Here is a 57,048-nt window from a genome sequence, read left to right as displayed (position 1 = left end):
AGTTTCATCCAGTACCATTAACTTGATACCTGCGGGTAAAGAGGTGTTACTCGTTAAAGAACGAACTTTAACCCGGATGCGAACATTTTGTTCATTGTCTTGATTCAGGTCAAGTATCAGTGCTAGACTTTGGTCTTTCAGTTGGATTATCTTCCCCCGCTTCACCGTCGCCGGATTGACACTTCTGAAGGCTAGACTAACGTCTGGTGTACCCAATAATGCTTCAACAGTTTGCCAACCCTCTGCCACAATACTATCAAACCATTGATTTAACTGAACCAGAGGTTTAGGTTCACGTTTGAGTTGAAGACACTTGAGCAAATTATCCAAAGATTGGAACTGGTTAAGAGATAACTCCTCCGTAGTCACAGTTTGAGTAAAACCCAGTAATGTTGCTTCGGTGAGGGATTCATTCATCCCGACGGCAACATAACCAATCCTATCTTCCCAAACTTCCGCTGGAATGTAAACAAAGTTTGTATCCGAGAACACAGGACGACACTCAAGTTTTACCCATTGCTCGTGCCGTTTAACCTTTAAGTCGGCAATATTGGCTAAAGACTGGATTAATGGGTCCCAGCTATCACTTCCAGTTAAATCTGTCTCTATTCCTTGGCGCTTGAGGTAGTCGTTAACTGCATACACGGCTAGGGTATTCAGATAAACCTGCTGCGCGTTGACAAAATTGAAGGGAGTAGATTGATGTTGACGAAACTGTTTGGCGTTTTGATGGGCTTGCCAACCTAGCTTAACTTTAGACATCGAGGCTTTATTGATATGAATCATCACGTTTTCTCCTGTTTATCGGTGTCGCTGTAATCTAATAAGTGGGTTGTTGAAAATAAACTGAACACTCCACCCGTTCTGTAAATCGTACTCAAATCATTACAAATGACAAATGACTAATGACCAATGACGAACTTAGGCACAGTCTTGGACATACTGTTTAATCCTTGGGGCAAACCGTTGAATACAACGCCAATAGAAACTACTCAAGGTTGTCACGGGAATTCCCAACTCTTCAGAAATCTCTTTCCAGCTTTTCCCCTGAATGCGTTTCGCTAAAAATATGGCTTGGAAGCTGGCGTTAGGATTTTTCTTGATCACCTCCTGTTGAAAAATTTTATCGGGATCACGTTCTATATAGTGCATGATTATTTCAAATGTCGTGGGAACATCTTTAGTTTCGCCTATAGTCTCTATTTCCTCGATAGCAATTGGTTTATCTTGGGTAATCTGGTAAGAGGCTCGGATGTCTCTTAATGTTCTATCCAGTCTAAAGTTAACCCAATTCATAAATACTCCATTTCCTCGTTCTGGGTCATATAAGTCAATTTTTTGGAAAACATAAAGCAATGTTCGATTTACGGCATCATCATAAATTAAGTTATAAAAATCACGAGAAAGTTCACCTCGGCGGGGATGGATCAGTCTCCGGGAGAGTTGAATTGCATTAATGAGTTCAGTTAAGAGATATTGGCGTTGCTGCGTCTGGGCTGGATGCTGTTTCGCTTCTAGGGCTAGCAGTTTCAGACGGTTGTCAGTGAGTATGTCTTGAAAGGCTTCCCGCATCCGTAGATTTGCCCATTCTCTTAAAGATTCATTTTCAGGATTGTAGCGGTCAATATCCGAGGACAGAGTAACCAAAAGTTGCTGGCGTGCGGCTTGGTAAATGTCTTGACAAGCACTGGATAGGGGTTGGTCTTTAAGTGGACGGCATATTGGGCGCGATCGCAGGATTCGATCAACCAGTTTGGTTACCTTTTGCCTTCGCTCTATACTTCCTGGGACAGTTTTATTGACCTCAATAATTAAATTAATTAACTCAGTTTTTTGAGATATATTAGACATCTATTAATCTCCAGATTTAAATACGTCCTATTAATTTCTTCATTCATTGGTTTCATTTTTGCAGAATCCTTTATCTTAACTATTCATACTTTTCAAAGCAAGCCTCAGTTTTGACTCTTCATGAATCATAGAATTAATCTATGTTTGTATTGGAGATCACTATTTCTCTGTAGTTATAGATACCTCTAAATTCGGGCGTTCACCTGATCACTCTGGCTGAGAGAGAAATTTTTACGCAATAGGTCAGTTTTTGTTACAAAGCTTTACATAGATTTGGCTAATGATGATAAGTAGATGGACACACTTAAAGTTAACGGTTGAGATATTAGGAAACTCTTAACGGGAAACATGGAACAGTAAGGGTTTGAGGGCGATTTACTTATTTGTTGCCTCAGCAGGAAATGATAGTAGTGACAATACGTAGCAGGTGTTGCCAGTGTGATTTGGTCTCAAGACCCAACATTAACCGCTCAGTAGGTCAAGAATCGTATCCTGACAACCGTTGACCCAATTCCAGCATTACAAGGAATAACCGTTTCAGGTGGGCTGCTCAATGCTTACAGCGTTTTCAGACTCGATGTGATACACCCTGTCCAAGAGTAGAAAAGCACTATCTCATCTTCCTGTACTACACCGTGTTAGAAAGTGCTGTACACTGCACGGTGAGGCAGTTTTGATTTTTTGGCTGGGGGAACTTCAGTTGAAACCGCAGCTACACAAACGAAACCCGCCTGCGCGGGTTTCCACAGGTTGAGATAAAATCCGTTAAATTGAATTAAGCGATCGCACTCTTGAACCGTCCCACTCAGGCGCGATCGCTTTTGCGTGATTTCCTTTCCGATGAACCTACTGTAGGATTAAGTTGAGAGAGACTACATCCTTGAACCCAATTCACCCAATCGGATGATTGACAAGACCTTTCTTTGGGCTGATTAGGTTAGTCAGGGTAAGTTCTCCGCCATCAACAATCTCTTAAATTTAATGTCACGCTCTGTATTATGCAAGCGCTTTTTAATCCAGAAACAACATCCAAGGTTAGACTCACAGCTAAATCGTCGGTTCGTAAACCTATACTGCAACTGGGTTCGGTGGGAGCCGAGGTTTTAGAACTGCAAAAGCTTTTGGCTCAGTGCGGTACCTACACGGGTCCAATGGGGGGGTATTTTGATTGCTCTGTCCATGATGCTGTGATGGAATTTCAGCAAAGTATGTTCCTCAAAGCAGATGGTATTGTTGATTCCCTGACGTGGCAAGCCCTTTATCAGGGTACTCCCGTTAATATGCCTGTACTAAACCGAGGTAGCCGACATGATATGGTGATTCCTTTACAGTGGGTGCTGCATCTGACTCAGGATTATGCTGCGCCAATTGATGGTCACTTTGGCGAACAAACAGAACGCGCTGTGCGATCATTCCAAAACCATCATGGCTTAGTGGAAGATGGCGTGGTCAGTGAGCAAACCTGGTATGCTCTTAGTCAAGTTCATGTCAGTCTACTCCATAACCGTTATCAAGACGCTTTGGTGGCAGTGTAGTTCATGGTTCCTTTTTCTGAAATGCGCGATCGCTAGCAACAGAAATCCAGTAATCACACCTAATGCGGATGATTAGCCAATTGTCTGTAACTTATGCTACAAAATTATTCCTTTTGTAGAGACACGCCATGGCGCGTCTCTACAGGAATGCTCAGGCTAATTGTTTGGTAACCTCATCAGCGAGTTGCTCTATATTGACAGCAATTTGCTCCCCGGTTCTCAGGTTTTTCAAACCGCATTTTTGAGCAGCAGCTTCTTCCGAGCCAATAATGACACAAAAGGGAATTCCCCGTTTATCAGCTTGCTGTAACTGTTTGCCTACAGAACGCTCGTCAAAACTGGTTATTGTACTAATTCCCGCCTGACGCAGTTTCTGAGATACCTCTAAATATAAAGGCATCAGGTCACTTTGCATATTCACCACCATCACTTGGGCGGGTGTAGACGAGAACGACTCCAGAATCCCGGCTTGAATCAACCGACTCATCAATCGAGTTAAGCCGATGGAAATGCCTACTCCTGGCATTTTATCCCCAACAAACATGCCCACGAGTTCTTCATACCGTCCCCCGGAACAAATACTGCCCAAGGCTTCGTGACCAACCAGTGTTGTTTCATACACTGTTCCCGTGTAATAATCTAATCCACGGGCAATGGAGAGGTCAATGCAAAATACGCGATCGCTCACCCCCAAATTCCGCACTCCGGTAATCACCGTTTCTAGTTCAGCAATGCCCGTTTTCAATACCTGAGCGTCTGGTTTATCCTCAAGCATGGCGTTTAATTGTGCCAACACCTCATCTACCGAACCCTGAATCTTGGTGAAGGTCAGAATTTGCTCGACTTGTTCATCGGATAACCCTTCAGACAAGAGCGCTTTTTTCACCTTTGATTCGCCAATTTTCTCGGCTGCATCTACAATCCGGATAGAGGGCATAATTTTGCTCTCGTCTAAACCAATCGACTCAAAAAATCCACTGAGAACTTTGCGATTGTTGATGCGGATCAAAAAGTCTCCTATATTAATCGCCGTAAAAATTTCGGCAATAATCGCTGGAATTTGAGCATCATAGAGTAAACTCAGCTTATTCCGACCCACTACATCAATATCACATTGGCGAAATTGGCGATAGCGTCCGGCTTTTGCCCGTTCTCCCCGAAATACCACATCTATCTGATAACGAGCAAAGGGGAACTGAAGTTCATTCAGGTGGCGGGCAATATAAGCTGCTAAGGGAACCGTCTGATCAAACTTTAATGCTCTCTCTTCTGAACCACTTTCTCCCGCCTGTTCTTTTTCAGCTTGGCGATTGGGCGGCAAAATTGGTTGCAACCCGTAAATAATATTATCCCCTTGATTTCCTTTGGCTTGCAGGACTTCTAATCGCTCAACGGCTGGAGTTTCGATGGGTGTGAATCCATACCGCTCAAAAACTTGGCGGATGGTATCGATTAAATACATCTCCAGACGCTTTTCGCCGGGGAGAAATTCGGGAAAACCACTCGGACAAGAAAAGTTTATTTTGTCAGCTTTTGCCATTTTTCAGGGAACAGGGAATAGGGAACAGGGATGTAGGGGCGGGTTTTACCGCTCACATTTTGCCATAAACCGATAATTTGACTAAACCCGCCCTTCTAGGGAACCGGGAATTAAAATTTCTAATGGCTAATCGTTAGGTAGTGGAGACTGAAGAGATGATCAGCATCTGTCCATACCTGTTGAGCATCGAATCCAGCATAATTTGCCATATCCTGGAACTCTTCAATGCTGTATTTATATGAATTTTCGGTGTGAATCGTTTCATCTTGACGAAAGTGGAACGGTGTGTTATCGATAACGACGCTTTGTTCCTTGAGACTGACTAAGTGCATCTCAATGCGGCTTTTATCTGGATTATAAAAAGCCCAGTGGCGAAAGTGGGATAAATCAAAATTAGCGTTTAACTCCTGATTAATCCGCTCTAGCAGGTTGAGATTAAATTCCGCAGTGACTCCCTGGGCATCATTATAGGCAGCATTTAAAATAGCTGGGTCTTTTTTCAAATCGACACCAATTAACATGGCATCACCTTTATCCAAAAGACGACACGACTGTTTCAGAAGATGGATGGCTTCTTGGGGATCGAGATTGCCAATCGTGGAACCCGGAAAGAAAATTAGCTTGTGATTAACAGGTTTTTTGCTGTAGGGTGGCAGTTGAAAATCTTGGGTATAATCTGCACAAACGGCGATCACATCCAAGTCAGGATAACATTGTGCTAGTTCTGCTGACGCTTGCAGCATGTGTTCTTGAGAGATATCAATGGGCATATACCCAGCTAGGTGCGGCAAGGCATCTAACAGTAAGCGGACTTTGGTACTATTACCACTACCATACTCGATCAGTAAGCAATCTTGACCTACGAGTTGGGCAATGTCAGCGCAATAGGTTTTTAACAGATAAATTTCTGTACGGGTGGGATAGTATTCCTCCACCTCACAGATCTGATCAAACAGTTCCGAACCCCGTTTATCATAAAAGAACTTGGGCGCGATCGCTTTTTGGGGTTGAGTCAAACCCTTGAATATCTCCTCACGTAAGCTGCTTAGGTGCGGCTTATAATCGTAAAACTCTAGATTATTCATTCATTCATTCTGCTAACCACCTACAGGGTGGATTCCTCTCCTATCATCTACCGCCAACGATCCTTTTTGCAAGTTATCTCATGTCCGGTTGAATACTTAGGGGCTGCTGAATAAGTGTTGTGGTGAGGGGGAGCGGGGGAAGCTGGGGGAACTGGGGAAGCAAGGGTACATTTTCCCTGAGCAAGGTGATGCTATACATTAGTTACAAGCTGCGCCCACAAGGGGACGCAGCAGTTGACCCTTTGTCCCTGATTCCCTTACTTTTTCTTGCCGCCAAACAATCCTCCAAATAAACCTCCGCCACCCGATTGCTCTTTCGACTTTTTGCCTGAACCCGATTTCTGGGTTAATTTGTCGATATATTGTTTCCCTTTCAAGGCGTTCTCTTCCTGCGGATTTAATTGCAAGGCTTTATTAATGTGTACCTTAGCCATGGACACTTGATTTTGCTTTAAATAAGCTAACCCTAATAAGCCATGACATTTGCTATTGGTTTGCTCTAATTTGAGGGCTTCTCGTAATTCTAAAACAGCACCCGCAAAATTGTTTTTCTGCATGTAGCTGTCGGCACGGCTGATATAAGCAGCAACTTTTGAGCCTTCTTGAGTTCCACCTCCCTTGGTTGAGGCATCATTGGTAGCGGCACCAGCTTGGGTTTTCTTAACCGCCTTACCCGGTCCTGCTGTTTTGGAAACTGCTGTTCCTGGAGAGGTTTTGCCGATGCCGGATTTGGAGGTTTTTCCTTTCAGCATCAAGTAAACTAAGTTGAGTTCACTGATTTCGCCAGTAACGTCCGTAACTCGATCAAGAGATTCGTATTGCTTAGAGGCTAGCGATTTCAAGGAGTTTCGATAAACAGAATCGGCATTTGCACCAGCTTTTGCCAATTGTTTAGCCACATCACTATAAATAGAAATTTTTCCTCCTTCTGCGGCTAAACGCTTGCCCATGTGTCCTAAACTAATCTTATAGTCGCGACTGCCGCGAAACAGTTGTTCCTTGGCAGGATTGACGAGTTTGGTTAACAGTTCATTGGCTTGCTGTTTTTCCTCATCTGTTTTGAATTTGCTGCTGTCAGGGTGGAGACGGCGAGTTACTTTGAGATACTGCTTCCGGACTGTCTTCTCATCCGCATCGACGGGAACGCCTAGAATGGCATGATAATCCGTGAAATCATACTTAAAAAGTCCGCGTTCAATTTCAAAAGCCATAGGGTGCTGTCCAATTGCTGTGACGAAAGAATAGTTTTATAGTCTGTCTTAGAGATGAGAGACCCCCTTGACATCCTCATAGCTATTGTAGAAAATACAGTTCCTAAGATCGGGTGCATCTCAAGACTGTTCGGTTAAGGGCAGCTGAGGGAGCAGGGGAAGCAGGGGAAGCAGGGGAAGCAGGGGGAGATAGGGAAGATGGGAAAGTAAATGACGTAGCTTACTTCTCGCTCCCTTGAGTATGACAAATGACATAAGACGAATGACATAAGACGAATGACAAATGACGATCTCAATTCCAACTGGACAGGGGTGGTGTCTGTAAAAGTTCCTGGCTGAGTTGGTCATGAATTTGACCATTGGTGGCGAGAATTCGTCCCGATTTTAGGACGAGAGGGCTACCATCATAAGCGGTGACTGTGCCACCTGCCTCTTGCACTAATACTACACCAGCCGTAATATCCCAGGGCGAAATTCCCCGTTCCCAATAACCATCTAAGCGTCCACAAGCCACATCTGCCAAATCCAGTGAGGCTGAACCACTGCGGCGAACGCCTTGGGTGAGGTGAGTTAGGTGACAAAACTCGGCATAGTTATTATCTGGGGTTTCGCGACGGTCATAGGCAAAGCCAGTTACCAGTAAGCTTTGATGGAAAGTCGATGTGTTAGAGACGTGAATGGGACGGCGGTTGCAAGTCGCCCCTAATCCCTTAGCGGCGCGAAAGAGTTCATGGCGAAAGGGATTATAGATGACTCCCACTTGCGGGATTTCGTCAATGAGTAATCCCACTGATGTAGAGGCAATGGGGTATTGATGAGCATAATTGGTGGTGCCGTCGAGGGGATCAATTGCCCACCGGTATTTACTCTGTTGATCTCCCCCTTGACCCGATTCTTCTGCCAAAATAGCATGATGGGGGACATGACGCCTTAAGACTTTTAAAATGACGGCTTCTGCTTCTTTATCTGCAACGGTGACTAAATCACCTGGACGCCCTTTCTCTTCTACGACATCTAGTTTACCCCAGTAGGTTTGCAAGATTGCCCCGGCTGCCATGGCGGCTTCTGTGGCGATATCAAGGAAGATTTGCAGTTGATCGGGTGTGGGTTGGCTCATGGTTGGTGATTAGAGTTTTCAGTTTTTCGGATAGTCGGGATGGGTTTGACTATAATAAAGCACTTAATAACTTGCGGCTTAATCATTTACTAATTTGGCTTGGTTGAATTCATACATACAGCTTTCCTTCAATGAATTAGCCCTGCTACCCTAAGCAGGATCTGCGCCTAAGTCCTAAAACGTTGACACCAAAATCCGCTACCATGGCAAACGAGTGACTCAAACCTATTGATGGCTAAGACTGTGAAACGAGTAGGGGTAATCGGTGGTGGACAACTGGCTTGGATGATGGGAGGTGGGGCTAAATCATTGGGTTTGGATTTGGTGATTCAAACACCCCAGCCTACTGATCCAGCCGTTAGTGTTGCCTCCGATACCATCTTTGCCCCGATTGATGATGCCGCCGCAACTGCAAAGTTAGCTGCCCATTGTGATGTGATCACATTTGAGAATGAATTTATTAATTTGGATGCGTTGTTTCCCTTGGCAAACCAAGGTGTCTGTTTTCGCCCCCGCCTAGACGCCTTAGCCCCCCTACTCGATAAATATCACCAACGTTGCTATTTATGTGACATTGGCTTACCCCAACCTGCTTTTAACTTACTAGAGACACCCCTCAACCCTGATACACTGACATTTCCCCTGGTTCTCAAAGCGCGACGCCACGGCTATGATGGTCAAGGCACGTTTATTTTTAAGGATAGAGAGAGTTTCCAGGAACTCTGGCAAAAAGTTGCCGATACACCTCTACTCGTCGAGGAATTTATACCCTTTGAACGAGAATTAGCTGTCATCGCGGCTCGTTCTGTAAGCGGTGAGGTAGTAGTTTACCCGGTTGTCGAAACCCAGCAGGAAAATCAAGTGTGCCGTCGGGTGATTATTCCCGCCCCGATTAGTCCAGAGACAGAACAAGAGATTAACGCGATCGCACGTACCTTACTCAATAGTCTACAAGCTGTGGGCGTGTTTGGGATTGAACTCTTTCTCACCGCCAATAATCGGCTATATGTCAACGAAGTCTCCCCTCGTACCCACAATTCTGGACATTTTAGTCTCGATGCTTGTGAAACTTCGCAGTTTGAAATGCATTTACGGGCAGTTGCCGGATTATCCTTGACAAAACCAACACTTAAGTGTAAAGGAGCCGTCATGGTTAATCTATTGGGTTACGAATATTCCCAAAATGATTACCTTGAAAAACGGCAAAAACTCGCCAGTCAGCCACAAACTTATGTGCATTGGTATAGGAAAAAACAATCGCGCCCAGGGCGCAAACTCGGTCATGTCACCGTTCTCCTGGATTCTAGTTCAGGGAAGAACCCCCAGGCGATCGCACAAAAAATAGAAACCCTGTGGTACGGTTAAAGTCTTGACCATTCACGAGCTTCGAGGGCATGGGGCGTGAGTGTTTAGGGGCGGGCTTTACCGAAAATAAATCATTCTAATTGGGAAATCCCCTTTAAAACAAAGTCACTTTGAGCTTGAGCCATAATCTGAATCATCGCCTTAAAATCAGCATTTCGTTGGCGATATTTGGTGATTAAATCCTCTGACTGAACTCTAACACCTAACGCTTCTAGATAATCTGCCTCAATGCGTTGAAGTTCCTGTTTATAGCGCTGCTTAAACGATTGCTCAATTTTTGCCTTATCCTGCTCTGGAAGAACGTTGAGGTGGATAACGACAGTACCTCGATGCTTCGTTTCAATCGCTTGAATAGAAACCGGAAAATTATCGTTTTCCTTCTCCAACTCTTGAAAAGCAACCAAAAAAGCCTGCCAATCAATCCCCTTGCGGAAAATCAACTCAACGGTTTCCAGCGTTTTTTGGAAAAGCTTTGTAAACTCACCCGGCTCAAATGTACCACTATGAGGACGGCGTTCTTGCAGTACATATCGTTTACTTTTAGGAGAATATCTGGATTTAAGATAAACATAGTCGCAGATCACTCCAGTTAAGTTGGTTGTACTATCAATATTCCAATCTTCTAAGCAAACGCCTGTAAATATGGCTCTCTCAAAGTTTGTACCTAACGCTTGAGTTCTAATCAATCGGGCTTCAGATAAATCAGCGCCGCTTAAAAGCGCATTTCTAAAATCTGCGCCTGTAAAATCAGCTTTTCTCAAATTGGCATCGGTCAAGTCGGCTTCAAGCAAATCCGTGCCAAAGAGGTTCGCCCCTTGAATGTTCGCCCCTCTCAGGTTAAACCCACTCAAATCCAATAAATTTAGGTTAGCACCCTCCAGCATGGGAGTAACATCAGGATGCTTCTCGCGCCAACTGTTCCAGTGGAATAACCCCAGTTTTACAAGATAGGAATGGGGTTCGCTGTACACCATCTGACCATAACCCCGAACATCATACATAATTTGCGATCGATGACACTCATCAGTTTAGCTTAGAGCGACAGCCCATGATTAGACATGAACAGCAGACTGTTTCATGGCGCACGCCATGCGCCCTGTAGAAGGCGGCGATACGGGACAGTAGACATCTGGAAATAAATCGTTAAAATAGGGGTACAGGTTCCACTGGAACGTTGGTGACTGCCAATAGTGTTTTTTGATCTTTGTTTGTATGTAAAAGGGAATCGAGAGACCTTGTGGCAGTAGACCGGGCATGAACCCGGAAACTTAAAACGAGTGTCCACGATGCCCACCTGGTTTTCCAGGTCATAAGCTGAGGCAAGACGGCGTTCCGGTGAACCTGCAATAATTCGCAAAAATTTCCCCCTGTCTTAGGTGACTGGGGGATTTTGCGCTTTGGCTTTCTCTGAGGTCTGTTCAAGCCTAAGCAACGCCATACCCAGTATAAGGGCGTTTGTAGGGCGGATGTAACCCTAATATAATGTCTTCTTTAGGGATGTCCATTTCCTGCAATTCTTGACCCACATCGATGTCAGTTGTGTTTTGCTGTAGCCAAATCTTGCCGTCTTTAATATCAAAATGTATGACAGTGTGATAGACTCGCTTTAAGCCGTTCCAACCCACTCGCATGAGTTGATAATGATCTCGCACCGAATCAAAAAATAGCTGGCTTTCTACATCTTGGTCACGGGATTTATACTGGCTGTGTTTTTCTAAAATAGTTTGAATACAGGAGCGATAATGTTCTAGCTTCTCCATTGCACAATCTCCTCAGTTACAGGTTCGTAAATAATGAGTTTGAGTTGATAGCGATCTACGGCTACTTGAGCAAATTGACTTTGAAAAAAGGTTTCATAAGTTTCTAGGGGAACTGCCAGGTAGAGCAAGCGGTCAGGTTCCTTAACATCCAGCATAATTTTATAGTTGAGGAATTGACCCAAAGCGGTATGGAAATCACTGATTAATGAAGTTCCGATAAAGCTTTTAATTTCAACAGCAATCTTTTCTCCACCTCGCTGTGCTGCAATCAACCGCTCGGCTGCCAAATCAATTTTAACCTTGACCTCTTCCCATTCCAGTTCCAGTGGATCGTCGGTAATCATCCACTCGTCTTTCTCTAACCCGCGTCTGACTGCTTGGTGAAAAAGGTCTTTTGCCGCCATATTCTCGATTGATTTGTTAATTAGCCTGGTGTTCCCTGTGAGTCATTCATGCATTATGTCCTATTTCTAGTTGAATAATTGACAACTGGAAGCGTAGCCAAGAGAACGATAGGTATAATCGGCTTCACCTGACGCTTGTTGAATAATTTGCAGAAATCCTTGTTGTGTAGGAGAAACGCGATCGCATAACAGTAGATCATCTACGCTAGACACAATCACTCCGAAGGGAGCGATCACATAATAGCACCATGCACAGCGCGATCGCACGCTCATCTTGGCAGACTTGGTGGTTCTCTGGGAGGATAACGTTTCGATTCCAAGCCTGTTCTATTTAAAGGAGACAAAGAGAATTTAGATGGCTGATCTTAAGGGAAAGAAAGCATTGGTAACAGGGGGTAGCCGAGGTATAGGTGCTGCGATCGCGAAACAATTGGCATCGGAGGGGGCTGATGTGGCAATTACTTACCGTGCATCCGTCGAGATGGCAAAGCAGGTGGTGACGGAAATTAAGCAGTATGGCGTTAATAGTATAGCGTTGCAAGCTGATGCGATACAGGCGGAAAATGTCGCCGCCGCCGTCAAGGAAATGATTCGTCAATTGGGTGGGTTAGATATTCTGGTTAATAATGCTGGGATTGTTGATTCAAAATTGGTAACTGAAACCACACTTGAAGATTTTGACCGGATTATACAAATCAATGTCCGTTCCGTATTCGCGGCTGTGTGTGAAGCGGTAAAGGTTATGGGTGAGGGCGGTCGAATTATTAATATTGGCAGTATGTATGGGGATATGATACCCTTTCCCAGAAGGTCGCTTTATACCATGAGTAAGGGCGCTGTAGCGGCGATGAGTCGGGGCTGGGCAAGGGATTTAGGGGCTAAAGGGATTACCGTGAATACGGTTCAACCGGGTCCAATTGATACGGATATGAAACCCACCGATCCTTCCGTGGTGAACACCATTAGTGCCATGACAGCGATCAGGCGCTATGGTACACCCCAGGAGGTGGCAGAATTGGTTACATTTCTGGCTAGTTCCAAGGCGGGAAACATTACTGGGGCAACGCTGAATGTAGATGGTGGTATGACGGCTTGAATCCTAAGTAATGCCCTTAGTTTTTACGATATATGGCGTAACGAAGGAAGCTAAATTTTTAGGGGGAGATTGGAAAATGGTAATTGTGTAGGGGCGGGTTTTACTACTATCTTTTCGGTTGTACCCAGATGGGACTAAACCCGCCCCGATTAAGGTTTATAGCCTACTCTTTCATTTCTGCGAGGCTGGTTTGAATTTGCTGGAGGAGTTGGGGAATGTTGATTTGAATGACTTCCCACAGAATTTTAATATCAACTTCTTTGTACTCATGCACAACTCGGTTACGCATTCCTCGAATTGCGTTAATAGGAATTTTTGGATGAGCCTGGGTGAATGCTGGCGATAGGCGGTTCACAGCCTCGCCAATTATGACGATTTGATAGAGGACAGAGGATTGAGTTTTTAAGTCTTCGGCAAAGGTTTGATAGTCCAAGGTTTCGCAGAATTCCACAATTAAGCGACTGGCTCTAATCAAATCCAGTAAAACCTCTTTATCTCTGTTCATAAATCACTTTAGAGTTGTCTAAAATATTCTGGCGACGTATAGGGTTATGGCTTTGTTGAATTGCTGATTTGGTGACGACATCAACGGGGCGGTGAAACAGTTGGCTCAGTTGTTGCTCAATAAGATCGAGATCGAAAAATGTAATTCTGGCTTGTTCTGAAAATTTCACTAATACATCAATGTCGCTATCGACATTAAAGTCTTCTCTCAAGATTGAGCCAAAGAGAGAAAGCTCTACGATTTGCCAGTGTTGACATAGTTTTTTTAGAAATTCACCGGAAATGGTTATACCATGAGGAATAGGGATTTGATGAGCTACTGTTGATAAATTTGAATCATTCATAATGAATATTCCGTACTACACCCTCTTGAAAAGGACTGTAGCAAAAATTATATTGTACCGCCAAATCCATTACTCTGAGTCTTTATAACAGGTGAATCATTTTGTGACTGTAGTATTGGTCAGCGTTTACGGCGGCGGGATTATAATTGAGTCAGGAGCGCGAGCCGGGAAACTCTGGCTAATCCTGAAATTGACCCAGAAAATCAATGTCAGCGTGGGAGAGTGAGCCGATGCAAATTACTCTGAATCTACCGGATAGCCTTAGCCAAACTGAAACCTTTAATCAGAAGGACTGGCTTAGGGAAATTGCTGTCGCCCTATTTGAGCAAGAGCGGGTTTCTCTCAGCCGTGCCAGCACAATTGCGGCGATGGATATTATGGACTTTCAAAAGCTGCTGGCAGAGCGTGGCATCTGTGTTCACTACGATGTAGCAGATTTTGAACAGGATGTTCAGCACCTGCGCGATCGCGGCTGGCTATGATTGTTGTCAGCGATACCTCTGCTGTTTCCAATCTTGCCATTGTTAATCATCTTTGGTTGCTAGAAGCGATTTATCAAAGGGTGATTATTCCTGACATTGTGGCTAGGGAACTAGCCGCCGCCAGCAATCCCATCATTCCAGCCATTCTCCAAGTCGGCTGGATTCAAACCCAATCCCTCACCCACTCCCAACTTGCCAACCAACTGCAACAAGAACGAGGATTGGATGCTGGAGAAGCGAATGCGATCGCCTTGGCACTGGAGCTACAAGCGGATGATCTACTGATTGATGAACGCTTGGGACGGCAAGAAGCTCTGCGGTTAGGGCTGTCTATCATTGGTATTCTGGGCATTCTGCTGGTTGCCAAACAAAGAAGCCTCATCCCCCAGGTTCAACCTGTTATGGATGCCCTGATCAACGAGGCTGGTTTTCGCGTCAGCCCCCAGCTTTATCAGCGTATCTTAGCTCTTGCCCAAGAGCCTGATTAAAATTGATTTTACGGCGATCGCCTTATAACTTACATTCCGCAGATCCTGACTGAGAGCATTAGGAAGGAATGAAAAATTCACTCCGACAAAATTAATAGGTCTAACAATTCTTGTGTTTCTGTATTATTATACCGCCAAATCCATTACTCTGAGTCTTCATAACTCATTTCGATGTAACTAGACCAGCGCGAAGCGCTATAGTAGCGAGCAAGATGCTCGCACTACAAGGATCTCGCAATTCTTGACATTATGGTTTAAATGCCGAACAGCTTATCCGGTGGAGATCGCGAGAGTGATTAATGGATGTCTTTTGAAATGATGAGGTGATGGTAGATGCAAGCAATTAATATACAAATTCCCATCGAATTAATTGAGCAAGGTGAGACGGCAGTTTTGGAACAAATTGCCATGCAACTTTATGAAAACCAGATATTTACCTTTAGTCAAGCCCGTCGATTGTTGAATTATTCCGTGTGGGAATTTCAAAAACTGTTGGGAGAAAATCATATTGTTCGGCAATACGACAAAGATGATTTAGCAGAGGATATCGAAGCGATTCAATCAGGATTGTGGGATGGTTAAAGTCATTTGTAATGCTACGCCTTTGATTAACTTTGCAAGTATTAACCACTTAGATTAAAATCCCTGTTTACTGAGATAGTCATTCGCCAAGCGGTTTACTCGGAAACCGTTGAATCAGGATTTCCTAACTCTGAAACTATTGTTAATGGAATTGAAGCGGCTTGGCTTAAAGTCCATAATTCTACGCTACGGCTCTTGGCTCGTTTGTCAAGCTTTCCCCACCTGAATAGTTACTGCGGATGTATTGTCGAATGACGGGCTGTAGGCTTAAATTGGATGAGGATTCTAATAAACTGCGTCGTTTGAGAGATTGGATGGCTTTGAGAAACTCTCGATCTGAGAGTAGATTGGGGGGTTTTTGGTTGAGGTTGACGGGGGAGTCTTGGTTGGCTAACCAGTGCAACAGGGTTTTTTCGGCGTTCCCAAGGCGTTGGTAATGGAGCTTGAGGACGGCTTCTAAGTCTCCTAAAAAGAGAGTGGGATAGGAGAGGAATTGCTGAACGCTACCGTTGAATAAATCGAGAATTGTTGAAGCGGTAAGGTTTAGCCACAAGGGATTGTTGTTATAAAGCTGAGTGAGTTCTGGCCAGGTATTCGGGTCTTTGAGTTGGCGATCGCGGAGGATTTGGGTGGCGAGTTGAGGAGACCCCTGAACGGGAAGGGTTTTACAGTGGCGGGTTTCGCTTTCTAAGGCAGCGATTTCGAGGGGGTGTTCCCAACTCAGCAGCAGAATACAACTTTGGTGAGAGAATGTCCCGAGTTCATGAATGAGTTGACCATAGCCTTGATAGTCTCGACGGTAGGTTCCGACAAATTCACCGGGGGTTAGAGCCTCTTGCAGGTTGTCTAGGATGAGCAAGCAACGGTGATGTCTCAGATGGTCTAGGAGTGATGCGTTCGGGGTGGAGGTTGCGGCGAGAAACTGGCGGATGTGGTTTTTCAGGGTTTCTAGGTTGGGGAATTTGCGATGGTTGCACCAGAGGATGTGAGTAAAGTGGTCTTTTATCTGTTCGACGAGTTGTCTGGCGAGGGCGGTTTTGCCAATTCCTGATAATCCGGTGAGGGTGATGATGCGGCTGTGTTCGCTGAGTATCCAGTGTTTTAGGGTGGTGAGTTCGTCGTGACGGTTGTAGAGGCGATCGTATTCGGGGGCTTGGCTGAGATCGTGGCGGGGTAAGGTGTCTGACTCGTTGCTAGTGGGCGATCGGTTGGTTGAGTTTTTTGGCTCGTTGTATAAATCGCTACAGACATTATTTATGTTATTGCCAATATGTACTGACTCTTCGTAATAAGAGAATATTCGGTTTTCGATGAGCGATCGCACATTCTTCTTTTTTACGTCTTCTTCCAGCAATTCTGACAGCAGTTTCCATAAGTCGGACGCTGATTTCCTGACATGATCGTTCGTACAGTGGTATTCTTCAGCGATTTCCTTATATCCTTTACCTTGCCATGCTCCCTCTAAGATAGCGCGTTGCAGTGTATCTAAGTGTTTTCCCGTAGTCGTTAAAAGCAGGCGATCGGTCTACTGCAACGCTTCCTGAATCCCCATAGCTGATCAATAAGGTTGTTGTTTTGTCTATCTTAGCCCCCATTTTGCCACATTTTTTACCTTTTTAGCTACAAAATATTACCTTTTGTCACATTTTTATTTTTTAGTTTAATTTAAAAACCCCCTAAACTTTACTTATGAGGGTTGGCAAACGGAAAATAATTTGAGAAGATCTAGGGAAGTATTTCAAGCCAATTACGCTAGTAACAGCTATTCATAGACAATCCAAGATAGCTACATTTAAAAGTCTATGTAGTTAACACGTAAACGATGAGGGCAAGTTGGCTTTCCTAAAAACTAACTTGCCCTCATCAAGAGTCAGTTAAGGCTCAAAGAAAGTGTGACACTACTTTTTACCTTTGTTCTGAGCGTCAATAAAGGCGCGATCGCGACGACCAGCCTTATAACCTTCCTCACGTTTTTTGGAAGATCCATTTGCGGCGGCGCAATCACCAATACTGGTAAGCAAGTCTCCGGAAGATCCTTCACCTTTGAGCCCACGGTTATAGCCTTCGTTATATGCATTACTCATTTTACTTACCTCACTGTAGGTATATGTTGAATGTGGTATTGAAAGTTAAAAGCGTTTTAAGCTTACACCACATTTATAGCTGGTTTCCCTAAGCAATGAAAAGATTGCAAATTTGCAACCCCTTTTATGCAAATTTACAACATGGTAACAATACAGGAGTTTTAGAATGACTAAAGAATCAGGAAGGGCATTTCGAGAATTGTTTGAGCAAAAAGGATATAGTCGCAATAAGCTTGCAAATGAATCAGGAGTTGATTTATCAACAATAAGCAGGCTTGCCAGCGGTAAATTGCATTCAACCGGTCTGGAAAACTTAAAAAAAATAGCTCGATGTCTTCAAGTCACAGTAGATGAACTATCAGAAGTTTTTACCAACCCTAAGATATATACTTTTAAACGAAGATCTCGGTTTGATGAATTTTTAGTCACTTGGGCTGCCAATGCTGATTTATTATACAGTTCTCCTGCCTGTGCTTTTATAAGTGGTGAACACTCAGTTGTATTCGGACACCCTGCTGTCTATTTACCGTTGCCACTAAGGCTCTACATTAAATTAGAGCCAAGTCATCAAATAGAAGGAATCTTTATTGATGACTTTAAATGCCCTGACCCAAAAGAGGAGATGAACATTCTGAATACAGAATTAATACAAGCTTACGGTAGTTGCTCAATTGAATATCACAAGCAAGCGTTAACGTCTCTATTTTTATCAATCATCAAACCTTTCTTGAAAAGTGAATTTGATGGTATAGGGTTTAGAGTTAATGTTCTTAGTAGTTTTCCTGTGGCTGTTGGTTTAAACTCAAGTGGTGCTTTTTCAGCTTGCATAGCAAAAGCTTTGTTTTATGAATTCATGGATATAGAAAAATTCAAGGTTTATTTTGAATTACTAGATCAAGAAAATCAAGAAGTAGCAATGCTATTAGCTTGGGCTATAGAAAACTGTTTCCATGGAGGCTGCTCAAGTGGTGCAGGTGCAGCAGTTTCATTTAATGGAAGGCTAGGCAGACATCCTATACTTTATAGCATTTCTAAGCGATCATACTTATCCCATAAACATTTGGATGGATGGAGTTCAGTAAGTATCAGTCAATCAGAACAAGGTTTTCGGCTCCTATCCAAAATTAAAAGGTTTGTTTTTGACCCAGGGGAATGTCTAGAAGGTTTACCTGACTATCCTGAACCTCCTCCTTATAATGTCACTATTCTTTATTCTGGTGTTCCAAGTCGAACAGAAGCTGTTTTGACAAGAGAGGTACGTTCTTATGTTAAAGAATCAACAGAAAGAGTGGCTCATGTGTGTAATATATTTGACAAAACCTTTAAGGTAGGGGAAGTTCAAAGATCTCTAGCGATACACAGATATGAAATTATAGAAAAAGTTTACTTAAATACTCAATTTGATGGTGATAAATCTGAGCAAATGTCCCGCGCTTATTTTGAGATGTTGTCAGAATCACTTGGTAACATCAGTATTTCGACATTCAACTCAATTCTCTCTGACTGGTCTTCTGTTCCTAGCTTTATGAATTCCTATCAAGCTTTACTTTGTGGAATGGGTCTTTCTCACCCGACGATAGAATCTTTGATTAACCAGCTTAAATTTTTATCTATGGAAGAACAACTACGCGAATATCAGCTAACATCTTACCTAGGATTTAAAATAACTGGATCAGGAAAAGGAGGAGATATTCTTGCTCTCAGTCTACTCAACAAAAGTAGACACAAAAAAATATTTCAAAAAATAACAAAAAATTGTTGTGCAATACACTTTGACTCCTGTGAATTATCCGAAACTGAATGGAATTCCCCAGTGCAAGGTGTCAGAAAAGAAAATATATTATGACTTTATAGGAACGCCAAAATATGCCAACAATTAAAATTAATAGCATCATATATGGTATGAAACTCAAGTACAACAAGTGAGGTTTGGTATAAGTTAAAGCTCATCATCACTTTTAAATTTTACAAAAAAGGCTGATTTTGAATCAATGTTCGGCATTTAAATCTTAGTGTCAATAATGGCTCTCATCCTCGTAGTGCGTTAAGCGAAGCCATGCCGCAGGCTTTGCATCTTGCTCGCTACCCATTCCCAATTTAAATGCATGACAGCTTAACTTACCAAAGTTCAGTAATGGTGCGTTACGCTTTCGCTAACGCACCCTACAACTTGATGGTTGAAAATGGGGCAAAATCTGAGCTTACAAACCCAAATCTACCGCCACCCGATGGGCGCAAGCAAACCCAGAAAATGCCACCGCATTCAACCCTTGTCCCGGAAACGTACTATCCCCCACACAATATAATCCCGGAATCGCTGTCCGATTAAACGGCATTCCCAATAACCCCCTTAACTTGCGGCGCGGAATGGGTCCATAGGTGCCATCCTCACGTCCCAAAAACCGTCGATGACTGCGGGCGGTTCCGACTTCCATATAATCCAATCCCGCATCTAATCCCGGAAAAATAGCCTCTAATCGTTCAATAATTCGCCCAGCCGCTTCTTCCTTTTTATCCTCATACTCCTTCGCCGATAATCCCTGCCAATTCTCCATCCAACTGGGCGTAAAGGTATGCATAATATGATAGCCTTCCGGGGCTAAGTCCGGGTCAAGTAATGTGGGAATCGACACAAAAATCGTCCCCTCAGCCTCTTCCATCTTGTCCCATTCTTCCAATAAAATATGGTGACATTCTGTTCCGGGCGGAAAAACATTTTCTTCAACCCCTAAATGCAAACTCAAAAAACTGGGTGATTTCTGATATCGTTGCTGCCATTTTTCCTCACTGGCAGGCATCTGTTCTGAGGGCAGTAATTTCTCAAACGTATCCCAGCGCGTTGCATTAGACACTACCCGCTTTGCCCGATACTCTTCCCCCGTGGCTAACCGCACCCCCACAGCTTTACCCTGTTCGGTTAAAATTTCGCTGACTCTGGCGGAATAGCGAATTTGTCCCCCAGCTTTCTCCAATCCCTCAACTAATTTCTGGGCAATTTCACCCACACCTCCTTTAGGATAATTAATTCCTCCATAATGGCGGTCGGAAAACACCATTCCCGCATTAATCATCGGTGTCTTATCCGCAGGTACGACTGACCAACAATAACATTCCATATCAATAAACTGGAGTAACTGGGGGTCATGAATGTAGCGACGGGCAATATCTCCCGCATTCTGGGGCAAATATTTGACTAATCCTAAACAGGCTAAAGGATGCTGAAAAAACACCCGCATCAGATAGCGAGGTTCTTCTAGAGACAGCAATTCCATGGCGTTAAGGCAATTAAATACCTTCCAGCATTCATCATAAAATTGCCGAATTCCCCGCCGTTCGTGGGGAAAACGTTCTGTTAATTCGTGTAAGAATTTCTCATAGTCTCGATGAACTTTCAGGTCTAATCCTTCCGGTAAATGATAGTGAATCTGAACCTCATCGGGAATTGTTTCCACACCAACATTTACCGCATCTAAGGCTTTGGTCAATAGATTCGTGGTTCCTTCAGTACCAAAACCAAAAATCATCGAGGCGCCAACATCGAATCGATAGCCCTCGCGTTCAAAGTAGCCAGCACTACCACCGGGAATCAGATAACGTTCCAGTACCAGCACCTTGGCACCTTTGGCGGCTAGCTGAGTCGCCGTCACGAGTCCGCCAATACCAGAACCAATGACGATGACATCAAATACAGAGGTTTCGTTCGGAGCGTGATTAGTGGACGAAGGAGATTGAGAAGCAATAGCCATGAATGATTCAGACGAGAGAGGTCTTTTACAAATTCGAGTTTAACTTTTCTCTATTCTCCCTTCCAGACGTGTCATGCCAGACGTACCATGCTACACAATACTGGTCGGATAAGCTCTCATTTAAATTTTTCTTCCCCATCTCCCCCATCTTCCCCTACATAAGAAATGGGGTTTGGAGACCAAACCCCTACAACTCCCATCTCCCCCTACATAAGAAATGGGGTTTGGAGACCAAACCCCTACAACTCCCATCTCCCTCATCTTCCCCACCCCTCCGCACTCCCAAAAAAAAAGAGGGTGGTTCAGGCTGCTACCGCTTGCCCGTCCCACCGACCAATCCTTAATGAGAGGAGAACACTGAGGACTACTATATCCTTGTTGAAAATTAATGTCAACACTAATGAAAACAATTGGCAATAAACGGGCAAATGCAGCGTTTAGCCCGGATACCATCTCGGCAGTCGGGAAAAAAAAGCATTATCATGATTCAGTTTAGGTATTGCTTCGTCGTTATCGATTAATTCGCTATGGCTCCCCAATTACGTGTCTATGTTCCCCCTCATCCCCTCATCAAGCACTGGCTTGGCGTTGCCCGTGATGCGGCGACACCTTCCCCTTTATTCAAAAGTGCGATGACGGAATTAGGGCGCTGGCTCACCTACGAAGCGATTCGAGACTGGCTACCGACGGAAGATTTAATGGTTCAGACGCCCCTAGCCCCTTGTCCAGCCACAATGGTGAATCCAGAGACTCCTTTAGTCGTCGTGCCGATTTTACGGGCGGGATTAGCCCTATTAGAAGGGGCGCAAACCTTATTGCCCTTGGCATCCATTTACCATCTAGGCATGGTGCGCGATGAAGGAACGTTAGAAGCAAAGTGTTATTTAAATAAATTGCCCCAACAATTTGATCCGGGTACACGTATCTTAATTACCGAACCCATGCTTGCCACAGGGGGTACAATGATGTCCGCGATCGCCCAACTGACCCAGCGAGGTGCTGATCCAGCCTTGATCCGGATTATCAGCGTGGTTGCGGCTCCACCCGCCTTGCAAAAGTTAGGGGGAAATTATCCCACCTTAACCATCTACACCGCCACAATTGACGAAGAATTAAGCCAGCAAGGATTTATCGTACCCGGATTAGGAGATGCAGGCGATCGCGCTTTTGGTACATGATGGCAAGAGATAGGGGAGCTGGGGAAGGTGGGGAAGATAGGGAAGCTGGGGAAGATAGGGAAGATGAGGGAGATGAGGGAGATGGGGGAGATGGGGGAGATGGGGTAGATGTAGCATGCTACGTCTCTACTATTGCCTATTGCCTATTCCCTGACAAATGACAAAGGACATAAGACGAAGATGTAGGCATCTGCATCAGCCAACCGTTAATCTGGAAAAGCAGTTGCGTTTTTTTCAAGGGTACGAAAGGAAAAATGAGTCAGCGCGATGGTTTTACAGGCGGACTTCTGGCGGGAATCGCCATCGGGGGCGTAGTCGGTGGCGTTATCGGAGCCATACTAGCCGGACAACGCAGTAGTAGTGATGAAGAAGCCGATCCGTCTTTACTCAAATCCCGCCTCTCGGAGAAGAAAGCCATGAAAGGCAAAAAATCTCAACTCAACTCTGAGGAGAGCATTGAAGCGGCGCGTCGCAGTTTAGAGGATAAAATTGCCCAGCTTAATACAGCGATCGATGATGTGCGCCAGCAATTGGGTCCAGTGAATGGGAGTGGGAGTACGGAACTCACCGATAGGGAAGGTTCTATCGATTCCTGAGCCGGAATGAAGTGATATCCGTTAAACTGACTAGAAAGGCACTATCATATCCGCCCGCAAAATTTAGTAAGGAAACATTTCAATTTATGCCGACAGCACTGGTAACCGAAAGCCTCTACAATTTCCTCAATATCTATCTACTGCTGATATTTGTCCGCATTCTGTTAACCTGGTTCCCCACGGTTGAATGGATGAACCAGATTGCTGGGTTCCTCAGCCCAATTACTGACCCTTACCTGAATATTTTCCGCTCCTTTATTCCGCCGATTGGAGGTCTGGACTTATCCCCTCTGCTGGCGATTATTGCCCTGCAAGTTGTCGCTCAATTGATTGTCAGCATCTAGGCTAGGGCTGGGTCAACGACGAATTGGGAGTCAACCCAATGCTAACGGCGGACTTTGCCCGTAAAACCGGAGGCTTTGAATTGTTCAAGCTGCAAGGGGGTTGGTTGATTAGCCGACACCGTAATTCGCACTTCAAAATCACTAACGCCCGGTGGGACTTCATCAATGGCACCCAGCCGGGTACGATTTTGAAAGACAGGATTATGATTGGCATCATAAATCCGACCAAAAATGTCAGCATTGATCACGGGTTTGCCTGACTTATTGATGGCTTTACCTGTAATGATGTAGCAATCGGCGGCTTGGATGGAACCGGGTGTGACCAACCCTTCGGAAAACTTGGAGGAACATTCGTGGTAAGACAGGTCAGACAGTTCTACCTGAACGAAGGCAAATGCAGCAGGGGCAATGACCCAACTGATCAGCCAAAACAGACCAGCAACTGTAATGGTAGTGAACCAACCTTGAACTCGCATAACCAATAGTAATAATTATCGTATTCAATCATTCCATCCCTCAGCATAGCGCGAATCCAGCCGCAAACTGTCCTTAATTAGGGTCTGCTGAATAAGTCTTGGGGAGAAGGGGTGAGAGGGTGAGGGGGAGATGAAGGAAACAGTAGTGCTTTTCGTCTCCCTATAAGTGCAAGCTTTTCATATCATGTCCGCCGAAATAAGCTGTTCGGCATTTAAACCTTAATATCAATAATGGCGCAATCCTTGATAGATAAGGATTTCCGATTTGTGCAGCAAGTCCTAATTAGGCGGCTGAATTGTCTCCTGAGAGATTATCATACAATTATTATGCTGCACGCTATCACCAGCTATAAGCCAGTCTGCTGATTGAGCCTGTTATGAATCCAGCCGAGATTGAAGCCGTCTTGCAACTCGCCTTTATCCAATGTGAAGCGGTTTTATGTCCCCTGACAGACCCGCAAAAACAAATTTTACGGCGGGTGTTGATGGATGCGATTATGGGTCAATCCTTACAGTCTTCGGCAATAGGAGATCAGACAACGGTTAATCCTCTGGATGACCTGACGCCAGATGAGCGATCGCGGTTTTTGCAATTTGTCACGGAACGGGAACGGACTGGCTATTCCTGGAAAATCCAACTCCTCAACGACTGGCTGCATAATCGCGAGTCTTCATCTGTCCAGTTTATTCGCGATCGCTATGGACCCCAATGGCTAAATCGGGTCAAGCGGGTGCATCTGGCGCAGTATTTGGACGCACAGAACCCCACAGAAGGATTAAAACTAAAAATCGGCGATCGCATCGAAGTGTCTAATGGACTCTGGGAATGGGTGCAGGACAATGGACCCTGTAGTCGGGAGTGGTTTCCTTGTACAGTAGTGCAGATTTCTCAGGGTATGGATAGTGATGGTTCGGGATGGAATTGTGTCGTGCGCTTCGATAATGGCATGGAATATGAGATTCAAGGGATTTATGAATGGAATCGCTATAATTGGCGTTGGTTATCTTGATCAGAGTTAGGCTTCTGGAATAGCATCAAATGCTGCTGGGGTAAGAACTCTTTCGTTTCCAGCCACTGCAACCCCACCGCATTCATTTCTTTACGCGCTTGTCTCTGAGTCATTTTATGTAGTGCTTTAATCGGAATCAAGGGATTCTCCCGGCGATATTCCACCAGTACGACTCGTCCACCGGGTTTAAGCGATCGCACAATTCCACTCATCATTTCTCTAGGATAAGCAAATTCATGATAAGCATCGACCATCAAGGCTAAGTCAACGGTTTCTTCGGGTAAATTAGGATCAGTGGTACTCCCCAAGATTGGCTCAACATTGGTCACATTGTTCTCGGTTTTCAGGAATTCGATCATATCCAGCATCTCCGGCTGAATATCCACCGCCAATACCTTACCCTGAGGAACACGAGGACTGATGCGAAAACTAAAATAACCTGTACCTGCACCAATATCTGCCACAATATCTGTGGGTTTTAGGTTCAACGCCTCAATCACCTGCTGTGGCTGTTCTTTCGTCTGACGGCTGGGGCGTTCTAACCAGAGTGCTTCGGTGTGTCCCATGACTTTGGCAATCTCTCGACCCAGATAAAATTTACCAATCCCATCAGCGCTGTGAACCAGTCGATAATGATAGATAGTGTCCGATTCGGCTGCGGCGGTGGGTAAGGTAATTCTCCACCCACTGAGGATTAGTCCGAATAGGAGAACACTGGCAATAATAATAATCTTGAACCTAGACAAGCGATAAGTATTCATCGGTAACGACTGTCATTGGGCGATCGCAAAAAGAACGCTAAGAATTAATCCAGATGCTCAGTGGCTCTTTGGCAGTATGGAATTAAAGCATCCCAACCTGATTGTAATGACACAACCCACGCTAAACCAACCTCAGATACCCCAACGCCGTCACGCTGATCCTCCAGCGCTATGGAGAACCGTTATTCTAAGTTCTGTAGCGATTCATTTAGTTGGCTTGGGGTTGCTGCGTCTGTCGCTATTGGGGCGCTTTCAGGATTGGCGGTTGAGTCAACGACTGATTCCGGTTGAGATGATTGCGATCGCCTCGAATGCTACCATGCCAACTCCAGCGACTCAACCTCCACCTTCTCCAGTATCCCGAAAAACGCCAGCGCCGAGTCCTGAGAGTCAACAAGAATCAGCACCACAGACAAATCGCCCGACTCAGGCGATCGCAAACACCACTCAGGAAACCCCTCAGCCTTCACCCACAAGGGTTTCCCCACCCAACTCACCGAACCCAACCCCAACCCCGTCGCCAACGTCTACAACCTTGGAAGGGATGGGAGAAACCCCACCTCCTCAGTCATCAGAGGAACCCCCCAACCCGACTACCCCGAGTCCATCTCCTATCCCATCGCCAGAAGAACCCACAGAACCCACGTCACCGGACAATCAGTCGAGGGGGGGCTTCATTGCTTCTATTAATGGACTCAGGATTGTCAGCAGTGGTGGTGGTTCTATTATCAACCCGCAAAACAATCCGGGCGATCGACTTGCTGAAATCCAGCAAGAGAGTCAACCCCTCTCAGTGGATGAACTCACGTCCTTAGAGATGACTCTGGATCAACCTGTGGTTCTCAAGGTTATCGTTTTGATCAATGATAGGGGCAAAGCTGAGGTTATAAAAGCTGAGGTTATACCCGATAAGACACAAGTGCAACAAGGGACACTCCGTCCAGAGCAAGCCACGAAACTCGCTAACCAGATTATTGCCGATTGGAGTTTTTCTCCAACCTATATGGCGGGTAAACCCGTGTACGGGTCATACTCCCTGACCCTAGAAATTGATCCCCAGGGAAATTGAGCCGATAATTTTGGCGAAAACTTGCCAAACTTGTGCTATCGTGGTTTATACTAGAAAAGTTATGAGCGCCTGCGGGCATAGTTTAGTGGTAAAACCTCAGCCTTCCAAGCTGATGATGCGAGTTCGATTCTCGCTGCCCGCTTCTTATATTCTTCATTAAAGAGCTATTTGTCGCCAGCTTAAGCAATTATTGTCTTGGCACAATCAAAGTGTAGCAAGGATTTCAGACATGACACTAAATGTTTAAGGGATGACATTTAACTGTTTAATGGACAATAACCAGTGAATTGCACACCCTCAAGCGCGACTTATAGTCTGTAGACTCTTAGTCATCACCACCCGATTATTAGCGTAAGCAATCCTTAGCAGAGTTAATGATGACACTTCGCGAAAAGTTTGGTGCTGCTGTGAGGGCTAGGCGTGAAGACTTAGGGTTTTCACAGGAGCAGCTAGCCGAGTTAGCGGGTATGCATCGAACTTACGTTGGAAGTATTGAAAGAGGTGAACGAAATGTTTCCTTAGAAAATATAATCAAGCTCTGCGAGGCTTTGCAAATCAAGCCCAGTTCTCTGATGGGTTCATTGGATGAATTCGTAAACCTCTAGATATGATTGAGTTCTGTTTGAAATCACTTAATAGCCGATCTAGGTTTGCGCCAATTGCTAATCATCGCTGTCATCGTGAAAAAGGACATGATGGAAAGTGCTTAGAATATCCCTATTTGAAAGACCTTCAAAAAAGATCCAAAAAAATTGCTGAGAAAATTAAGCGTGATTCAACTAATACAACAGGTGCATCATGGGCAAGCGATGATGCTGGACCAAATAGGATTTTACGCTGGGCTATGCTCCTATCTGATGAAGAATTACTGAACTATGAGTTAGACATGAGCAAACTTAGACCGGGTATTGTGGCTAAACTGAGAGAAAAAGCAGCCACTTATGAGGATTGTATGCAGGTTGCCATGAAATTAACATGGCTAGTTTATCAAATGCCCGATTCTCCCACGCCTCCAGATGACATACAAAGATATTTAGAAAAACTTTTTAAAGAAATGACTCCAGGTTCGACTAAGTGTGAAGTTTGCCTACTGCCTATTTCATTTAATTTATTCTCAACAGCACAAAGAGGGAAAGCTGCGATAGAAACATGCCACAAAAATCCAAGAGTTCACAATGCCGATAATGTAGGTTTTGCCCATAGAGAATGTAATATTGCTCAGGGAGCTAAGACTTTGGATGAATTCTACGCTTGGATTGAAGGCATTTTAGATAGAGCTAGGTGCTTATAGTTCTGGTTCGGGTGTGTGGAATTTTTGAAGTTCAGACAATATAGATGCCCTAGCTGAAAGGAGACGCTCAAAATTGCTGATCTCAGTGATCCACTCCTCTGTTTGAGTTGGAATGAATATTTGCAACTGCCCTAATCTTTTTCCAATGCTTCCCAGCGTTGATTGAATAAAGGTTAAACTCCTCATTTGCTGAAGTATCAAAGGCATGTTAAGGATATACAGTAGTTCATAACTGTTAAAGGGAGCTTGAGTCGTAACTGTAATAATTTTAAAGTGACTTTGAACAACACTTTTGATGTTATTGGAATGAAGAATTGCTGTACGTCCAATTCTGTATCTTCCGTCTACAACCAGTAATATGTCACCCGTTTTAAGTTTTTGGTACTTAGCGTATTTGTTAAAAATTTCCTCGCTAACAGCGTTAGTCGGATCTACAGAGACTTCCCAATTCGCAATGTCAGACGTTCTAATAAAGGGAATGTTGCCAGTCCCATAGGCTTGAGAGCCGACTTCATGCCCTTTCCTAATAGCAATATAGCCACTTTTAATAAGCTCATCAAAGGATGCCAAATCAGCATGCATCTCAAAAGCTTTTTTTTTAATACTTTTACTTAAAGAAGCATCATAAAATCTTGGTACCCAATAATAGGGATTATAAATTTCACAATTTGACCAATATTTAGAACTATTGTTATCCTTGAATTCGTGAGCAATGGCACTAAAATCGTCGGGATATTTTTGTCCATTTTCTAGGGTTACCCGTCCTCGACGATCATGACCGCAATGTAAAGCGACTGCAATAGGAACTTTAATAGGATATCTATTTTTATTCTTAGATTTATTATTAAATTTTTGAAAAAAAAGAACATTAGTTTTTGTATCTGTCCCTGGTTGAAATGTTGTACGAGGGCAGTCCAGAAGAGCTGTGATCATGCCCTCTTGATGAAGATAATCCCAAATGTATCCAGTTTGCTTGTTACCGAAAACCCCTTCGGGTAATACGATTCCTAAAACTCCACCTGGCTTAAGGATTTTTACACATAATTCAATGAACAAAATTTGTGGATCTTGATTTTTACGAACTTTGTCACTTTTAATCCAACAATTCTCAGTAGATGAAAAGTACCAGTGATGACCCAGATCATATTGTTCCAGAATACTTTCTCTAGTGACTCCAATTTTTGCCCCAAATGGAGGATTTGTTAAAACTACATCTGCATCAAATATTTTAGAGCTAAATCCAGAAGCAATTAAATGATTTATGTCAAGTGAATCCGTTGTAAATACTGAGTAGTTATTGGGTGCAATAATTTCTAGAGTAGCTGTTGCAAGTCTTGAGATATCTTTATCCTTATCTAGACCAACTAACGAATAGTGATTATCTGGCAAGAGTGTTTCACCTGTAGTCTCGATCCAATAATTGTAAGTTTCTGATAGGAAGCTACCCGTGCCACAAGCCGGATCGACAACTTTACTATATGGCTTCGGGTCGGCAATGCTTACCATTGTTTTCACTAAGCTTCTAGGAGTAAAAAACTGCCCTTTGTCTCCTCTCAGTTTTGGTCCGATAAGGGCTTGAAAAGCCTCACCAATAATATAGGAAGGCGACTCAACTAAATTAATATCTGATAAAACTTTTAAACTGCTTTTGATTGAGGAATCTCCCAGACTAAATCTGTCAGACTCATCAATAGCGGATGGGTAGTTATTCCGAAGTTCTGGTAAAAGCAACTCGTTCGCTGTACCTTTACCCTCCATATAACTATCTAATATATTGGCAACGTTTCCTTTGTCAATTAGTAGTTTACAAAGAAGAATTTTTGATATGTCCTCAATGATACGTTCAGCCCGACTAGATGAGCTATTGGAATAGAGATGGTAGTAAAGCTTCTTAAAGGTCAAATAATAGCTATCTTTGTCAGAGTCGAAAGAGAAAAGCAAAATTTGCTCATATTTTACCGCTTTTGCCATTTGTACTACCTGCAACTCCCCAATGAACACTATGAGTATATTCGCACAATGTGTTGTATGCAAGCAATAAACTGTGAATCGACTCTACTCACCTAACAACGGCTTAACTTGTTCGGGGGGAATTGAGCCACGATAAGCACCACAATAATACATACTCAACACCGCTTTGTACGCCCAGTGAGTCGGCGATACATCTGTAAACGGATTGGGTAACGAATCAGCGCGGTTTTTGGCACAAGCTTCTAATAGTTGCTCACGATTAACCTGTTCTTGGGAGAGTTGAACGGCTGAGAATGATTGAACAGGTTGGGTGTCTTGGGCTTTTGCCGGAACAACAAAACTGGTACTTGCCACAAGGGTTAGCACTGTCAAAAGTCTGAGTTTCATAATTATAGCAATTTCCGGTTTGATGCGATACATTGTTAAGGGCGCAAGCTTTGCGCTCCTACATTGCCCCTATATTTAGGTGTACCTCACACGCTGGGAAAGCGCTATATTGGTGTACTTGTCGTTCTTTTATTCAACGTCAATTTCCGACAACATGGACTATTTTTGCAGATGCGATTGTCGGAAATGAGCCTTATTTTTTCTCCACCAGCCGACGCACCAACGTTGCTAATTGTTCTGCACTATCTGTCACCGCTAAAGAGGCGGCTTTTTCTGCCATTTGCTGGAGAATGTCCGGAGATTTGAGCAAATAGGATACCTTACTTTCGAGTAATTCGGGGGTGAGTTCAGATTGCGGAAAAACCAGAGCCGCCCCTTTTTGGGCAAAACTAGCCGCATTAAAGCTTTGGTGATCTTCTGCGGCGTAAGGATACGGAATTAAAATCGCAGGAGTGCCTGTTATCGCCAATTCGGTTAACGAACCTGCACCCGCCCGACTAATCGCTAAATTCGCCCGTTGCAGTAGCGCTGCCATGTTGTTGTAAAATGGCAGTTCAATATACTGAGGATGCTTTAAAGTAGAAGCGTCTGGGTCTTTTTCTCCGGTTAAATGGACTATCCACGCGCCCATTTCAAACCAAGTCTTAGCGCATTGACGCACCAGTTGATTCACGCTAACCGCCCCTTGGGAACCGCCAACGACGACAATTAAGGGTACATCGTCAGGAATCGGTAAGTCTAACGGCTGAGGCTTATAGAAATCACCTCGAACCGGTGTCCCCACGGTGACGGTGTGGGCTTTGGGTAAATACTTAGAGGCGGCGTCAAATCCGAGCGCCACCTGATCACAGAAGGGACTCAGCCAGCGCGTAACTTTTCCGGGAATAGCGTTGGATTCGTGTAAAATGACAGGCAATCCCTGTAACCGTGCCGCGACGATCGCAGGTCCAGCAATATAACCGCCTGTGGTAAACAGAGCATCGAATTGCCGAGTTTGGATCAGTCGCTGAACCTGTCGGATGGAACCCACAAGGCGTCCAAAAACGCGCACTGTATTTAGCCCCAAGGGTTTCTGAAAGCCTTCAACCAGAATCGTGTGCAGGGGATAATGTTGGGGAATTACCGATTGTTCTACCCGGTTCGGCACGCCCAGCCACTCAATTTGGTACTCTGGTAACTGTTGAGCTAACGCCAGCGCCGGAAATAAATGTCCTCCTGTGCCACTGGCAGCAATCAATAAGCGAATTGGAGTGTCAGCCAAGGTCGTTGTTCCTCCTAAAGGCGACTCTGATGTCGAGTTAAAATCGAAAATTGGTAGTAAATTGGCGAATATACCATCTTATCTGTCCAATTGGAAGCCAATTTCTTTATATAAACTATTTCCTACGATGCCCCTAATGCACCATCCGGTCAATTTATTTCGTCGTGTTTCCCGTTCCTTGAGCGTACTTTTCACGGGATCTAGAAAACCTCTCTCCTGCAAGGAGAGAGGCTTTGACTTCTCCCCAGGGTGTGACAAGTCAGGTTCCTTGAGTGCGAAAACTAAGGCGTATTCCCTGAACGGGTCAATGATTTTGTGCTTTACCCTGGGTTTAACCCTGGGATGGGCAACAGTGGCAAAAGCCGAAGATCCCGCAACCGCCCCACCTCAGCTAAGAGAACTCCTGGCGCAAATCGATGCGGCAGCAAATCGCCGGGATGTGCAGGGTGTGATGCAGTTCTATAGCCAGGATTTCAAACATTCTGACGGTTTGACTCACGCCCAGATGGAGGAAGCGCTGAAGCAACTGTGGGAACGCTATCCTCAATTGACGTATCGCACCGAGTTACAGTCTTGGGAAAATCAAGGGGATGGGATTGTGGCGGAGACAGTCACCACCGTAACCGGAACCCAGCCCAACGACGGTACGATGATGAAACTCGAATCCACATTGCGATCGCGCCAACGTTACGAAAACCAAAAAATTGTCTCCTCGGAAATTTTGGCAGAACGTTCCCAACTAACCTCTGGCGTCAATCCTCCCAACCTGCAAGTGATTTTACCAGAACAGGTGCGTATTGGTCAGTCGTTTAACTTTGATGCGATCGTCCAAGAACCCCTAGGGGATAATCTACTATTGGGAACAGCCTTAGAAGAACCGATCAATGGCGATCGCTACAGCCAACCCAGTGACTTGGAATTGGATTTACTATCCGCAGGCGGAATTTTTAAAGTGGGACGAGCGCCCTTAACTCCCCAGGATCGCTGGATTTCAGCCGTTTTGATTCGGGGTGATGGGATGACGATGATTACTCGACGCTTGAATGTTGTTGATCGGTGATTTGTCATTCGTCAGGGAATAGGGAACAGGGAACAGGGAACAGGCAATGGGCAATAGGCAATGGGCAATAGGTAAGGTAGAGTTTTGAGTTAACTTACTCATCTTCCCCAGCTCCCCCAGCTCCCTCTGCTCCCCCAGCTCCCTCTGCTCCCCCAGCTCCCTCTGCTCCCCCAGCTCCCCCAGCTCCCTCTGCTCCCCCAGCTCCCTCTGCTTCCCCATCTTCCCCAGCTCCCTCTGCTTCCCCAGCTCCCCCAGCTCCCCTTGCTCGCCCTTTTTGGAGAACCAACGGTGCATCTAAAAAATCTGTTACCGAACTATATCAATGGCAAATGGTGTCCATCCAGCGCCACGGAATCGCTTCATGTTGTTAATCCGGCTACGGTTGATGTTTTAGCCCAAGTTCCTTTGTCGCCTCAAGATGATGTAGACGCGGCGGCGGCGGCGGCGGCGGTGGCTTTCTCTGATTGGCGGCGGGTTCCTCCACCAACCCGAGTCCAATATCTGTTTAAACTCAAGGTTTTACTAGAGGAGAATTTAGACGAATTAGCCCGCACAATTACCTTAGAATGCGGCAAAACCCTCAAGGAATCAAAAGCTGAATTACGACGGGCAATTGAAAACGTGGAAGTCGCCTGTGGTATTCCCATGCTAATGCAGGGATATAACCTGGAAGATGTGGCGCGGGGAATTGATGAAATCATGATTCGTCAACCGGTGGGAGTCATCGCAATTATTGCGCCGTTCAATTTTCCGGGTATGATTCCCTTCTGGTTTCTACCTTATGCGATCGCCTGCGGGAATACCTGTATCGTTAAACCCTCGGAAAAAGTACCATTGACGATGCAAAAGGTGTTTGAGTTGTTAGAAGCGACGGGATTACCGAAAGGGGTAGTGAATCTGGTGAATGGGGCGAAAACCGTCGTGGATGCGATTTTAGAACATCCCCAAATTCGCGCCATTAGTTTTGTCGGATCATCCCCGGTAGCACAGTATGTATACAGCAAAGGTGCCGCCCACGGCAAGCGGGTGCAATGTCAAGGTGGGGCGAAAAATCCCCTAATTGTCCTCCCGGATGCGGATATGGAAATGACCACCCGAATTGCAGCCGATAGTGCCTTTGGCTGTGCCGGACAACGGTGTCTGGCGGCGTCTGTAGCCGTTACTGTGGGGGAAGCACGGCATAGTTTCACCGATGCGATCGCGTCTGCGGCTCAAACTCGTGTCGTTGGCTATGGATTGGATGAAGGGGTGGAAATGGGACCCGTGATTAGCCGCGATAGTCAAACCCGGATTGAGGGATTGATTCAACAGGGCGCTGATGAAGGCGCTAAGGTATTAGTCGATGGGCGCAAGGTGAAGATTTCCGGGTATGAGCAAGGGAATTTTATTCGACCCACAATCCTGGAAAATGTCAACCCCGACAGTTCTCTGTCTCAAACTGAAATATTTGGTCCGGTGTTAAGTTTAATGCATCTGGACACCATTGAAGACGCGATCGCATTAGTGAATGGGGGTCAATGGGGCAATATGGCGTGTTTATTTACCACCAGTGGTGCCGCCGCACGACAGTTTCGGTATGAAGCCGAAGCGGGGAATATTGGCATTAATATTGGCGTAGCCGCACCGATGGCATTCTTTCCCTTTAGTGGTTGGAAAAATAGTTTTTATGGGGATTTACATGGACAGGGGCGACAGGCTGTGGAGTTTTTTACGCAAACCAAAGTGGTGGTCGAACGCTGGTTTAAAGATTGGTCACGTCAGTTCTAAAGGAACCTCAAATTAATCATTATCGAACTCTATGTTAAACCGCCTTGGATTAAAACCAACTCCAGCTCTATGTTAAACCGCCTTGGGTTTAAACCCAAGGCTAAAAGCTCAAGTCAGCTAAAGCTGACTGACAGTTACAGCGCAAAGCGCTGTAATAAAGTACAGTAGATCAAAGTCCCCCTTCATGCTCCGATTGGCTGTCAGCAGAATCATTTGATTTGCCTGAGCTGTTCTCCAAACAATTCGATCATTGCTGTCAATCGATAGATTGATCTCCTTGAAGCTAACAAAACGAATTGGAAGTAACTCCAACCAGCCTTGACTGGCAAGATTTCCCAATAGAATCTCTGCATATCCCCCCAGATTGTGATTAATGAGGAAAAATGAGCCGTTATTGGTTATTTTTTCAATTAAACCCCTCTCACTGGAGTTAATATCGACTTTGGTGATTTATCTCCAACTATACTCAAAAGAGTAAGTTGAGGAAATACCAATTGATGTCAAACATTTACGGACTTGCGCCAAACGATTGGTTAGGGATAGCACTCCGACTCGGTATTGCCTTACTCGCGGGGGGTATTATCGGCTTTGAACGGGAAATTAAAGATAAACCAGCCGGGTTGAGAACCCATATCCTAGTTAGCTTTGGTTCGGCGTTTTTTACGCTGATACCCATATTAATTGGTGTTGCTGAACAAAGCGCAGACGCACTTCCTCGCGTGATTCAAGGCATTGTAGGTGGCGTAGGATTTTTAGGTGCAGGAGTGATCGTACAAGAATCTCAGCCGCAGCGACAAGGATATAGAATTCGAGGACTGACTACGGCGGCGGCGGTTTGGGTGTCATCAGGGTTGGGAGTTGCGGCAGGGTGTGGGTTATGGGGTTTGAGTTTAATTTCTTCCCTATTTATTTTACTAATTTTGAAAGTGTTTAAAAAAATTGAACCGAGTAAATAAAGTGTTGATTGCGTCAGAGCAGTTGGTGAATTGTAGGGGCGGGTTTAGGGACTCAATTCAGATATCTACCAATAAATGTTCAACAAAACCCGCCCTCTCCACGGGTTAAGCTGTCATGCCTTTAAATTGGGTATTAGTAGCGAGCAAGATGCAAAGCCTGCGGCATGGCTTCGCTAAACGCACACCAACGACTTCGCAATTCTTGACATTAAGTTTAAATGCCGAACAGCTTATCAATGCCTTGAAAACTAAGGGACTAAAATATTCCATCCAATCCCCAAACCGATGAACCCATATTTTCATCATCGGTTCCTAAAAATATTCCTCCGGCTGTACCCGGTACGAGTTCAATCGCTTCTACTTTGTGATAATTCAAGCGATAAATAGGAATCAGTGCTTGGTTTTGACGAAATACAATGCGGTTATCCTGTAAACTCAAACCACCAACCACGTAAACAGCAGATTGGAATGGTCCATTGTTCCCGTTATCGGACGCCGAGGTAACGTAAACAATACCGGCTAAATCAACCTTTATATCAGAAAGATGGCGAACATTACCTACCGGAAACGGAACCGTTAAACGAGCTGAACCTTGAGGCGTAATCTCATTAGTTTCCAAGTCCAAAAATCCCCAGTACAGGACTCCGGGTTCTTCATTGTTACCTCGATGCGCCCAAACTGCGAGCAGCTTATCCTCAATTTGTTGCAAGGCAAATCCTTCTAAGTTAGTTCCTTCCGGCAAATTGGGCAAATTAAATACATTTAAAACAGACACATCCTGATGATTGCCACTGAGCCGGAAATGATAGACTGTTCCCGAACTGGTTAACGCCATAAATGTGGGTGGCGATTGTCCAGGAACAGCCGTGAGTGCTTCTAAATCTACAGGTAAAGGTTGGTTTGACCAGTTGATCGGCAAATATTCAGGGGTTTGTTCGCCGATAACCTTGATCATCGCCAGACGCCCTTCCCCTACCCCTTTATTATCATGAACGATGAGAAACGAGGTGGAATCCTCGTGCTGTTCGAGGAGTGCCATGCCACTAATCCCAAACAGGATACTACCACGCACTGGACGCCAGGGTTGTGCCTGAACGGGTTGGGCAAATGGCGCAACCGTCACGGTGACGCCTAAAATGAGAGTTAGAGCTAGGGTGTTGAGTGCTTGCATTCCGATCATTATGGCAGAAATCAATGACACCCTCAATCTCCCCTGTGCCTATACTGAAAAGGCATAACCGCTCAAGCTTCCGGAATACTCTGCAATTAGTCAGAGGGAAAAAGTCACTCTCCTGATAGATACAAAAAGGATTTTTTAGAGCGAATCTAGATTAGTGCATTAGGTAAAACGCTAAAACTAACGTTTTACACCACCCCCATCTAACTGTCAACGAGTTAGAGGGTTGGGTTTGCTGCGATGATAAGCAGCAATTTTCGTTCTAGAAATAGGAATAATAGATGTTAAATCAAGGAGACTCCGTCCCCTTATGGACTAAACGAACAGGGACTTACTTAGGCGCGATCGCATTCGCTCTAACTGCTTTGCTGCTTCCTGGCTGCACTACTGATAATGAGGAAATTCAGGAGGGAAAAACCAACGTTACCACTGAGGACGTTGCTGAAAATACCGAAGACATTATCGGAAAAGAGGTTACGATTAGAAACATCGTCGAACAAAAAGTGGGTGACTTTGGCTATCTCGTACAGGCGGAGGAGTTTGGCAGCGAACCTATTCTGATTCTAGATCTTACAGAAGCTCCCTTCGAGCTTCCAGAGGAGCAAGAGATGCCGATTCAAGTAACGGGTGAAGTCGCGCAATTAGTAATTGCCGATATCGAAACCGAATACGGTGTAGAGTTAGGTGACGAATATGTCGAGTATGAAGATCAACCTGTTATTATCGCTGAATCCCTCGCCCTTGCACCGACTCCTCAAGACTTAGCGGAAGCACCCACAGGTTATTTCGACAAAGTTATTGCTGTCGAGGGTGATGTTAGAGATATTTACTCTCCCAGTTCAATCTCTCTATTTGAAGATGGTTGGATAGATGATATCGGCGTTTTAGTGATTGGTGTCAATCGCAATCTTAAAGCGGAGGATAGCGTTGTTCAAGACGGCGAAAGAGTCACCGTGACGGGTGTAGCGCGTCAGTTTGACCCGAAGCTGTTGCAGGATTCTGACCTCGGTTGGGACGCGGAAAAGATTAAAGAGTTTGGGTCTAGATATACAGACAGACCCGTTATCGTAGCCGAAGATATTTTTCCTTCTGCTGTGGATAACAAATAAGACTTTCGTCTGGAAAGATGAATGGTGACATGAGTTGTTTGGCTTCTGTCTTTAATTCAGAAAGCTTTAGTCAAAACAAAAAAAGGGCTAAGTCAAGCCTAAAGTTGTTTAATTTATTCAAAGGAAACAGTAATGTTAGAAAAAGAAAAATTTGTACCCGAAACCCGTGACTACAAACGTGTTGTTGGTATTTTTCCCAAGCGCGGAGATCTGCAAGATACGATCCAGGCGCTCAAAGATGCGAATTTTGATATGGAGAGAGTCTCTCTCCTAGCGCGGAATATCGAAGATGTGGAAGGCGCCAAGGAAATTACCGAAAGACAAGGGAATGAATCCAAAGAAGGAGCTGGTATAGGTGCGACTACGGGTACTCTTCTTGGTGGTGTCGGTGGTTTCTTGATTGGTGTCGGTGTACTGGCGATTCCTGGTGTTGGTCCAATCCTCGCCGCCGGAGCCGAGATAGGGGCGTTAGGATCAACCTTAGCCGGAGCCGGAGTTGGTGCAGCAACAGGCGGTATTGTTGGCGCTTTGATTGGTCTGGGTATTCCGGAAGAAAAAGCCAAGGTGTACAATGAGCGCGTCAAAGCTGGCGACTATTTGTTGATGGTTAGCGGCAGTGAAGAGAAAGTAGAACATGCTGCCTCAATTATGCGCGATCGCCATGCAGAAGAATTAGAAATCTTTGAGGCACCTGAACAGGTTGAACATGAGCATGAAGAAAACGTTCACCTGAAAGAAGAACATGTAGAAACGCATGTAGAACAAAAGCCTGTGTCAACGGCTAAGCAGCCAAGGACACATGATCGAGAAGTTGTTGAAGCTCATGATCTAGAAGGCGATAAAGATCCAGACGTTGTTATTGTTGATAAGCGTAACACAGTTCGATAAGTCGGCTCAATAGTCTTACCAACCTAACCTTCAACCCCTTCCCTACCAGGGAAGGGGAATAAGTTTGTCTGGTCATGCATTTAAATTGGGTATAGGTAGGGTCTGCTGAATAAGTCTTGTGGTGGGGAGAGGCAATAGGCAATGGGCTTTCTTGCAATAGTTTTAACCCTCTGTCGAGGGAAAATTCGGCGCTGAGGTCGGCAAAAATTCCAGGATGCAAGAGAGTGGTAGTGTAAAAACGAAAGCACTTGTTGGGTCAAAAAATGGCTTGAAACCCCTATCTAGTCTACCTTACACACTTAGGCAGCAAGCCCTAGGTAGTGAGCAAGATGCTCACACTACAAGGATTGCGTGAGTAAACTCTGATCAATATCCTGTACCTTGGCGCAACCACTCAACGCCATTGCTACATCCAACTCATCCCGCAACAATTCCAAGACATGCTGCACGCCAGCTTCTCCCGCCACCGCTAATCCCCACAACACTGGACGCCCCACCAGTACCGCTTTCGCCCCCAATGCTAAGGCTTTGAGTACGTCTGTGCCACGGCGAATCCCTCCATCCATGAGGATATCAACCTTATCGCCGACAGCCGCGACAATATCAGGAAGCGCATCAATTGACGCGATCGCACTATCTAATTGTCTACCGCCATGATTGGAGACAATCACCGCCTTTGCCCCATGTTCTACTGCCCGCAGTGCATCATCACCGCGTAGAATTCCTTTAACAATAACGGGTAATTTTGTCAAGGACTGCAACCATTCCAAATCCTGCCATGTCAAGCCGGGGTCAAGCTGTTGGACAAAATAGGCAAATAACCCCGATTCGCCGACAATTTCCGGAATATCGCGATGGACTAAATTCGCCAATTGCATCCCCAGGGGTAAGGTAAACTGATTGCGTTTATCCTTTTCTCGACATCCTAAAACAGGCGCATCTACAGTCAGACAAATGGCGCTATACCCGGCGGCTTCCGCCCGTTCAACTAAGTTTTGAGTCAAAGCGCGATCGCGATGGACGTAGAGTTGAAACCATAATGGAGAATGACTATCCGTCTGAGAGTCTGACTGCACCTGTTTGGATGTCAATGCCACCTCTTCTAAGGGTTGAGTGGACATGGTACTCAATACCATTGCAGAACCCACGTTAGCCGCTACCTTTGCTGTCACGATTTCCCCCTCTGGATGTGCTAAACATTGAAACGCCGTCGGCGCAATTAGAATCGGTAGGGAGAGAGATTGCCCTAAAACCGTTGTACTTAAATCTCGCTGACTGACATCAACTAACATCCGGGGACATAGTTTGAATTTCTCAAACGCCGCCCGATTATCGCGTAACGTTACTTCATCCCAAGCGCCACTGGCGTAATAATCCAGCGCCATGCGAGATAACTTCTGATGGGCTAATGATTCGTACTCGAAAAGATTGATGGGTTGAGTCATATTATAAGGGAACAGGTAGATGAGGGAGATGGGAGTTGTAGGGGTTTGGTCTCCAAACCCCATTTCTTATGTAGGGGCGGGTTTCACGACTATCGTTTGAAATGGTGCGTTACGCTTTGCTAACGCACCCTACACCCGCCCCGACTAAATGACGAATGACGTAGCTTGCTTCTCGCGAAAGCGAGTATGACGAATGACAAATGACAATTCTTACCAAACACGCCAAATTTTAATCGTTTTATCCAAACTACCACTCGCCAAAGTTTGTCCATCGGGGCTAAATGCCACAACTTGAACGATGTCCGTATGTCCTTCGAGAGTACAACAGTCTTGTCCAGTTGCAACATCCCAAATCCTAATCCTGTTATCACCACCGCAACTGGCGAGGAGACGCCCATCGGGACTAAAGGCGAGGGAACCCACTTGGGGAAAATTCCCTTGAATTAGGGCGGTTTGAGTCAGAGTGCGAATATCCCATAACCGAATCGTCGCGTCTGAACTGCCACTAGCTAGAATCATACTATCAGGACTAAACGCGATCGCATCAACGGAATTGATATGTCCGGCTAGAGTTCCCAACCTTTGCCAGTGGGGAACGTACCACAGCTTAATGGTTCGATACCCACTCCCACTCGCCAAGATTTGTCCATCGGGACTAAAGGCGACACAATTAAATCCACTGGAATGACTTGATAAAACCTGTATCGTTTTCAACGTTTGACTCTGGCAAATCCGAATTTTGTTATCTCTACCGCAACTCGCCAACAGACGTTTCTTGGGGTTAAAGGCGACTGAATCCACGCCACCGTTATGACTTTTGAGACTAACCTGTTGTTTTCCAGTTTGTACCTGCCATAATCTTAGGGTTTCATCCCGACTTCCACTGACTAGATATTTTCCATCGGGGCTAAATGCTAGACAGGTTATTTCTTGACGATGCTTCCCCGAAAACCATCCCCCAAATGTACGAATTTCCCATGCCATACTCACTTGCCACAGTTTAATCGTTTTATCAACACTACCACTCGCCAGACTTTTTTTATCGGGGCTGAAGGTTATCGTGGAGACTTTGCCAGTATGACCCAAAATTGTATTAACCAGTGATGCATTAACCTTTAGGGGTTGTGATGGAATACTTGGTTTAATCGTGACATGATTTGTTCCCAAATTTTGGAAATCTTGGAGAACTTGCTCAACCGATTGATATCGCTGTTTCATCACTGGATCAATCATTTTGTCCAGAAGTTCAGCCAAGTTCTGACTGACGGGATTATTGACCAAATACTGTCGCCAGATAAACCCACTTTCGAGCGGTTCATATAAATCAAAGGGCTGCATCTGAGTTAACAAGTGAATGCAAGTAACGCCCAAACTATAGATATCGCTAGCGAAGACCGCTTTACCAAAGGTTTGTTCCGGTGCAGCATATCCAGCAGAACCAATGGTTGTTCCGGTTTTGGCTAATATTGTCCAGGTGGCATATTTTGCCGCCCCGAAATCGACAAGAACTAATTTATTGTCGCGACGCCGCCGGATAATATTTTCGGGTTTAATATCTCGATGAATAACATTGCCTTGATGAATAAAGTTTAGTACGGGGAGTAAGTCAGTCAGCAGAGAGCAAATCTGCTTTTCAGAAAAAGCACCGAGTTCAGCTAACTCTTGATTTAGATTCTCTCCATCAATAAATTCCTGGACAATGTATTGACAATTATCCTGCTCAAAATAGGCTAAGAATGCAGGGATTTGGGGATGATTGCCTAATTCTTGTAAGCGTTCCGCTTCTTGATGAAATAATTGGGCAGCTTTCGGGGAACTGTTTTGTCCTTGGGGATAAAATTGTTTGATGGCACAGTAAGGCGTTGAGGGTTGAGATTTATCCTCGGCTAAAAGTGTTCTCCCTAATCCCCCAGCACCCAGAAGTCGCAGCGGACGATATCGTTCTGCGAGGATAAGTTGTGCGCCACAGGTTTGGCAGACGTTTTGAGTGGTTGAGTTTTCAGGGTTGGGGCAGTTTGGATTAATACAGTAGCTCAAGGGTATAAAGGTTTGTCATTGGTCATTTGTCATTGGTCATTGGTCAAGGTTTTAGAATCCTTAAGTAGGTTAGGTTGAGCGAAGTCGAAACCCAACTGATGTTTTCCAGCTTCTTCCATTAATTATAGATTCCTACAAAATCGTCAAATAGGTATCTGTTGGACTGATGGGTAACGGCTTCAAGGTTTGATTTTGCACATCTATGTCTAACCCCAATGCTTCCAACGGTATCACGCCCAAAAGCGCGTCTGCACCACCAGGTAATTCCAAACACTCAAAGGTTCCTTCTCTACCAAAGATAGATAGGGTAGCATCTCGAAAAATTCGGGCTTTGCCAATACCCATGGCTGTCGCGACATCAACTTCTTTGAGGATTTTTAGTCCCAGTGAAGCAATTGCATCAGATGGCAAACACAAAGTCGTAGCTCCTGTGTCTACCAATACATTTTCCAGCGTGAGTGACCGAATTTGTTCAGGTGAAATTGTTCCATCTTCTGCCCGAATTTGGTCAGCTCGGTTAATAATTGTCAATTGGGTGAAAACTTTTCCCATTGTGTTTTGGCTTTGGATTGGCATAATTGTCTTCTCCTGAAAATTCGGAGGTATTTCCTCCATACATAGTAACGGATATTGAAGTGCGATCGCGGATTTTTTCTCATCAGTTAATTACCAATAATCTGTCATACATTTAAATTTGGTCTGAGTAGCGATAAATTTGGTATGAGTAGCGAGCAAGATGCAAAGCCTGCGGCATGGCTTCGCTAAACGCATTACAAGAAATTCGCCATTATTTTATTAAGATTGAAATGCTGAACAGCTTGCACCTCCTTTCTATTCCTCAGTTTATGCTAATCAAATGACCAAACTAAGTAGGTTGGTGGAAATAAACTCAACCTTATGAAGTTATGTTAAAAAACATCAAACCCTTACAAAGGACGAATGACGAAGGACGAATGACGATCTCCACCGTTAACTTTAATTGTTCCCACCTACTTATTTCGCCGACTGCATAGAAGAGGATTCGCTGCGTTCATCCAAACTAATTTCACCTGCACCAAATGCAACAACCATCAACAATCCGCCCATTAAGCCTAAGTTCTTGAAAAAGGCATTTTCTTCTTCAGGAAACTGGGTGTGAAAAATCAAGGTAGCGGGAATTAAAAAGCCAATCAATAATAAGGCTCCCAAACGGGCTTTGTAACCGAATAAAACCGAGAGTCCACCACCCACTAATACAAGGATAGTCGGAACGAGAACGATACCCGCCAAAGGAATTCCGCTAGCAGCCATATACTCTTGAGTGCCAGCGAAACCGAAAATTTTACTAATCCCCGACTTGATAAAAATAACGGAGAGAAAAATCCGAGCAACTAAAGGGAGGTACTTTTGCATAGCGGTTCCTGTGTTGATAGATAACTGTTCTACCCTTCAGGGTACAAGATTCTGAAAGTCTAGAGACGCCTAGCCTAAGGGTAGCAGTTACGGGAGTGCGATCGCGCTTTGACTTCCAGGGTACGCTAAGATGCATGGCAATGCCTGATTTCCCTTTAGACACCAAAACCCTCGACATACCGTAGGGTGGGTTGAGCGAAGTCGAAACCCACCAGCCCTCAGTCAGCACCATTCATCCTCAGATAAGTACCTGGACATAAATTCTGATTGATAATGAATAAAATTAGAGTCGTTTTAATTGAAGACCATGAACTCACTCGTATAGGCTTCCGAACCGCTTTACAAGAGAGTCATGAAATTGAATGGGTAGGTGAAGCTGCCAATGGTGCTGATGGGTTAAGCTTACTGGAACGGGTTCAACCCGATATTGGAATTGTTGACATTGGACTTCCTGACATGGATGGCATCGAGTTAACTCGACGCTTTCAAACTATTAAAGCGAATCATCCCGATTGTTCGACAAAAATTTTAATCTTAACTTTACAGGAAAACGAAGAAGCAGTCATGGCAGCTTTAGCAGCCGGGGCGAATTCCTATTGCATGAAGACAATTAACTTTGAGCAGCTATTAAACGCGATTAAACTAACCCATCGTGGCAATGTTTGGCTTGACCCAGGAATTGCTAAAATTGTTCTAAAAAATACTAACTTGCTTCAGAGTCAACCAGAGATAGCCGCCGCCCAAGATATAGAACCCATTCAAGCGGCTCCTCGCGATTCCAAACAACTGATAGCTACTTGTCCTTTAACGGAACAGGAGTTAACGGTTTTACAGTTAATTATTGAGGGGTATGATAATAACCTGATTGCTAAACAGTTAGATATGTCAACGGAAAAAGTACAACACTATGTCCAAAATGTTTTAGATAAACTGCGTGGGGATGATCGCACTCAATCAGCAGTTCAAGCGTTTCGTTCTAGACTGATGGATTGAGTGGTAGGAAAAAGGCTGTATCTGATTTTAGTCCAGCCAACTCAAAATTAAAAATATCTATACTTAAATTACTCACCATACAGACACAAACATCTCAATTTCAACAGAATACCTCCAAAACTCATCAATTTGCTGTGCTACATCACCTTGTACAAGCAATCCCATTTCAAGGTGTTCAGACAATCCGGGACCTGTCAAATTGGCACTGCCAACATAAGCCCTTTCGCCGTCAGCTATACAAAATTTTGCATGGGAACCAAGGCGATACTCATCTGTTATGTTCGCCTTGGGTTGGAATAACCTCAAGTTCCCCCGAACATCTTTCCGCAGTGAATCCATATCTAGAGTTTGCAGGCTCCGTCCAGTGCTAACAACATCGATATTGACACCGCGTTGGAGGGCAGCTCTTAGAGCGTCCGCCAATGCTCCCCTTGATAAACCATATCCCGCTTGCATGAAAGGTGCTGCAATTACTACGTACTTTTTTGCCTGAGCCAGCAGTTGCGTCAGTACACCCAGCGTCATTCGGCAACGCATCCGATACGCTAAGGCAGCTCCGTAAGGTTCAGGTGCAGTGATGACCAGTTGAACTTGAGGCTCAAAATTACTTGCCATTGAGTAGTTTAAGACAAAGAGGGATCAAAATAGCCTGTGATGTTTTGTCTAAATTTGGGATCATAACCGCCAAAAAGAAAAGAACGACCCAGATTCAGATTAAAGAAACGACAACTCGTTTCAGCCAAGTGGGTGCAAGCATGGCAACTAGCTTCTCGTTCACGGCACACTGGGTCATAGACACAGCGACGTGCATCTCGCACAGCGTTTAACCACTCTGTTAGAGACTGCTCAAATAGAGCTGTTAAAGCACCAATTGTCGCACCAAAGCGGTGGTTACAGTAAATCGCGAATGTTAGTGTACGGGGTAATAGGTACTCTGATAAGCTTGTTTGGTCAAGCCCACAGAGCAATGCTGCTTGTCGAACACAGAGATGGCTGAGAGTATGCAACAGACCAAATACCATCCGTGCTTGGGGACGAGTAGCATCCAAGGTTTGGCGCAGGGGTGCATCTTCAAATAACTGCACGAAATAGGAACGACGGGCAAGAGTAGAGTCACTTCCGTTTGGAATGTTTTGTGGCTGAAAGCCGTTGCGCTCAAGCCAAGCGTGGACACGCTCTGGATTCAAGCTCAAGAGCAAGGCATCAGCTTGAACCTGATCAACGTAGATAGGAAACTTGCCGCCATAGTCTCGCTGTGGTGGAAATGGATTAAGCTGACACTGAATCGGATCTGCTGGATTTCTCCTTGGTGCAGACTCAACGCGACTATAGCCATAGGTGGCTACAATCATCGGAAAGTCCGTTACTAGGGCTAACTGCGATAGCCCCATGCGTTGGGCAAGCTGTACCGTCGATTCGGAGGAAGACTGATCAAATAAGTTACGGGGATTTCCTATCTCTAAAGGCATTAAAGCCTCTAGCATTTCTTGTCCCGCCTGTTGCCAAGTAGCTATGGATACTCCTGTTCTTTGCTCTAGTTGCTGGGCAATAGCTACAGGTGAGTTTTGCTGCTGTTCTTGTCGTCGCTGTTGTCGCAAGGCTTCCATTTGCGCTACCATCTGCTCTGCTGTCAATTCACCACTAGCTTGTCGCCGCATCAGCTCATCCAAATCTGCTCCAGAAAGTCCTGGATCTGATGCTGGTTCTTGACTAGAGGTTGATTGATTGAAATCGTTTAAAGAGCGGTTAGCTACTTCCGGTAGACCGAAAAATTTGGCGGCGGCGATCGCAGACCACTCTTGAAGATTGAAAAATCCTTCCAACTGTCGATTCGGGATATTGAGTAGGGTAGTAGTGTGAGCGTAGAAAGTACGCCCAGCTCGATGGACTTCAATACTCATATTCTGCATCCTATTCTCCCCTGACCACTGCTGACATGCTCTACAAGAGCCAGAGAAGAGTGTCCGTTTCGTACCACATTGACGGCAAATCCATCGAAAATTTGAAATTCGTTCACTACGACGAGTATCTAGAGCCATGTAGTTGGATGTATGGCATCGCTGGCAAAACGGGGGAGATAACTCTTTCAACTCACCGCAGCGGTGTATTTTCACAAAGCGCAGTTGAACTAGCTTTCCTGTCCGACAAGTCCGACAAGTTGCTCCCGGTAATTCGTCGCTGTTACTGTAGTCAAAGACTCGTCCACAACTGCGGTTGTCACACCAAAAGACTTTTGGGAACAGCTCTGCTTCTACGTTCTTCGGCTCCAATAATACAAATCGACTTGGATCGCTTAAAATCCTATCTGTTAAAGCTTGGCGAAACTCCTGCGGCCAAGGTCGTGCTTCTGCGGCTATTCTCTGGAGTAGTATCTCAATATTCAAATCATTGTTCTGAAGACCTCGAATACTTTTCACACGGGCGATTGTACCACCCTCAAAATCAAAAGTTCTACCAGGGAGGTAGTTGAATAGCACTTGCTGCTTTCCTCGATTCATTTTACGTCCCATAAGCTTTCTCCAATTAGCGGTTGCCAGAGCGTGTAGCCCATTGAGTCCCCGTACTATCTAATTCGATAGGAATTGCCTCATCGACATCCCGTAAGCTAGTCATAGGTTTGGGAATGAGAACTCCAGAAACAAATTTTTCACCCGATCCAGCTCCGAGAATCTGATCCAAAAACTGTTGTACTTGTAGCCTGATTTGATTGCGAAAAGCTTGTTCGTTGACTCTATTACCACCTGCAACACGATAGGCTTGCTCTAAAATGGGAACAAAATTGTTTTCATTTAAGCTGCCTTCAGTAATTTTTTGTTTCACAAAATCCAACATATAGTAACGGTTGGGGTTACTTTCACCGGAGCGATTAGCAATAAGCTGTAACAACATTGCCATAAACAGTCCTGGTAGTGTGCGATCAATGCTGAATTTTGCCCAACGGTTGATAGCAACTGGCTCTACCAGTTGACCGAGAAATTCATGGAACTTTGAAAAGTAGGTATAGTGGCTTTGATCTCGTTCTCGTGCTGGATGTAGGCAGTTAAAAACTATTCCCACATGGGAACGTCCAACACGGCTAGATGCTTGGATATATTCAGCATTCTGCCGTGGCATTCCATAGAAAATCATGGCGTTAAAACGATCTACATCGACACCGTGACTAATCATACTCGTTGCCAGAACAGCATCAGCACCTGGGTTTGAGCGATTTTGTCGTTCTAGCCTTTCTAAAATACTCGTCACTTCATCAGTGCTAGTTCCGCCAGTTAATTGAGGCATTTCCAGAATTTGGAAGCCATCCCTCTGTAAGTTGGGATTTACATCTCCTTCTAAGTCAGTGCGGATTGAGTCTAATTCTCGATTAGCGAGGAAGTAGGTAAGAGAAGTGATGTACAGATCTAATAACTCGTGCCAGTCTTGGGTTCCAGGATCTATATTGCCGCCGTAGGGATTAGGTGTACCGGAGGAAAGGCGTTCTAAATTTTGTACCTCACGGTGATATAACTCAATTAGCTCTAAAATCGTATTGAAGATGGTTTTGTTATGGGGAATGATGCCTACAAATATTCTCTGCGGGTAATCCAGTGTTTGAGCATAAAATGATTCTCCAAGCGTCGGACCCAAACCAGGAAATACACGAGCTTGATTCTCATGCCGTCCGTAAAGGTGTTTAACTTGCCTTCTAAATGCTTCGATAGTTGCTGAGGAAGCAATCACTTTCAGGGGAGGAGCATTTCTGTCAAATTCTTGTTGAAGCTGTTGGGTAAAGGTTTCATAGTGACCGTCAAATGTTCCTAATCCCTCTTTGAGCAGATGCAGCTCGTCTTGTACAAATAGCGTAGGACTAGATAAGCCACGGGGTCTTCTCGGTTGTAAAAGTTGCCCACCTGAGCATTCTTTTTGACAACATTTACCTTTATAATAACCGTGTTGGGTACATCGTCCGTCTATTTGTCCAAATACTTGTGATAGCTTGCGCTGATTTCCCAAACTAGCAAGTTTGTCAATCGTTCCGACAATTACACTGGGCAGGTAGCGGTAAATTTCATTGTCTATAACATAAATGGGAATCTCCCCATTTGGGAAAGCGCAGGTTGGTTCAGTACAGCGATGGATGACACGCACTGTCTTGGGGACAAAATCTACATGCACCCTTGCTGTGCGGCAGTGGGGGCAAGAAATCACTCGCTTCCAGCGTTGACGTGCATTTGCGTCACTGGCTTGACTCCAGTTCACAGAGTCTTTTGCATTGGCATAACGGTAGCTGGGATTTACAAGTTCGTTAGGAGTAGCTTCAGCCCCGACCAAGTAACCAACAGCAAATCCATCTACACCTCGATCACTCAAGCGTTGGTCTTGTTGTTCTCGCCGCACTAAGTCAGCAACACCAATTACATCAGCCATGCGTTGGGTCTGCTGTAGGGTTAATAGACGCAATGGGAATCGTGTCCAGGCTGTAACTCCGGCAGCTTTACCTCGCAAACGGTCAAAGAAGCAATGAAAAACTATCGTGCCAAGGTAAGCTTCCGTTTTACCACCGCCAGTAGGGAAGTAGATAATGTCTACCATTTCCCGTTCACTAGCATCTGGGCTATTGGGATGGGCTAAAGCGGCAATACTAGGAATTTGGCTGACTAGAAAAACAATCTGGAATAAACGCCAGCTATCCTTACGTTTGCGCCTGTCAGGGTGAGCGCCCAAGCGTCGGAAGGTCTCGTTAGTTAATTTAAAAGCAAGGAGTACATTTGGGTCATCTCGGATGAGTTCATAGCCACGGCTAAATTGGCTGATTTCTTGCTCAAATTGTTGGAGATCGCGGTCAAACTCACTTCCAAATTCAGCTTCCCAATTAGGGTCGCTACTGACATATCTTTGCCGTTCCTGAAACCATTCCTGTCGGTACGCCTCCATTGCATTGAGAATAGCCTCTAACCTTGGTAAGGGATTTTGGTAAAGGTCTTCAAAGCGAGCTTGTGGTTGAGTTTGCGTAACATACCGCATCTGGCGGTAAATTGGCGTGTGAGTCGTCGAGAATGTATTTGCCCACTTCTCCCTGCGCTCTACGGCACAGTTAAACCCCCGACCCCACAAATCTCGGTCATACCGAAAACCACGGGGAGCTAACTCTAATTCAAAAGGCAATACAGTAGCGTTTTGAAACTGGAATAGAGTGCGTGCATCAAATAAGAACGCTTCAATATTCGGGTTATCTGGTGCTGGAGGAGGTGGAGCTTGTCTAGGTGAAGCGTTCACAAACTCTATTGAAACTACTTGGTCAGCTAAATCGGTTTCATCGTTCGGACGCACTTCTGAGCTAACTTCCCAACGCCACTCAGGTACTACGTCTGTTTGGAGTGACTGGATAAAGGCATTGTAGTCTGCCTCAGAAACTAAGGCAGTCTCAGGAACATTGACTTGAGCATCAGTAACACCAGCAGTGCGGAGGCGTTCGGGATCATTTAAAGCTACTTCCTGTACTCGCCTAGTTTCTTCATCCAATGCAGCTTTTAAGTTACTATGATCGGCACTCCACTCGCTAGTAGTATTGCGACGTAGAGTCACTATTCCTATAGTTTGGCAGTCAATCTTGCGAAATCGAATAAATAATCTATCTTTTGGAGTTCTTCCGCGACGACGATCGCGTTGAGACTCAGTTACTTCTGGCGACTCTATCTCAGCAAGTCGTTCTTCTTTTTCCCTCTCAGCTTCTATTGTGCTATCTTCTTCGCTAGGTTCTTCCTGATCTGTTGTAGATTGGCTATCTGAAGCAGCCTGAACAGGATCGGCTGTCTCTGTTCCTCGAATATTATTGTCAGCTTTGACTGTCTCCGCCTTTTTCTCTGATGGTTCAGTCTGTTGCTGATGCGATCGCTGCTGATCCAGAGTTGGGAAAACCCTGTAGTAGCAAGCCCATCTGACCTTAACCTTAACAGTTATTTCTACTTCATCGCTCTCAGGCTGAAAGCGAAACTCAGCACCAAAAGCGACAGGAGCTAATTTATTAATCAGCTCTCTCAGATGTCCCGCATCCTGCTCTTGTTCCTCGTTATCTTCTGGTCGAGGTCTTAGATTACCGATAAAATACACATCATGAGGATAGTTCCTAATACACTCGTTCTCACTGCGACCAGAAGCGCGATCGCGGACTCGCTCACATAAGTATTCTGCTAGTGCTGTTTCTTCCGTTGGATTAGCCATTTTTAAATATTCCTCTCAAATTTCCCTAAACTGTCACGTAAAAATAAACCTTTAATAATCTGTACCTCCTCAACCCGCAAAATTAGCAGCGAATTTCTGAAGTCACTAAAAGTTAAACCCAATTCAGCATCAATTAAGTCTCTGTCGTTTTTGCCAACCCAACCTGTAGCTTCCTGTTCTAACCAGCTATTTAAACGACGTGATAGCGCTCGGTGTAAACCTCGCAAACGCTTGGCAGCTTGGAAAATTCTGCGGTAGTAAGAACGCACAAAGTCCATGTCAAGCAATTCTGCTAAACGATAAAGGTCGTCAGGGTCATCGGGACATAGTGTATTACCCCAGAGCCACTGACGCAGCGTAAAAGAGGAAGTGAGAGAGGTACCACGTTCTTGCATCTGGCAGAGCAACTCTTCCAAATTCCTGACTCCGTATTGCTGCCAACGCTTATAGGCTGCCATAAAATCTTCTTGCCAACGACGGATGAGTGCTAGATGTAACTCAATAGAGGGATGCCCATGTACACGCGAGATGATTAGGTCGTAGAGACTTTGCCGTCGCTGTCCAGGAATAGCGACAACGCGATCTCCAGGTTTTAGCGATCGCACATAACGTTCGTGAGTCTTATGACTGGATAAGCTCACCCCAATAATTTTAATAGTCTCATCTGGTGCAAAGCAAGTGTACCAACCTTGGTCAAAATGAACTTCCACAGCACTTTTACACCAAGATTCTGGCACTCCACCTGTAGGTTTGGCGATTCCGGTCTGAATTGAGCCAATAGTTATCAATTCATTTTCATCTATCTGTTCATCCAATTGCAATAAACGAGCAACCTCAGTCACTGGATCGTCTGGTTCCCAAAGTAGCTTCGCTCCTGAATATTTTGTTTGTTTGGCGCTAATTGCATCTAAACCGATGAGTTCATTGACTCTTATTCTAGATGGTATATTTGGCAGCTCTTTTGGTGCGACAATCCCACTAAGTTCACTCAAAACTGTTGTAATATTAGACAAATCAACAGTAAGCTTCTTTGACCACTCATCTGTTTGATAGGCTAGCGCAGACGTTTGGTGATGGTGGATCAATATATCAAGCTTTTTATGTAGCAATGTTGGCAAAAGCTTGTATCTTGCACTAAAATTGGGTAAACCCACTATTAGAGGATGCCAATCTAGCGTTTTATCTATGGTCATTGAGTTTTCAAACTTTTTTGTATCGTCTAACTCATTTTGCTGTCGCAATAGTTTGTTAAGTTCATCTAAACTGAAAATCCAGGTTCTAGCAAGGCGCAGATCTTCTTCTGTTCGGTCATTAAGTGCTAAGAGGGTCAATAAAAATAGTTGCTTTCTAGCTTTGCTAGTAAAAGTTATTATCCGTGCTTCTCCTGTTGCAGGTTCTTCCTCTAAAAGGTTACATAAAGCAGACCACATAGGTGAACCATTAGTTTGAATCTGCTCGCTAGCCACCTCCAGTAAAGCATTGATCTCTTCCAGCTTGATTGCTATCTCAGGATAACTTTTGTAACAGGCATTCCGGAACTGTTCACAATCATTTTGCAATTGTTCAAAAGACTTCATACCCCAAAAAATCTTTGATTCTGACTCGTAGAATTCAAATGGTATTGCCAAGGACTCTAGCGATCGCAGGTACTGCCAATGAAGTCTTAATGTATCTTTATCCAAACGTCCAGATAAGCCGCGAGTGCAGGAAGCTAGTCGATAGTTCACCCTTTGGAAATAAACTGACAATGAATGAGCTTGTGTACCTTCCAAAACAAAAGGTTGAATTTCAGTAGTTGTGCTTTCTTGTAAGCTGTTTTTTATACTTTCCTGTATTTGAGCCGTGAAACCCTGCTTTAAAGATAGTTTAGTTGACCACTTAAACAGGCGACTATATCTAGAAAAATCTACTAAACACCGTGACAGAGGGTTTTGACTCCAAGCGATAACTGGTATGTTCTTTTGAGCTGCGTTTTGTAACAGCGGTAACAACCAGTGAAATTTTTCTGTATCGCCGCAGTCAATAGCAATCCACTCAGGTCGATACTGCTCCAGAACTGCTATCGGATCAACGGGTGCATAGACCGTCACAACTTCCGGCAAATTAAATTTCTGAGATTTTATCTTACTCGGCATTATACGGATAGCATTGCGCCGTCCTAAATACTCTTGTGGAAACAAATCAGCCAAATTTTTGCCCCTGTCCCCAATTTTAACTTGCCGAAGCTGCTCTCGAATGCCTACTGTAGAGCTAAAGTAAACCACTCGCAAACTATGCTGAGTATTTTTATCAGTAAGCTGTTGCCGAGAGTCTCGGCAGTAGCGAATCAAGGCGGTGGCAAACAGAAGGGCGGCTCTGTAGCGCTGGAAATCAGGAAGTACAATAAACAAGCCTTCACGTCTGCGAATTGCAGCGCTCACTAAACGGGTATTGTATTTATCTATGTCATCTACTGCCAGATCGGTGAATCTTAACCGTCTCCGATTCCAGAATTTCCGGAAAATATCATCTTCACATCCTGACAGTGAAGCTAAGGCTTCTGCTACCCATGACCAGAACATCTTGTTAACTGATAAATATGAGGATTTAGTTGTAGAATTCCCTCCTATATTTTCAATGTAACAGCCTAGAATTGGTGGGAGCTGGTAATTTAACCCTGTAACCTAGACAGAGTAATAGTTCCAGGATTTTTGAATCAGTAATTTTAAAATAACCCTGCTGCTCAGGAATCTCGAATACCACACCGCGCATCGAAGGACACAATCGTTACCCAGCTATTATCGCTCAGATTCGGATAATGTTTCAGCAGTGCAATTTTCAGTTCGCTCAAATTCCTAAAGCCATCCTTGTGAGCATTTTCCTCAGTCAGGGATTTGAAGCGTGTTGACTTAACCTGCGTAACGTTTACAGGCACAACGTCTGTTCTGCTAGTCAACAGAAGCAGTCCTTTACTAATCGATGGGCGACCTCGGCGAATAGTAGTGCATTTCCGCCCCGAACGGATCGCTGGGAGATATTTAGTAGATATGCTGAGAGTCTGTGCAGCACTTTTGCGATGATGACTTGGAAAAGAACGAACGAATTCGGTTCCAGACATGACTCGATGCTCCCAAGCAGTAGTCAAATGAACAACTTTATCAGGGCAAAGTGCTGCTGCAAATATTGCTGGTTGCGACGAGGCAACAATCAGTACAGCTTTTAACTGTCGCGCAATCCGCTGTAAGCGGTCAGCGACAACATTTGCAGTAACGGCATCCATATTGGCACAGAACTCATCAGCAATCCAGACGTTGTAACCCCCACTGATGAGTAAGGCGAGATTAGCTCGGTACTGCTGACCGTTACTTAATTCATCAAAACGCTTGAGATACACAAATGCATCAGATAGACCGACAAGTCCCATTAAATGAAGGGTAGCCTGGATATCTTGTTTGCCTAGCAGCTCAATCACCGCTTTTTGAGAGCGAACAGGTTGAAAAATGCCAGGACAGTAGTTGTCTGGAAAGTGAACATCTCCTGCCAATTCTTGATGTTTTCCCTCTGACAAAAGATTCAGAAGAGTAGTCTTGCCACAACCTGAAGGTCCTGTTATTAGAAGAACCTCTCCCGGACTGATATTTACAGATAGATCTCGTATAACTGTGTGAGATATGTCATCAGGCGAGATACTAAATGCTTGTTGAATTGCATGAGTTTGCTGTGTACGGCGCACGCGGGATTGGTAAGTTAGGGATATTTTATGCAAAAATATTTCCTCTTGAATAGGTTCTAGTTTTATTGACGGAAAAATATAGTTGTTTTGAGGAGCAATTTCGGCAACCCGTTGCTGTAGAAAAAATTCTGCTTCTGGAATTAATCCCTGTAAGTAAGTTGGTTTAGGAAGACTAACAATCTCATGAAAAATATTAAAGTCTTTTAATACAGATTTATGGGATAAATCCTCTAGACGACCTATAAATTCTTCCAAACACCAACCCCTTTTTTTTATTAGATTAGCGGCTCGTTTCATACGGGATACTTGCTGATCTACAATTCCCAATGAATTTTCTTTATTGACAATTTCACCGTTTTGCACTCTCTCCTGATTTTTTAGCAAATAAGCCATATCTTTAGCTACTCGCTTGAGATTACCCTCCGTTTCACCGATAAAAGTCATGCCAGCTTTCTTCGCAAAGGGTACGAATTTCAGCATATCCGCCGAAATTTCCATAAAGTAAGGTTTTAATCCTGCTATTTGCCAGTGATGGCGAGCAAACTCTGCTGCATGTTTGACTAATAGTTGTCCTAAACCCAAACCGCGAAACTCTGGATAAATCACACAACGGGCGATGCGAACGATTATGTGAATAGAGTTACGTGCAGCAGTCTTATCCCAAGCTTCCCAGGAAATACATTGAGTTTGAAATGGGGCATTTAAAATAGCTCGACGAGGTTTGTTCATATAAAATGAACTGGTAAGTTCAATGTAACCGATAACCTTTGAGTAAATTGGATGAAAGTTGCGAATAATTAGTGGTGCTGTCCTACCATACAGTGTACGGCTCCGATAGTGAAACTGAGTCAGTGCTTGGTAAGCCGTTAACTCTTCGGGTTCAGTAATTTCCTTGATTAAAAACTCTAAGTCCAAACCACCCACCTGTAATTGCTCCCGTGCGGCATAATATGGAAAAATTTTAGCTGAACCATTTTTACACAGAACCCAGGCACTATCTTCCGTAAGCTCTACCCAATCATCTTTAGCCACACAAGCAGAACGAGCAACTAAGAGAGTCGTTGTATCATCATCAAAACGTACCTCTTTGAGATGCTGACGTTGTACAATAGCTTTAACTATTCGCTTTCGATTAGATTGAGAATGCTGATTCAAGTGTATTTTGTCTCGCCATTGATCAATGTCCTTTTTACTAAATTTCCAGCGTCCTTCTACCTTCTGTCCAGGAATATCTCCCCTCTTAACAAGTTTATAGAGCCAATGTTTGGATTCTCCTAAATATTCCGCTACTTCTCTCAAGCTCATATCATCGGCTACTTTTTTTATCATTTTCCGCATTGGTATAGTCAATTAGCAAATTAATTTATGCAAAGAAATAATTGTATGCTTATATATGTTTAATAACATCAAAACTTCTTAACAATTTAAATAAACACATTTTTTACTTATGTTTAATCCTTTAGATAAATACTTATTCAAGCCTTATATCAAAAAACATCTATAATTACTTTGATTATTGCAGTTCAATGTTTGGATAAAAACACAATTTAATTATAGCAAACTATAAATATTCATTCAAGTATTTTATTTCTGGTTATACATAACACAATAAACCTCAATGTGCAATTAATTACACAAGCCAAGTTGAATTTTAATATTTTTGTATTATTACCTAACTAACAATGGCAGATGGGACTGGCGTAAGAATAAAATAGGATTGTCGGAAATCTGTCTGTATACTCTGTAAGGTTAGAATTGAGATTATATAATGCATTCTGATTCAAGTATGGCAAAGCAGAAACAACCCCTCACCGGAAAAGCACTGATCAAAGAAGTCTGTCGGCGGATTCGGGTTGCCCGTAGCTACTGGGATGCTCACAATAATCCTGCCTGTCGCCGAGAACGCGATCGCGCTTTAGCACTTTATAATACCCTAACCAAAGAACAAAAAGAACAGATTCCCCAAGTGTTGCGAGTGTGGCTTCGCTACCGCAGTGAAAAATACTTTGGCGCACACCGAACACCGCCGAAGTCGAAACGAAAGTCAAAATAATACCCTTGGGGCTTTCATTCTAGCTTGCTCTTTCAATATCGAACTCAGGTGACTTCTGACTTGTCAGATTGAAACAGGTTCTTTGTATCCTCTGTTTGACCGGAATAGCATAATTATTGGTTATGATCAGAACTCGCAAACACTTGGAGGATTGACTGGACAAGTTTGCTGTGCTATGGGATTATTTTCAAGGGAAAGCCAAATCAGATAAGTAAGTCTAGACAGAGGACTAATATCTTTTATTTGGTTTTTGTCGAGGTTAAGCCAAGCCAGATTAGCAAGTCCAGAGAGAGGACTTACATCTTCTATTTGGTTTTTGCTCAGAGAAAGCCAAGCCAGATTAGCAAGTCCAGAGAGAGGACTGATATCCTTTATTTGGTTTTCGTTGAGGAAAAGCAAAGTCAGATTGGTAAATCCAGAGAGAGGACTGACATCTTTTATTTGGTTTTCGCTTAGGAAAAGGCTATTCAGATTGGTAAGTCCAGAGAGAGGACTGATATCCTTTATTTGGTTTTCGCTTAGGGAAAGCCTCCTCAGATTGGTAAATCCAGAGAGAGGAGTTACATCTTTTATTTGGTTTCCGTTTAGGGAAAGCTCAGTGCGACTCGATAGTTCAACTGAGGCTTGTTCACAATCACTTGTACCTGCTTTTTCCAACAGCACCTCCACTGTTTTTTGAGCCTCATCTGACAAGCTCTCACGCCATAGACACCACTGTTTAAA

At 44.4% G+C, this 57,048-nt stretch carries 55 protein-coding genes, 1 tRNA gene, 1 other RNA gene and 1 pseudogene (1 of these 58 only partly in view); 25 read left to right on the top strand and 33 right to left on the bottom strand.

The features are described 5' to 3' along the window. Positions 1 to 786, bottom strand: partial view of a DUF1822 family protein gene (locus RID53_RS31680; protein ID WP_446391881.1) — the 5' portion only. It extends 147 nt beyond the left edge of the window; 786 of the gene's 933 nt are visible here — the first part of the coding sequence; its start codon is at positions 784 to 786; its stop codon lies off the left edge, out of view. Positions 787 to 921: 135 nt separating this feature from the next. Then, positions 922 to 1,851: a hypothetical protein gene (locus RID53_RS31675; protein ID WP_446391880.1), complete on the bottom strand. Its 930-nt coding sequence runs from the start codon at positions 1,849 to 1,851 to the stop codon at positions 922 to 924. 998 nt (positions 1,852 to 2,849) lie between these two features. Here RID53_RS31675 and RID53_RS31670 point away from each other — a divergent pair. Then, entirely contained in the window at positions 2,850 to 3,386 is a 537-nt protein-coding gene (locus RID53_RS31670; RefSeq protein WP_446391879.1) for a peptidoglycan-binding domain-containing protein, read from the top strand. 151 nt (positions 3,387 to 3,537) lie between these two features. Here the strand turns inward: RID53_RS31670 and hisS are convergent, their stop codons facing one another. The 4 genes from hisS to RID53_RS31650 form a co-directional block, all read right to left on the bottom strand. Next, positions 3,538 to 4,926, bottom strand: a complete 1,389-nt coding sequence (gene hisS, locus RID53_RS31665) for a histidine--tRNA ligase (protein WP_446391878.1) — start codon at positions 4,924 to 4,926, stop codon at positions 3,538 to 3,540. A 119-nt stretch (positions 4,927 to 5,045) separates the two neighbouring features. Beyond that, positions 5,046 to 6,011 carry an L-histidine N(alpha)-methyltransferase gene (gene egtD, locus RID53_RS31660; protein ID WP_446391877.1) on the bottom strand — a complete coding sequence of 322 codons (966 nt, stop codon included), beginning with the start codon at positions 6,009 to 6,011 and terminating at the stop codon, positions 5,046 to 5,048. 257 nt (positions 6,012 to 6,268) lie between these two features. After that, a complete protein-coding gene (locus RID53_RS31655; RefSeq protein ID WP_446391876.1) occupies positions 6,269 to 7,222 on the bottom strand; it encodes a J domain-containing protein in 954 nt (317 codons plus the stop codon). Positions 7,223 to 7,514: 292 nt separating this feature from the next. Further along, positions 7,515 to 8,339 carry an inositol monophosphatase family protein gene (locus tag RID53_RS31650; protein WP_446391875.1) on the bottom strand — a complete coding sequence of 275 codons (825 nt, stop codon included), beginning with the start codon at positions 8,337 to 8,339 and terminating at the stop codon, positions 7,515 to 7,517. Between the two features lie 231 nt (positions 8,340 to 8,570). On the opposite strand from RID53_RS31650, the gene RID53_RS31645 reads away from it, so the two are divergent. Continuing rightward, complete coding sequence (locus tag RID53_RS31645) at positions 8,571 to 9,704, top strand: 5-(carboxyamino)imidazole ribonucleotide synthase (protein WP_446391874.1); 1,134 nt, start codon at positions 8,571 to 8,573, stop codon at positions 9,702 to 9,704. A gap of 71 nt (positions 9,705 to 9,775) precedes the next feature. Here the strand turns inward: RID53_RS31645 and RID53_RS31640 are convergent, their stop codons facing one another. Further along, positions 9,776 to 10,705, bottom strand: a complete 930-nt coding sequence (locus tag RID53_RS31640) for a pentapeptide repeat-containing protein (protein ID WP_446391873.1) — start codon at positions 10,703 to 10,705, stop codon at positions 9,776 to 9,778. Between the two features lie 159 nt (positions 10,706 to 10,864). Here RID53_RS31640 and ssrS point away from each other — a divergent pair. Continuing rightward, positions 10,865 to 11,047: non-coding RNA, 6S RNA (gene ssrS / locus RID53_RS31635), on the top strand. A gap of 81 nt (positions 11,048 to 11,128) precedes the next feature. Here the strand turns inward: ssrS and RID53_RS31630 are convergent. The 3 genes from RID53_RS31630 to RID53_RS31620 all read right to left on the bottom strand — a co-directional run bounded on the left by RID53_RS31630 (position 11,129) and on the right by RID53_RS31620 (position 12,141). Beyond that, entirely contained in the window at positions 11,129 to 11,464 is a 336-nt protein-coding gene (locus tag RID53_RS31630) for an element excision factor XisI family protein (protein ID WP_446391872.1), read from the bottom strand. Continuing rightward, positions 11,452 to 11,868, bottom strand: a complete 417-nt coding sequence (locus RID53_RS31625) for a XisH family protein (RefSeq protein WP_446391871.1) — start codon at positions 11,866 to 11,868, stop codon at positions 11,452 to 11,454. Before RID53_RS31625 ends, RID53_RS31630 begins: the two co-directional genes overlap by 13 nt. A gap of 66 nt (positions 11,869 to 11,934) precedes the next feature. Continuing rightward, a complete protein-coding gene (locus RID53_RS31620; RefSeq protein ID WP_446391870.1) occupies positions 11,935 to 12,141 on the bottom strand; it encodes a hypothetical protein in 207 nt (68 codons plus the stop codon). 82 nt (positions 12,142 to 12,223) lie between these two features. On the opposite strand from RID53_RS31620, the gene RID53_RS31615 reads away from it, so the two are divergent. Then, on the top strand, positions 12,224 to 12,964 hold the full coding sequence (locus tag RID53_RS31615; RefSeq protein WP_446391869.1) for an SDR family NAD(P)-dependent oxidoreductase: 741 nt from the start codon (positions 12,224 to 12,226) through the stop codon (positions 12,962 to 12,964). Between the two features lie 163 nt (positions 12,965 to 13,127). On the opposite strand, the gene RID53_RS31610 is transcribed toward RID53_RS31615, so the two are convergent. Beyond that, positions 13,128 to 13,469 carry a HepT-like ribonuclease domain-containing protein gene (locus RID53_RS31610; protein ID WP_446391868.1) on the bottom strand — a complete coding sequence of 114 codons (342 nt, stop codon included), beginning with the start codon at positions 13,467 to 13,469 and terminating at the stop codon, positions 13,128 to 13,130. Next, the gene (locus tag RID53_RS31605; protein WP_446391867.1) at positions 13,456 to 13,812 is read right to left on the bottom strand and encodes a nucleotidyltransferase family protein; all 357 of its coding nucleotides are present in this window, start codon (positions 13,810 to 13,812) and stop codon (positions 13,456 to 13,458) included. The genes RID53_RS31610 and RID53_RS31605 overlap by 14 nt, the downstream gene beginning before the upstream one ends. A gap of 103 nt (positions 13,813 to 13,915) precedes the next feature. On the opposite strand from RID53_RS31605, the gene RID53_RS31600 reads away from it, so the two are divergent. The 4 genes from RID53_RS31600 to RID53_RS31585 all read left to right on the top strand — a co-directional run bounded on the left by RID53_RS31600 (position 13,916) and on the right by RID53_RS31585 (position 15,364). Beyond that, a complete protein-coding gene (locus RID53_RS31600; protein ID WP_446391866.1) occupies positions 13,916 to 14,038 on the top strand; it encodes a hypothetical protein in 123 nt (40 codons plus the stop codon). Positions 14,039 to 14,042: 4 nt separating this feature from the next. Next, entirely contained in the window at positions 14,043 to 14,294 is a 252-nt protein-coding gene (locus tag RID53_RS31595) for a UPF0175 family protein (protein ID WP_446370573.1), read from the top strand. Then, the gene (locus RID53_RS31590) at positions 14,291 to 14,782 is read left to right on the top strand and encodes a DUF3368 domain-containing protein (protein ID WP_446370484.1); all 492 of its coding nucleotides are present in this window, start codon (positions 14,291 to 14,293) and stop codon (positions 14,780 to 14,782) included. Before RID53_RS31595 ends, RID53_RS31590 begins: the two co-directional genes overlap by 4 nt. Positions 14,783 to 15,115: 333 nt before the next feature. Further along, entirely contained in the window at positions 15,116 to 15,364 is a 249-nt protein-coding gene (locus tag RID53_RS31585) for a UPF0175 family protein (RefSeq protein WP_446391865.1), read from the top strand. Between the two features lie 181 nt (positions 15,365 to 15,545). Here RID53_RS31585 and RID53_RS31580 read toward each other — a convergent pair whose 3' ends face one another. Both RID53_RS31580 and RID53_RS31575 read right to left on the bottom strand, forming a co-directional pair. After that, a complete protein-coding gene (locus RID53_RS31580; RefSeq protein WP_446391911.1) occupies positions 15,546 to 16,880 on the bottom strand; it encodes an ATP-binding protein in 1,335 nt (444 codons plus the stop codon). Between the two features lie 382 nt (positions 16,881 to 17,262). Beyond that, positions 17,263 to 17,448, bottom strand: a complete 186-nt coding sequence (locus tag RID53_RS31575; protein WP_446391864.1) for a hypothetical protein — start codon at positions 17,446 to 17,448, stop codon at positions 17,263 to 17,265. A gap of 166 nt (positions 17,449 to 17,614) precedes the next feature. Between RID53_RS31575 and RID53_RS31570 the strand changes: the two genes are divergently transcribed. Continuing rightward, positions 17,615 to 19,294 carry a helix-turn-helix domain-containing protein gene (locus tag RID53_RS31570; protein ID WP_446391863.1) on the top strand — a complete coding sequence of 560 codons (1,680 nt, stop codon included), beginning with the start codon at positions 17,615 to 17,617 and terminating at the stop codon, positions 19,292 to 19,294. A 355-nt stretch (positions 19,295 to 19,649) separates the two neighbouring features. On the opposite strand, the gene crtH is transcribed toward RID53_RS31570, so the two are convergent. After that, on the bottom strand, positions 19,650 to 21,194 hold the full coding sequence (gene crtH, locus RID53_RS31565; RefSeq protein WP_446391862.1) for a carotenoid isomerase: 1,545 nt from the start codon (positions 21,192 to 21,194) through the stop codon (positions 19,650 to 19,652). 527 nt (positions 21,195 to 21,721) lie between these two features. Here crtH and upp point away from each other — a divergent pair. The 4 genes from upp to RID53_RS31545 all read left to right on the top strand — a co-directional run bounded on the left by upp (position 21,722) and on the right by RID53_RS31545 (position 23,312). After that, the gene (gene upp / locus RID53_RS31560; protein ID WP_446391861.1) at positions 21,722 to 22,372 is read left to right on the top strand and encodes a uracil phosphoribosyltransferase; all 651 of its coding nucleotides are present in this window, start codon (positions 21,722 to 21,724) and stop codon (positions 22,370 to 22,372) included. Continuing rightward, entirely contained in the window at positions 22,372 to 22,533 is a 162-nt protein-coding gene (locus RID53_RS31555; RefSeq protein WP_446391860.1) for a hypothetical protein, read from the top strand. The genes upp and RID53_RS31555 overlap by 1 nt, the downstream gene beginning before the upstream one ends. A 93-nt stretch (positions 22,534 to 22,626) precedes the next feature. After that, the gene (locus RID53_RS31550) at positions 22,627 to 22,968 is read left to right on the top strand and encodes a hypothetical protein (RefSeq protein WP_446391859.1); all 342 of its coding nucleotides are present in this window, start codon (positions 22,627 to 22,629) and stop codon (positions 22,966 to 22,968) included. Positions 22,969 to 23,054: 86 nt separating this feature from the next. Then, positions 23,055 to 23,312, top strand: coding sequence for a YggT family protein (locus tag RID53_RS31545; RefSeq protein WP_446380172.1), 258 nt, complete (start codon positions 23,055 to 23,057; stop codon positions 23,310 to 23,312). A 41-nt stretch (positions 23,313 to 23,353) separates the two neighbouring features. On the opposite strand, the gene RID53_RS31540 is transcribed toward RID53_RS31545, so the two are convergent. Further along, a complete protein-coding gene (locus tag RID53_RS31540; RefSeq protein WP_446391858.1) occupies positions 23,354 to 23,788 on the bottom strand; it encodes a hypothetical protein in 435 nt (144 codons plus the stop codon). Between the two features lie 377 nt (positions 23,789 to 24,165). On the opposite strand from RID53_RS31540, the gene RID53_RS31535 reads away from it, so the two are divergent. Continuing rightward, positions 24,166 to 24,798 carry a hypothetical protein gene (locus tag RID53_RS31535; protein WP_446391857.1) on the top strand — a complete coding sequence of 211 codons (633 nt, stop codon included), beginning with the start codon at positions 24,166 to 24,168 and terminating at the stop codon, positions 24,796 to 24,798. On the opposite strand, the gene RID53_RS31530 is transcribed toward RID53_RS31535, so the two are convergent. After that, positions 24,774 to 25,559, bottom strand: a complete 786-nt coding sequence (locus RID53_RS31530; protein WP_446391856.1) for a class I SAM-dependent methyltransferase — start codon at positions 25,557 to 25,559, stop codon at positions 24,774 to 24,776. The two genes, RID53_RS31535 and RID53_RS31530, sit on opposite strands and share 25 nt — an antisense overlap. A 76-nt stretch (positions 25,560 to 25,635) precedes the next feature. Between RID53_RS31530 and RID53_RS31525 the strand changes: the two genes are divergently transcribed. The 4 genes from RID53_RS31525 (at position 25,636) to RID53_RS31510 (ending at position 27,919) form a co-directional block, all read left to right on the top strand. After that, entirely contained in the window at positions 25,636 to 26,628 is a 993-nt protein-coding gene (locus tag RID53_RS31525) for a hypothetical protein (protein ID WP_446391855.1), read from the top strand. A gap of 71 nt (positions 26,629 to 26,699) precedes the next feature. Next, positions 26,700 to 26,770 (top strand) — tRNA-Gly (locus RID53_RS31520). A gap of 232 nt (positions 26,771 to 27,002) precedes the next feature. Beyond that, complete coding sequence (locus RID53_RS31515; RefSeq protein ID WP_446391854.1) at positions 27,003 to 27,233, top strand: helix-turn-helix domain-containing protein; 231 nt, start codon at positions 27,003 to 27,005, stop codon at positions 27,231 to 27,233. 2 nt (positions 27,234 to 27,235) lie between these two features. Beyond that, positions 27,236 to 27,919, top strand: coding sequence for a hypothetical protein (locus RID53_RS31510; RefSeq protein WP_446391853.1), 684 nt, complete (start codon positions 27,236 to 27,238; stop codon positions 27,917 to 27,919). Here the strand turns inward: RID53_RS31510 and RID53_RS31505 are convergent. From RID53_RS31505 to murG, 3 genes are all read right to left on the bottom strand, one after another. Further along, positions 27,914 to 29,890: an N-6 DNA methylase gene (locus RID53_RS31505; protein WP_446391852.1), complete on the bottom strand. Its 1,977-nt coding sequence runs from the start codon at positions 29,888 to 29,890 to the stop codon at positions 27,914 to 27,916. The two genes, RID53_RS31510 and RID53_RS31505, sit on opposite strands and share 6 nt — an antisense overlap. Before the next feature lie 84 nt (positions 29,891 to 29,974). Beyond that, the gene (locus RID53_RS31500) at positions 29,975 to 30,277 is read right to left on the bottom strand and encodes an S-layer protein (protein WP_446391851.1); all 303 of its coding nucleotides are present in this window, start codon (positions 30,275 to 30,277) and stop codon (positions 29,975 to 29,977) included. Between the two features lie 193 nt (positions 30,278 to 30,470). Further along, positions 30,471 to 31,538 (bottom strand): undecaprenyldiphospho-muramoylpentapeptide beta-N-acetylglucosaminyltransferase, encoded by a 1,068-nt coding sequence (gene murG / locus RID53_RS31495; protein ID WP_446391850.1) that lies wholly within the window; start codon positions 31,536 to 31,538, stop codon positions 30,471 to 30,473. Between the two features lie 268 nt (positions 31,539 to 31,806). On the opposite strand from murG, the gene RID53_RS31490 reads away from it, so the two are divergent. Further along, on the top strand, positions 31,807 to 32,598 hold the full coding sequence (locus tag RID53_RS31490; protein ID WP_446391849.1) for a YybH family protein: 792 nt from the start codon (positions 31,807 to 31,809) through the stop codon (positions 32,596 to 32,598). A 94-nt stretch (positions 32,599 to 32,692) separates the two neighbouring features. Here RID53_RS31490 and RID53_RS31485 read toward each other — a convergent pair whose 3' ends face one another. Then, positions 32,693 to 32,884 (bottom strand): hypothetical protein, encoded by a 192-nt coding sequence (locus tag RID53_RS31485; RefSeq protein ID WP_446391848.1) that lies wholly within the window; start codon positions 32,882 to 32,884, stop codon positions 32,693 to 32,695. A gap of 2 nt (positions 32,885 to 32,886) precedes the next feature. On the opposite strand from RID53_RS31485, the gene RID53_RS31480 reads away from it, so the two are divergent. Next, the gene (locus RID53_RS31480) at positions 32,887 to 34,365 is read left to right on the top strand and encodes a CoA-acylating methylmalonate-semialdehyde dehydrogenase (RefSeq protein WP_446391847.1); all 1,479 of its coding nucleotides are present in this window, start codon (positions 32,887 to 32,889) and stop codon (positions 34,363 to 34,365) included. 165 nt (positions 34,366 to 34,530) lie between these two features. Here the strand turns inward: RID53_RS31480 and RID53_RS31475 are convergent. Next, positions 34,531 to 34,767: pseudogene (locus tag RID53_RS31475) on the bottom strand (ACP S-malonyltransferase); the annotation flags it as partial. A gap of 95 nt (positions 34,768 to 34,862) precedes the next feature. Here RID53_RS31475 and RID53_RS31470 point away from each other — a divergent pair. Next, positions 34,863 to 35,321, top strand: coding sequence for an MgtC/SapB family protein (locus RID53_RS31470; protein ID WP_446391846.1), 459 nt, complete (start codon positions 34,863 to 34,865; stop codon positions 35,319 to 35,321). Between the two features lie 256 nt (positions 35,322 to 35,577). Here the strand turns inward: RID53_RS31470 and RID53_RS31465 are convergent, their stop codons facing one another. Further along, on the bottom strand, positions 35,578 to 36,492 hold the full coding sequence (locus RID53_RS31465) for a hypothetical protein (RefSeq protein ID WP_446391845.1): 915 nt from the start codon (positions 36,490 to 36,492) through the stop codon (positions 35,578 to 35,580). A gap of 287 nt (positions 36,493 to 36,779) precedes the next feature. Here RID53_RS31465 and RID53_RS31460 point away from each other — a divergent pair, with 287 nt between their 5' ends. Continuing rightward, positions 36,780 to 37,607 (top strand): hypothetical protein, encoded by an 828-nt coding sequence (locus tag RID53_RS31460; protein ID WP_446391844.1) that lies wholly within the window; start codon positions 36,780 to 36,782, stop codon positions 37,605 to 37,607. Positions 37,608 to 37,739: 132 nt separating this feature from the next. Continuing rightward, positions 37,740 to 38,495: a histidine kinase gene (locus tag RID53_RS31455; protein WP_446391843.1), complete on the top strand. Its 756-nt coding sequence runs from the start codon at positions 37,740 to 37,742 to the stop codon at positions 38,493 to 38,495. Between the two features lie 338 nt (positions 38,496 to 38,833). Here RID53_RS31455 and RID53_RS31450 read toward each other — a convergent pair whose 3' ends face one another. From RID53_RS31450 to RID53_RS31435, 4 genes are all read right to left on the bottom strand, one after another. After that, complete coding sequence (locus RID53_RS31450; RefSeq protein ID WP_446391842.1) at positions 38,834 to 39,940, bottom strand: alpha-hydroxy acid oxidase; 1,107 nt, start codon at positions 39,938 to 39,940, stop codon at positions 38,834 to 38,836. A gap of 210 nt (positions 39,941 to 40,150) precedes the next feature. Further along, on the bottom strand, positions 40,151 to 41,977 hold the full coding sequence (locus tag RID53_RS31445; protein WP_446391841.1) for a protein kinase domain-containing protein: 1,827 nt from the start codon (positions 41,975 to 41,977) through the stop codon (positions 40,151 to 40,153). 132 nt (positions 41,978 to 42,109) lie between these two features. Continuing rightward, positions 42,110 to 42,553, bottom strand: coding sequence for a retroviral-like aspartic protease family protein (locus tag RID53_RS31440; protein WP_446391840.1), 444 nt, complete (start codon positions 42,551 to 42,553; stop codon positions 42,110 to 42,112). Positions 42,554 to 42,970: 417 nt separating this feature from the next. Beyond that, complete coding sequence (locus RID53_RS31435; RefSeq protein WP_446391839.1) at positions 42,971 to 43,369, bottom strand: DoxX family protein; 399 nt, start codon at positions 43,367 to 43,369, stop codon at positions 42,971 to 42,973. A gap of 273 nt (positions 43,370 to 43,642) precedes the next feature. Between RID53_RS31435 and RID53_RS31430 the strand changes: the two genes are divergently transcribed. Further along, positions 43,643 to 44,362, top strand: a complete 720-nt coding sequence (locus tag RID53_RS31430; protein WP_446391838.1) for a response regulator transcription factor — start codon at positions 43,643 to 43,645, stop codon at positions 44,360 to 44,362. Between the two features lie 72 nt (positions 44,363 to 44,434). Here the strand turns inward: RID53_RS31430 and RID53_RS31425 are convergent, their stop codons facing one another. From RID53_RS31425 to RID53_RS31405, 5 genes are all read right to left on the bottom strand, one after another. Beyond that, entirely contained in the window at positions 44,435 to 44,977 is a 543-nt protein-coding gene (locus tag RID53_RS31425) for a phospholipase D family protein (RefSeq protein ID WP_446391837.1), read from the bottom strand. A gap of 8 nt (positions 44,978 to 44,985) precedes the next feature. Beyond that, the gene (locus RID53_RS31420) at positions 44,986 to 46,872 is read right to left on the bottom strand and encodes a hypothetical protein (RefSeq protein ID WP_446391836.1); all 1,887 of its coding nucleotides are present in this window, start codon (positions 46,870 to 46,872) and stop codon (positions 44,986 to 44,988) included. A 13-nt stretch (positions 46,873 to 46,885) separates the two neighbouring features. Next, positions 46,886 to 50,560: a helicase-related protein gene (locus RID53_RS31415; RefSeq protein ID WP_446391835.1), complete on the bottom strand. Its 3,675-nt coding sequence runs from the start codon at positions 50,558 to 50,560 to the stop codon at positions 46,886 to 46,888. Between the two features lie 2 nt (positions 50,561 to 50,562). Beyond that, on the bottom strand, positions 50,563 to 53,121 hold the full coding sequence (locus tag RID53_RS31410) for a DrmE family protein (RefSeq protein ID WP_446391834.1): 2,559 nt from the start codon (positions 53,119 to 53,121) through the stop codon (positions 50,563 to 50,565). A 161-nt stretch (positions 53,122 to 53,282) separates the two neighbouring features. After that, positions 53,283 to 55,601, bottom strand: a complete 2,319-nt coding sequence (locus RID53_RS31405; protein WP_446391833.1) for a GNAT family N-acetyltransferase — start codon at positions 55,599 to 55,601, stop codon at positions 53,283 to 53,285. 457 nt (positions 55,602 to 56,058) lie between these two features. On the opposite strand from RID53_RS31405, the gene RID53_RS31400 reads away from it, so the two are divergent. After that, the gene (locus RID53_RS31400) at positions 56,059 to 56,325 is read left to right on the top strand and encodes a hypothetical protein (RefSeq protein ID WP_044204786.1); all 267 of its coding nucleotides are present in this window, start codon (positions 56,059 to 56,061) and stop codon (positions 56,323 to 56,325) included. 126 nt (positions 56,326 to 56,451) lie between these two features. Here RID53_RS31400 and RID53_RS31395 read toward each other — a convergent pair. Continuing rightward, positions 56,452 to 57,048 (bottom strand): leucine-rich repeat domain-containing protein (locus tag RID53_RS31395; RefSeq protein ID WP_446391832.1); only part of this gene is annotated, 597 nt, incomplete at its 5' end.

It is taken from the genome of Coleofasciculus sp. B1-GNL1-01 (assembly GCF_040220235.1).
GTDB lineage: Bacteria > Cyanobacteriota > Cyanobacteriia > Cyanobacteriales > Coleofasciculaceae > Coleofasciculus.
Note: the sequence above shows the minus strand (reverse complement) of the source record. Positions and strands in the feature narration are given on the sequence as shown.

What these genes read in the sequence shown, in the direction of transcription:
- RID53_RS31675 (WP_446391880.1), bottom strand. Translation starts at nt 1,851, where the DNA reads ATGTCTAATATATCTCAAAAAACTGAGTTAATTAATTTAATTATTGAG.
- RID53_RS31670 (WP_446391879.1), top strand. Translation starts at nt 2,850, where the DNA reads ATGCAAGCGCTTTTTAATCCAGAAACAACATCCAAGGTTAGACTCACA.
- hisS (WP_446391878.1), bottom strand. Translation starts at nt 4,926, where the DNA reads ATGGCAAAAGCTGACAAAATAAACTTTTCTTGTCCGAGTGGTTTTCCC.
- egtD (WP_446391877.1), bottom strand. Translation starts at nt 6,011, where the DNA reads ATGAATAATCTAGAGTTTTACGATTATAAGCCGCACCTAAGCAGCTTA.
- RID53_RS31655 (WP_446391876.1), bottom strand. Translation starts at nt 7,222, where the DNA reads ATGGCTTTTGAAATTGAACGCGGACTTTTTAAGTATGATTTCACGGAT.
- RID53_RS31650 (WP_446391875.1), bottom strand. Translation starts at nt 8,339, where the DNA reads ATGAGCCAACCCACACCCGATCAACTGCAAATCTTCCTTGATATCGCC.
- RID53_RS31645 (WP_446391874.1), top strand. Translation starts at nt 8,571, where the DNA reads ATGGCTAAGACTGTGAAACGAGTAGGGGTAATCGGTGGTGGACAACTG.
- RID53_RS31640 (WP_446391873.1), bottom strand. Translation starts at nt 10,705, where the DNA reads ATGTATGATGTTCGGGGTTATGGTCAGATGGTGTACAGCGAACCCCAT.
- RID53_RS31630 (WP_446391872.1), bottom strand. Translation starts at nt 11,464, where the DNA reads ATGGAGAAGCTAGAACATTATCGCTCCTGTATTCAAACTATTTTAGAA.
- RID53_RS31625 (WP_446391871.1), bottom strand. Translation starts at nt 11,868, where the DNA reads ATGGCGGCAAAAGACCTTTTTCACCAAGCAGTCAGACGCGGGTTAGAG.
- RID53_RS31620 (WP_446391870.1), bottom strand. Translation starts at nt 12,141, where the DNA reads ATGAGCGTGCGATCGCGCTGTGCATGGTGCTATTATGTGATCGCTCCC.
- RID53_RS31615 (WP_446391869.1), top strand. Translation starts at nt 12,224, where the DNA reads ATGGCTGATCTTAAGGGAAAGAAAGCATTGGTAACAGGGGGTAGCCGA.
- RID53_RS31610 (WP_446391868.1), bottom strand. Translation starts at nt 13,469, where the DNA reads ATGAACAGAGATAAAGAGGTTTTACTGGATTTGATTAGAGCCAGTCGC.
- RID53_RS31605 (WP_446391867.1), bottom strand. Translation starts at nt 13,812, where the DNA reads ATGAATGATTCAAATTTATCAACAGTAGCTCATCAAATCCCTATTCCT.
- RID53_RS31595 (WP_446370573.1), top strand. Translation starts at nt 14,043, where the DNA reads ATGCAAATTACTCTGAATCTACCGGATAGCCTTAGCCAAACTGAAACC.
- RID53_RS31590 (WP_446370484.1), top strand. Translation starts at nt 14,291, where the DNA reads ATGATTGTTGTCAGCGATACCTCTGCTGTTTCCAATCTTGCCATTGTT.
- RID53_RS31585 (WP_446391865.1), top strand. Translation starts at nt 15,116, where the DNA reads ATGCAAGCAATTAATATACAAATTCCCATCGAATTAATTGAGCAAGGT.
- RID53_RS31575 (WP_446391864.1), bottom strand. Translation starts at nt 17,448, where the DNA reads ATGAGTAATGCATATAACGAAGGCTATAACCGTGGGCTCAAAGGTGAA.
- RID53_RS31570 (WP_446391863.1), top strand. Translation starts at nt 17,615, where the DNA reads ATGACTAAAGAATCAGGAAGGGCATTTCGAGAATTGTTTGAGCAAAAA.
- crtH (WP_446391862.1), bottom strand. Translation starts at nt 21,194, where the DNA reads ATGGCTATTGCTTCTCAATCTCCTTCGTCCACTAATCACGCTCCGAAC.
- upp (WP_446391861.1), top strand. Translation starts at nt 21,722, where the DNA reads ATGGCTCCCCAATTACGTGTCTATGTTCCCCCTCATCCCCTCATCAAG.
- RID53_RS31555 (WP_446391860.1), top strand. Translation starts at nt 22,372, where the DNA reads ATGGCAAGAGATAGGGGAGCTGGGGAAGGTGGGGAAGATAGGGAAGCT.
- RID53_RS31550 (WP_446391859.1), top strand. Translation starts at nt 22,627, where the DNA reads ATGAGTCAGCGCGATGGTTTTACAGGCGGACTTCTGGCGGGAATCGCC.
- RID53_RS31545 (WP_446380172.1), top strand. Translation starts at nt 23,055, where the DNA reads ATGCCGACAGCACTGGTAACCGAAAGCCTCTACAATTTCCTCAATATC.
- RID53_RS31540 (WP_446391858.1), bottom strand. Translation starts at nt 23,788, where the DNA reads ATGCGAGTTCAAGGTTGGTTCACTACCATTACAGTTGCTGGTCTGTTT.
- RID53_RS31535 (WP_446391857.1), top strand. Translation starts at nt 24,166, where the DNA reads ATGAATCCAGCCGAGATTGAAGCCGTCTTGCAACTCGCCTTTATCCAA.
- RID53_RS31530 (WP_446391856.1), bottom strand. Translation starts at nt 25,559, where the DNA reads ATGAATACTTATCGCTTGTCTAGGTTCAAGATTATTATTATTGCCAGT.
- RID53_RS31525 (WP_446391855.1), top strand. Translation starts at nt 25,636, where the DNA reads ATGGAATTAAAGCATCCCAACCTGATTGTAATGACACAACCCACGCTA.
- RID53_RS31515 (WP_446391854.1), top strand. Translation starts at nt 27,003, where the DNA reads ATGATGACACTTCGCGAAAAGTTTGGTGCTGCTGTGAGGGCTAGGCGT.
- RID53_RS31510 (WP_446391853.1), top strand. Translation starts at nt 27,236, where the DNA reads ATGATTGAGTTCTGTTTGAAATCACTTAATAGCCGATCTAGGTTTGCG.
- RID53_RS31505 (WP_446391852.1), bottom strand. Translation starts at nt 29,890, where the DNA reads ATGGCAAAAGCGGTAAAATATGAGCAAATTTTGCTTTTCTCTTTCGAC.
- RID53_RS31500 (WP_446391851.1), bottom strand. Translation starts at nt 30,277, where the DNA reads ATGAAACTCAGACTTTTGACAGTGCTAACCCTTGTGGCAAGTACCAGT.
- RID53_RS31470 (WP_446391846.1), top strand. Translation starts at nt 34,863, where the DNA reads ATGTCAAACATTTACGGACTTGCGCCAAACGATTGGTTAGGGATAGCA.
- RID53_RS31465 (WP_446391845.1), bottom strand. Translation starts at nt 36,492, where the DNA reads ATGCAAGCACTCAACACCCTAGCTCTAACTCTCATTTTAGGCGTCACC.
- RID53_RS31460 (WP_446391844.1), top strand. Translation starts at nt 36,780, where the DNA reads ATGTTAAATCAAGGAGACTCCGTCCCCTTATGGACTAAACGAACAGGG.
- RID53_RS31455 (WP_446391843.1), top strand. Translation starts at nt 37,740, where the DNA reads ATGTTAGAAAAAGAAAAATTTGTACCCGAAACCCGTGACTACAAACGT.
- RID53_RS31450 (WP_446391842.1), bottom strand. Translation starts at nt 39,940, where the DNA reads ATGACTCAACCCATCAATCTTTTCGAGTACGAATCATTAGCCCATCAG.
- RID53_RS31440 (WP_446391840.1), bottom strand. Translation starts at nt 42,553, where the DNA reads ATGCCAATCCAAAGCCAAAACACAATGGGAAAAGTTTTCACCCAATTG.
- RID53_RS31435 (WP_446391839.1), bottom strand. Translation starts at nt 43,369, where the DNA reads ATGCAAAAGTACCTCCCTTTAGTTGCTCGGATTTTTCTCTCCGTTATT.
- RID53_RS31430 (WP_446391838.1), top strand. Translation starts at nt 43,643, where the DNA reads ATGAATAAAATTAGAGTCGTTTTAATTGAAGACCATGAACTCACTCGT.
- RID53_RS31425 (WP_446391837.1), bottom strand. Translation starts at nt 44,977, where the DNA reads ATGGCAAGTAATTTTGAGCCTCAAGTTCAACTGGTCATCACTGCACCT.
- RID53_RS31420 (WP_446391836.1), bottom strand. Translation starts at nt 46,872, where the DNA reads ATGGGACGTAAAATGAATCGAGGAAAGCAGCAAGTGCTATTCAACTAC.
- RID53_RS31415 (WP_446391835.1), bottom strand. Translation starts at nt 50,560, where the DNA reads ATGGCTAATCCAACGGAAGAAACAGCACTAGCAGAATACTTATGTGAG.
- RID53_RS31410 (WP_446391834.1), bottom strand. Translation starts at nt 53,121, where the DNA reads ATGTTCTGGTCATGGGTAGCAGAAGCCTTAGCTTCACTGTCAGGATGT.
- RID53_RS31405 (WP_446391833.1), bottom strand. Translation starts at nt 55,601, where the DNA reads ATGATAAAAAAAGTAGCCGATGATATGAGCTTGAGAGAAGTAGCGGAA.
- RID53_RS31400 (WP_044204786.1), top strand. Translation starts at nt 56,059, where the DNA reads ATGGCAAAGCAGAAACAACCCCTCACCGGAAAAGCACTGATCAAAGAA.